Below are 44,719 nucleotides of genomic sequence, written 5' to 3' on the forward strand. Positions count from 1 at the left end.
GTGCTCACCCGCATGGCCGACGAGACGCCGCTCGCGAAGATCAAGGCCAGCTGCGCCAAGAGCGGCGAGTTCCGCTACAGGATCACCTAGGCGCGGCGGCGGTTCGGGTCAAAGGGAGAGCAGAAAAATGACGACCTTCTCATCGGCTTCGCTCGGCGGGTTGCTGCGCGCGGGCACGACGCAGCGCGATCGCCTGCTGGTGCTGCACACGCCGTTGGGGGACAACAAGCTGCTGGCCGAACGGCTGGACGGTGTGGAGTCTCTTGACGAGGGCGGTTTCCGCTTCGAACTCACCGCGCTGAGCGACGACGCGCACATCGAACTCAAGACGCTGATGGGCCAGGGCGTGCGCCTGGACCTGCAGACCGCACAGAGCCGTACCGAACTGCGCCCCTTCCATGGCCATGTGACCGAGGCCGAGTGCGTCTCGAGCAATGGCGGCATGGCGCGCTACCGGCTCGTCATCGAACCCTGGCTCGCGTTCCTGCGCCACCGCCAGGACAGCTGTCTCTTCCAGCACCAGAACGTGTTCGACATCGTCGATGCCGTGTTCGCGCGTTATCAAAGCCAGGGCAAGCTCGCCGTGCAATGGCGCTGGGAGATCGCGCAGCGCGACATCTATCCCGTGCGCGGCATCACCACCCAGTATCACGAGAGCGATTTCGATTTTGTTTCGCGGCTGCTCGCCGAAGAAGGTCTGTGCTACTGGTTCGAGCATGCGACGGGCAAGGACGGGGCACTGGGCAGCCACACCCTCGTCATCGCCGACCACAACGGCGCTTTCCACGCCAACACCCAAGCCACCATCCGCTTCCACCGCGCCGACGCGAGCGAGAGCGAAGACACCATCCAGCAATGGCGAGGCAGCCGCCAGCTGCAGACCAACAGCCTTGCGCAGCAGAGCTGGGACTACAAGAGCGTGAGTGCCAGGCCGGTGCAGCAGCAAAGCCGTGGCGCAGGCCACCGCACCCTGCAATGGAGCGACGACCCCGGCGCCTATAGCTGGGAGACCTCGGCCCAGGGCGAACGGCTGTTGTCCAACGCGCTGCAAGCGCTGGAGCTGCGCAACAAGCGCTTCGAAGGGCAGAGTGCTGTGCGCACCCTGGCACCTGCCACCACCTTCACCCTGACCGGCCACGAGCAGCACGACAAGGACAGCGAAGAGGATCGCCGCTTCGCAGTGCTCGCCGTGCGCCACCTCGCGCGCAACAACTTCGACGAAGACCTCAAGGCCGGCGTCGGCGAACGCCTGGGTCTGCCGGACATCGCCACCGTGTTCGATGTGTCCGACGACAGTGGCAATGCCGATGGTCGGCCCGACACCGTCACCCATTACCGCAACGACTTCACCACCGTGCGCGCCGCCATCCCCTACCGCCCGCTGAGCATGGACGGCCACGGCCAGCGCATCCACCCCAAGCCCAGCGTGAACGGTAGCCAGAGCGCCATCGTCATCGGCGTGGGGGGAGACGCACCTGTGCACACCGACCGCGACCACCGCGTCAAGGTGCAGTTCCACTGGCAGCGCGGCAGCGGCTCGAGCGCGAGACAGCCCCGCTCCGACGGGCAGGACAACGCCCCTGCCTCTGACCGCCTGGGTGCCTGGGTGCGCGTGGCCGCCGGCGCAGCGGGCGACAACTGGGGTCAGGTCACCCTGCCGCGCGTGGGGCAGGAAGTGCTGGTCGAATTCCATCATGGCGACATCGACCGCCCGGTCGTCGTTGCAGCGCTCTACAACGGCGCGGGCCAGACCGACGCCCAGCACAACGAGAAGTCTGCAGGTGCGGCGCAATCCACCGGCAATGCCCCCGCCTGGTTCGCCGGCGAAGGCAAGGGCGCCAAGGAGCACGCGCACAACGCTGTCTTCTCCGGCATCAAGACCCAGGAGTTGAGCGCGAGCCAGAGCGGCGATGGCGGCTACAACCAGCTCGTCTTCGACGACACCCCGGGGCAGGGCAGCACAGGCCTGGAGACCACGCAGGCACAGAGCCGGCTGCACCTGGGACACCACAAGCAGCAGGACGACAACGCGCGCGGCAAGGCGCGCGGGCATGGGGCTGAATTGGCGACCACCGCACAGGGCGCCATCCGGGCTGGCTCGGGGCTGCTCGTCAGCGCGCATGCGCAGCAGAACGCCAAGGGAGCGTTCATGGCGAGCCGCGAGGCACAGCAGCAGACCAAGCAGGCCGAGGAGCTGGCCACTTCACTCGCGAAGAGCGCGCAGACGCAGAAGGCGCAGATCAAGGGTGAAGAGGCGCCAGACAAGCTGCCGGCCATCGAGGCGCTGAAGCACGTGGCCGAAGTGCTGGGGGCGACGCAGGAAGGCAGCCCGGCACAATCAGGCAGTGCAAACGGCGCCGGTGAAATCAAGGCCACCGAAGGCGGGCAGGGCAGCGTCACCGCGTACAGCGAGCCGCACCTGCAGTTCAGCGCGCCCATGGGCATTGGCTTCGTCACGCCGAAGGAGGCGATTGCCGTCAGTGGCAAGAACACGGCCATCGTCGCCAATCAGGACATCGACCTGCCCGCGCAGGGGCAGATCGCGGTGAGCGTGGCCAAGGGGGTGAGCCTTTACACGCTGGGCGCCAAGGCGGGTGAGGGCGGCGAGCCCAACCAGGAGCGCGGCATCGCGCTGCATGCGGCCAGCGGCAAGGTGAGCGTGCAGAGCCAGAAGGGCGCCACGAAGATCGCGGCGGACAAGAAGGTGACGATTGCCAGCACCGCGAAGGACGTGACCGTGGAAGCCCCCAAGCACGTGCTGCTGACCAGCGCCGGGGCGTACATCAAGCTGGAAGGCTCGAGCATCAAGATCCATGCGCCGGGGAAGGTGACGTTCAGAGGCATGCACAACTTCGTTGGGCCGCAAGGCGATAGGGCGAGCAACAGCTTGCCGACCGACAAACTGGCGGAGTGCGAATGGAAGAAGTGATGACCTCCGACCAACCAATCGGGCGCGGCATCGACGAATTACGCGCGCGGCTTCGAGCGCAGTTTTTTCAGTGGCGCGAGGTGCACCCCAAGGCCCACATCTATGCGTTGCTTGACCTCAACTGCCCTGTCGCTTCATACGATGAGTTGCATCCATCGAATCTGAGCCAGCGGCCGATCGAGCGGTACATCGAAGCCGTGAACCGGCCTGATCTGGCCCATGAACCCGAACTTCTGCCGCAGCTTCTGCAGTTGTATGTCGCTGGCGAACACGGTTATGCAGATGAAGCGTTGATCGACCTCACGCTGGAGCGCGCCGTCGCGCGGTGCCGCAGCGTGAACGGTGCTTATGTGGCTGGTTGGTTGTGCAGCGAGGTATTGCCGACCGCAGCGGCTCGCCATCTGGCCAAGTCGGGTGTGGTGCTCGACAAGAGCCAGGCCCGGCAGCGCTACCTGCCCTTTTTCGAGCCCTATCGTCTGGCCTTGTTGGCGGACGATCCGGCTGCAGTGGGATTCTTGCGGCGTTGGCTGGGGCCCATCAGGCATTGGGCGCTGATCGACACGGCCGGCGAACTCAAGGTGATATCGGCGCCGCAGCAAGATGATTCCGAACACACCGCGCCACTCGGCAGCGAGCAGTTCGCATCGCAGGCGCGCATCGCCACGGCGCGCTTTGTCGTGATGGCGATGACACGCGCGGACATCGCCATGCCTTCCCAGCCCGAACTGCGCATCGATGCCGCGATGCGTCAGGCATCGGGCAGCGGCCTGCATCGCACCGAAGACATCGTCTTCTACGCGCTCAACGTTTTCACGCTCGGTCCCCGATGGGCCGAGCACCCGCAAGCCGCGGATTTGATCCGTCAAGTTGCCACTGCGCCCGATGACCAGCCGGGGCTCGCGCAGCTCTTTGCAGCGTTGCCGGACGCCGTGCTCGACGAGATGGCTGCAAGCGCGCACGAATAGCCATCACATCAGATACAACGAACGGGAGTGCAAGCTCATGGGAACCGAAACCACCAAGACGAGAGCGGCAACAACAGGCGCGGCGACGATTCGTGCCAACGGCCAGGCCGCCCAGGCATGTGCGCTTGGCGCCGATGGAAAGTGCGCCTTTTGCGGTCGAGTTGGCTTGTCGGTCTTGCCGCTGCGCTATGCAGTCACACCGTCTTTCCTGCCCGGCAGAGTGACCGATCCGACAACGTGGTCCAAGCTCGGAGTGGGCTTGAAGGGCAAGCCGCCCGAGGGGCTCAAAGGCCATCACTATGTCTTACGCACGCTGCGCAAGGGCTTCGTCATGGTCTATTTCGGGTCCGGTCTTTGGCATACATATGCCGTGACCGCGAGCGGGATGCTTCGCAAGATGGCGGACCCCGACGATCCTGACTTCAAGACCGATCGCGAACTGACGCCCGCCTGCCGCCGCGAAGGCCACAACGTCCCGGCGAGCTTCATTACGATTCCGCTGGTTCCGCTCGGTGCAACACGGGCATTGCCCACCAAGTTCTGGATCGCCTTCAGCGAGGTGCCGTGGACGCGCCGTGTGCGCCAGAAGTACGAAGGTGCTGGTGCGGCAGGCACGCGGACCCAGCGCATGCAGGAGTTCAGTACGGACCCGCTTGGCAAACAAGCCGATACCCTGGCCGATGCGTTCCAATTCCATCCCGACGAGGTCAGCACGACGCAGCGTCTGAACAGGCTCGTCCTGGAGTACGCAGAAGACGATGCCGAGGCACGTTCACGCACCCAGTACGACGCCAGCGACCCCTTCAACCCAAAGAAGCCCAACCATCTGGATTGGGTAAGCGCGCACGGCGTGAGCATGCGCACCGGCGGAGCTCCGGCAGTGGCTAAATTCACCGTCAAGCCGAGCGACTTCAATGGCCAGAAATTCATGGCCAGCGCGATTGTGCTCAACGATCCCCTGGGCATGGTGCAAGAACTGAACGCGACGCGACTGCAGGCCATGGACTCTCGTCAGCGCTACCTGAGCGACGTTCGTGTTGTCAGGCCGATGTTGATTTCTCAATCGATTCTGGGTCTGAAACAAGTGATCGGCGACCAAGTCGCCGCGAGCGTGCAGCAGGAGGAAACCAGCAAAGGCCTGCCCGATGTGCAGACCGAGACGCACACCTACTCGGACGGTCTGGCGTATTCCGAAACGACCAGCGTGACCACCACGCGCAAGGAGCGTGTCAACGACAAGGTGACGAGCCTGTGGTCTTCGTTGCAAGAGCACTATCGCGAAACCGAGCGCGCCGCTTTCGATACCAGGCTGAACGCCACGCTCAAGCTCTTTCAGGACTGGATCGTGCGCGGCGATGCAGACTATGCATACTGGCTCGCGCAGTCCGAATGGGTGCGGCGTCGCCACGACTTCGACAATGAATCGCCTGCGCAGCAAGATGTGCTGATCGAGGCTTTCGCCGCCGCGCTCAGCGGCGGTCCCAGCGCCAGTCCGTCCCAGGTCCAGGGCCAGCCGTCACCGCAGGACACCCGTGTCTACGAAGTCTGGAAAGACTTCATCGCGAAGAAGCCCACCGACGAGACCAACCCGATCTACGTTGCGATCTTTGGCGACCAGGAAGAACTGCTCGAGTACCTTCTGCCCGAAGGGCCGAACCCGATGGAGGACAGTCTGCACAAGGGCAGCAAGCTGTTCAAGGCGGTGAAGAACATCATCGGCACCAAGGAGTTGACCAGCAATACGCTGCAGAACTTCCGCAACGAACCCTTCAGCCTCACGCGCGAAGCGGCAGACAAAGTCCCCAATCCCGTTCGCGCCGCCGGCGCTGCTGCGATGGACAGAATTCGCGGCGGCTGGATTCCCAAGGCCACCGGCGCCGTGGCGAACAGTCTGTATACCGTTGGCAGCGTGCTCTCGCGCTTGGCGGCCAATGGCGCCTCCGAAATCGCGAAGGCAACTGTGCTGCGCGCGATCCAGGGGGCGGTGCTTCTATACGAGCGGCGCGAAATCTTCATCATCACCACGCGTATCAAGATGCGTGAGTACCTCGCGTACCTTAACGACCTGGCCTTTCGCAGTTCCGATGCGGCCATCGACGCTGCGGCCAAGGGCATGCGCCGTATGGCCCAAGCCGGCAAGAACACCGTGCGCTCGATGGCCATTGCCGGCGTGCTGCACATCAGCGACAAGAAGGTGGGCGACGCCTTCGTCGATGTCGTGACCTGGGCCTACGACAAACTGGAGGACGTCACGAAAGAAATCGACGCGTTACCCTCCGCGCAAGACGCGGCCCGCTCGGCACACCAGACTGCTCAAGCTGCCACCGCGGCCGAAAGCGCCGCCATGGCAACGGCCATGCGAGTACACCCGTTGACCATCAGTCCCGGCGCTCAGAAGTTTGTGGATGCAGTATTGCAGCGCGCGGGCGCCGCGAACGCCCGCACGGCCAGTCTGCTGAAGATCCTGACGCGCGGCAGCCTGAGAACGGCCGGCACCGGTTCGGGCATCCTGGCCGCGGCCTCGGCGGTGATCCAGGGGTGGTCGTTCTGGGACAACCTCAAGAAGGCGGATAAGAAATTCCTGGGCAACAACGAGGCACGCATTCTGGTGGTGGCGGCCGGAACCGCCGCCATCGGGGCGGTGATGGAACTCGTTGGCGTGGGCGTAAAGCTGATGAGCGAAAAAACGTGGGGAACGGCGATTGGGCGCATTGGAGGGGCACTCGGCGCTGCGGCTTCGATCGTGGAAGGGGTGCAAGCCGGGATGGCCTCCATCAGGACGGCTCGCCGCGGCGACAGGGACGCCAGCGTGCTCTACGCGCTTTCAGGTGTCGCGATGGTCGCCGGCGGTGCCGTCGGGATCTATGGTGCGCTCACCGGTGCGGCCCTTCTCGGTCCGATCGGATGGGCGCTGATCTTGATCGCGGCCGGTGTGCTTCTGTTGTACTTTGCGATGAAAGCCGAGGACAGCCAGGCCGCCATCTGGCTCGACCGTTGCTACTGGGGCAAGGGGGCGCGCTATGCGAACGCGAAGAACTCGGCTGACCGCCCCTGGACGGACGCGGAAATCGACGACGAACTGAGCCAGCTCAACGCCATCATCCTTGGTCTTGCTGGCGAAACGGGCTTCAACGACGACGGCTGGGGCTTTACCGATTTTGTATGGGACACGGTCAAGGCCAAGATCACGTTTCCAAACTATGACGCAGCAGACTCCGCCTTCGAGTGGCGCCTGTGCGCGGTCAAGGGTAGCAAGGCCAAGAGCGTGACGCTCGCAAGCGGCAAGCACAATACGTTGCCGGTCGAACCGAACGCAGGCATCCTTGCCGGTCGTGCCACGCCCGTCCAGAGCGACGGTACAAAGTATTTTCGCAACCTCGTAGGGCCGACCTACAAGCTCGAGGGCAAGAACAAGGACGTTCTGGTCGCCGAGGTCAGCGTAGAGGTGGCGGTGAAGTACTTTGGGGACGTCGAATTGACAGCGGACTACGTGCCGGACTTGTCCGATCCGCATGGCCGGGCGAGCCTGGAACTCAACAAGAGTGACTGGTAATGACTACCGAGACAGGGGTGTCTCACGCGCCCCGCATCACACCCGCCCATCCTCAATGGGCGCAGGATCTGGCATTGCGGGATGCGCCGCCCTCGGGCAAGGCGGATGGCTGGGATGAGCTGAATCATCTGGACGAGGTATATCTGGAGTTCTCGATGGCCTCGAATATTCCCAGGGGGCTCATCCTTTGGGGCGGCCTTGCCTGCGTGGCTGCAGGACTGGGCCTCAGCTACCTCATGCTCAGCATGGCGATATGGGATGGCATGGAGCCCTGGATCGTGGGTGTGGCGATCGTGATGTGGCTTGTCGCCTTCAGCCACGGCATCTTTTTCCTGCGCCTCGACTTGCGCCTGCCCAAGGACCGGCCTGTTCGCTTCAATCGCCGCCAAGGCAAGGTCTACGCCAACAGCTACACCTGGAACCACAACCCTTTTGGCCGGTGGGGCGGCGGCGTGAAAGTCTTCGACTGGTCCACGCTCCAGGCCGAGATCACCAAGCAGATCGGCGCCAGCGGCGAAGTGGTGACGCAACGCTACGCGCTCGAGCTTGTGGCTTGCAAGCCGGGTTCGTTCGAAGAAGTGGACCGGTTCCGGCTGCAGCATGGCGCCCAGACGACCCGGCAGTACGAAGAGCAGTGGGAATTGCTGCGCCGGTACATGAACGACGGGCCTGAGGGGCTGCCCCCACAGAACCTGCGCAATCAGACGCCGGGCTTCATCGATTGCCTGCTGTTCGCCATGCCCTGGTTCGCCCCCACGGAGATGGGACGGCGCGCACGTGAGCGGATGAGCGGCTTTTTCGGCACCTTGATGATGGTGCTGATGTCGCTGGTGTTCCCGCTGTGGCTGCTGTTCGGCTTGGGAAACTTCGTTGTGATGCGCCTCGCCCCGGAAGCGAGATGGCCTGCCGGTGTGGACGAAGAGTCGAAGCTGCGAAGCGGCAGATCTGCTTCTTGAAATCGATCTTTGAAGCGACAGACAGAAAGATCATGTACGGCAAGAAATCGAACGAAGACCGGACGTGCCGGCAGTGACACCACGAGAGAGCCCATCCATGCCAGACACTTCAAATATCTCCATGCCGACCTATGGCGCCACGCCATGGACGTCCGAAGGCCTCAACGTCGCGCGCCTCTCCGAGCAAGCGCGCCTCATCAAGCTGCAGTTGCCTGAAGCGGCGCCGCAGAACGCCGTCGTCGTCGAGCGCTTCACCGCCACCGAAGGCATCAACGAACTCTTTGCCTTCACCATCGACACCCTCGCCACGTCGAGCGAGTTCGATCCCTTCGCGCTGATCGGCGAGGAGCTGAGCCTGCGCCTCCTGCTCGCCAACGGCAACTTCCGCACCTGGCACGGCTACCTCACGGCCGTCGACGCGCTGGGCGGCGACGGCGGCCTCGCGCGCTATCGGCTGCACCTGCAGCCTTGGCTTGCCGCACTCGGCCTTCGCCGCGACAGCTTCGTGTACGCCGCCAAGAGCGTGCAGGACATCGTGAGCGAAGTGTTCGCCGACCACACCACCGCCAGCTTCACCTTCGAAGTCACGCAAGAGCTGCCCGTGCGGCCGACCTGCGTGCAGTACCGCGAATCGGACCTCGCCTTCGTGATGCGCCTGCTCACGGAGGAAGGCTTGAGCTTTCGCTTCGAGCACGAGCAGACGAAAGATGGCGAGAGCGGCGGTGCCAACAACAGCAACAACACGACGCCCTCGCACCACCGCCTGGTGATCTTCGATCGCGAGGCAAAAACGCCCGATTGCGCGCTGCCAGAGATCCGCTTCCACCGCGTCGACGCCACCGAGCAGCAGGACGCCATCACCGCATGGAGCAGCAAGCGCCAGCTCGTCAGCAACGCCGTCACGGTGAACGCGTGGGATGCCAGCGTGCTGCAGGCGCCCACCGGCTCGACGCAGAGCGCGCTGGCGATGGGCGAGGTGCCCGTGCTGGAGCACTACGACGGCGCGGGCTCGCAGCGCTACGCCAACAACGCCGCCGCCGCGCGGCGTGCCGAGAACCAGCTGGTGGCGTTCGAGTCGCGCATCAAGCGCTACAACGCCGGCGGCAGCGTGCGGCAGCTGGGCGCCGGCGAGCGCTTCACGCTCACGCAGCACGACCGCTACGAAGGCCAGAAATTCGTCACGCTGCGCGTGCGCCACGAAGCCGCCAACAACCTCGGCGCGCAGGCTGCGCAGGTGCTCGAAGCCGGCGAGTTCGAGAAGGGCAGCTACCGCAACAGCTTCGAGGCGCAACCGGCCGAAGCGCAGATCGCACCGATCTGGCGACCCAAGCCCACGGCGCCCGAGGCGATGGTCGCGCTCGTGGTCGGTGCCGATGACGACGAGGCGCCGACGGCCGTTCACACGCAACGCGATCACCGTGTGCAGGTGCGTTTTCACTGGCAGGCGCAGCGCGCGACACAACAGCAGTCGGGGCAGAGCGGGCAGGGCAGCCTGGTTGCTGCCGGGCGGCATGCGAGCAACCGCCAGTCGGTGTGGCTGCGCGTGGCCGCGCCGGTGGCCGGGCCGAACTGGGGCGCGCACCATCTGCCGCGCGTGGGCTCGGAGGTGCTGGTGTCGTTCATCGAAGGCGACATCGACCGGCCGGTGGTGAGCCAGCAGCTCTACAACGGGCAGGATCTGCCGCCGTGGTCGGCGGGCACCGATTCGTCGGCCAATCACGCGGGTGTGCTCTCGGGCTGGCACAGCCGTGCGCTCGACGGCAGCGGCTACAACCAATGGATCGCGGACGACGCGCCTGGCCAGGTGCGCACGCGGCTCGCCAGTTCGCACGCGGCGAGCCAGCTGAACCTTGGGCATCTCAATGCGCAGTCGCCCGACGAGAGCAATCGCGGTGCGTGGCGCGGCAGCGGTGCCGAGCTGCGCTCCGACGCGTGGGTCGTCACGCGTGCGGGCGAGGGGCTGTTGATCTCGACGCTGGCACAGGAGCGGGCCGCAGGCAGCGTGCAGGACACCGCGAGCGTGCGCGGCCAGCTCGCCGGCGCGCTGCGTGAGGCGCAGAAGCTGTCGGACGCGGCCGGTGGTGCGAAGGCGCTGGCACTGAATGCGACGGCGCTGCTGCAGCCGCTCATCGACGACATCGATCCGCAGAAGAACGGGCACTACCCCGGCAGCGTCAACGGTCAGGACGCGAAGGAGCCCAAGGGCGGCGAGGGCGCGGACTCACGTCAAGGCCAGGACCCGGTGCCGGCCTTCGCTCGGCCGCTCATGGTGCTGGACGCGAACATGAGTCTGAACATGGCCACGCCTGCGAGCGCGACGGTGTTCGCGGGCGAGGCGATCCATTGGACTGCGCAGGAGCAGGCGCACATGGCTGCGGGCAAGACGGTGAGTTTTGCGGCGGGCAAGTCGGTGGGGCTCTACAGCCACGAAGGCGGCATCCAGGTCATCGCGCAGGAGGGGCCGGTGAGCGTGCAGGCGCATACCGACGAACTCGAATGGCTGGCGAAGGAAGGCTTCACGGTCACCAGCAGCAACGACGAGATTCACGTGCTGGCCAAGCAGAAGATCACGCTCAAGGGTGGGCAGACGAGCATCGAGCTGGATGGGGCGAACATCACGTTGAAGATGCCGGGGTTGCTGGACGTGAAGGGCGCGACGAAGAGTTTTGTCGGACCTCGCGGCGTGCCCACGGAACTCGATGCATTGCCCAGGGGCACCATCACGTTGCCTCCAGCCGAGCAGTCGCTGGGCGTCAAGTACGACGAGCAGGTGGTCTTCAAGGACTCGCTGCAATCGGCCATCGAAGGGCGCCTGCGGTTCAAGGTAACGAACAAGGCCGAAGAAGACCAGGTGCTCAAGGGCAACTCGCCCGAGAAAGGGGAAACCTCGAGGCTCGATACGCCCGAGGCCCAGCCGCTGGAGCAAGCGCTGCGGTATGCGCGTTTCAAATTCGACATCTGAGAACCATGGCAAACAAAGAAATCGACGCGCAAGGCTACGAGCTCGAAGTCCTGGGGCAGTGCAAGACCAACACGCGCCCGAGCTCCCAGTTCACGCAGCAGGTGGAGGCCAGACACCTGTGGTCGTATGCGCAGGAGGAGGCGCTCGTCGCGGTCAGTGAGCAGGGCAATGGCAAGTGCTGGCACCTGATCACCGATCCGGAGCGCAGGGCCAAGCGGATTGCGGCGCGGTATGCGGATCTTTACTTTGCGAGTGGTGAGAAATCGCAAGGCAAACTGCAGCTGTACTGGCCTGCATTGGCTGCCTTCGTGGTGAAAGATATCGTCGAGGCTTATCGCTACGCGCGCGAAGATGTACTCAATGGCGGTTGGGGCAATCTCGCGCGGACATCACAAGCATCCCAACTGGGTTCCGAGCTTGTCACGAGTGGGTCGCCCTATGAATATTCGTTGCGCGTCTATGCGGCATTGGCCAAGGGCAATCTGTGGCTCTTCATGGACATCTATCCATGGCTTTGGTACGTGCTCGAATACGGACTCAACAAAGACGGTAGCCTGAACGCGGATCGGCTCACCAGTCACGTGTCGCAACGCAACGCAGACGATTTTCAGGATCAATCAAAAAATGCGGTGAAAGAGCTGCCATTCGGCGCCAACTGGCTCGGCCGAGTGAAGGGGTGGATGGCTGGTGACCCGGTGTATGCCAAAGCCAAAAGCTATTTCGATGCAACGCCGGTGGTACTGGGAGGCGGCACGGACTATGGCTATGGCCAGCATGTGGCCAACGCCTACCAAGCGAATAACTATGTGAGGCGGCAAGTGAAAACGTACGACGGTGGCTATCGCATGCCACCGTCGCAGTACTGGCCGAAGTTCGATGAGGCGTTCTATGTCATGGACGAAGAGCGCAGGGAACTCAAGCGCATCGCCGACGATGGTGCAGCTACAGCGCGGCTGCAAAAGGTGGCGCAGTTCAAGGTAACAGAAGAGATGCAGACCACGTATCGGACCTTGATCGCAGAGTACCGAGCCAAGCCCGAGGGAAGGTTCACGTTCAAGAAGGCTGAACTGAACACCATCGCAACGCAGGAGCAGATCAATATTCTGCAACCCCTGATTTACGACGACCCCATGCTGATCAAGACCATGAATCTCAATCAATCCATCAGTCGACTATTTTTTGGATGGCTTTCTCCAACCTATACGCTGTACTTCAGCGCTGCACCGAAGAACAGAGACTCCAACTTGCAGATTACCTTCGATGCGCCAGCGACACCGTGGGACTATGTGACCGGACGCAAGGGTAGCTTGCCCAACCCGAAGGATCGGATGGACTACGTGGCGAAGATCGCAAAGAAATTTAATGAACTGATGGCAAATCGGAAAAATTACATGGAAGGCGAGTTGCAGAAGATCAGGAGTTGGATCGATGCTTGATCGACGGACTCTATTGGCGGCGACGGCCGCCGGTTTGATAGGCGGGCTCGCGGGCTGTAGCAAGGAACGAGAACAAAAGATGGCAGAAATCAAATTCGACCTGGGCAAGAACATCCTGGAGACCGGTCGCGCTTCAGGTGTGCCGCAATTCGAGACGGACAACATCAATGGTTACATCAGCTATAGCGTCGCGCCTGTTCCGGAAACTGTTCCCGCGCGCTACACCCGGCCCGGATACGAGGTCGCATGGCAGCCGATTTTTGCCTTCACCATGTACGCGGATGAAGGCCGTTTCCCGGATCGACGTGTTCAGTCGGTCGACCTCCAACTCAGCAGCAAAGTCAACCAGACTCACGAGGAAGCCCAAGCCTTCGTGGAGCAGACCATCGCGCAATTTCAGCGCGGCAAATGGCAGCGGTACTACAACCCGATGTGGGACACGTTGTTGACGGGGCGCTCCAGCTTGTTGAATGAGAAAGGAGAGATCGAGAGTGCACCGATGACCATCGATCCCGCGTACAAGATTCCCGCGGCGGATTGGCCCGCGTTGGTCAAAAATGTTCCTACGTGGCGCTGGGTGGGTGATGGTGTCTTGGCGAGTTTGGAGATAAGTGAACTCGGCAACGCTACGCGGGGACTTGACTATCGAATGAGCCTGGAATTCGTTCTGCTGGACGTCAAACTCAAGCGCGATGCAGAGAACGAAGCACGCGATCTCAAGGAGGGCGATGCCAAGGGATGGAACAGCACCGCCAAGCTGGAAGAAGCCAAGAAAGCCAGTGCCGAGTTGAACAAGCGGTTGGAAGCTAATGCCATCAAGCGAGGCGATTCAGTGATCAGGAAACCCTGAAATTTCAGCGAATGATTCGCGAGTACTGTGCGCCGGCGCCGTAAATTTCTGCTGAGCCTTGTGGGCGTGTCGATCGCCGCATTGGCGCTGGGCATGTGGGCGTGCAGTGAGGCGGGTACCGCATGAGCCTTGAGTTCGACCTACTGGACATCAAACTCAAAGTCGATGCAGAGAATGAAGCGCGTGAACTCAAGCAGGGCGATGCCAAGGGCTGGAACAGCACTGCGAAGCTCGAGGCGAGTAAGAAAGAGCGCGCTGCACTGAACAAACTCCTCGAGGCCAACGCCGTCAAGCGGGGTGATTCAGTGGTCAAGAAGCCTTGAAAACCCGAGCGAAAGATTGAAGCGGCGCATGCCTGGGCGTCGCAAGTTCCTGTTGAGTCTCGTTGAGGGTGCGGCCGGCAGACTGCTACTGAGTGGACTGACGGCGTGCGACCAGGCGGGAGCCCAGAAGGCGCGAGAAATCAAATTCGACTTGGGCAAGAACATCCTGGAGACCGGCCGCGCTTCAGGCGTTCCGCAATTCGAGACGGACAACATCAACGGCTACATCAGCTATAGCGTCGCGCCCGTTCCGGAAACGGTTCCCGCACGTTACACGCGCCCGGGTTACGAGGTCGTTTGGCAGCCCATCTTTGCTTTCACCATGAACGCGGACGAAGGCCGGTTTCCGGATCGACGTGTTCAGTCTGTCGATCTCCAGCTCAGCAGCAAGATCAACCGAACGCATGAAGAGGCCCAAGCCTTCGTCGAGCAGACCATCGTGCAATTTCAGAAGGGCAGGTGGCAGCGGTATTTCAATCCGGTGTGGGACACGCTGTTGACGGGGCGCTCCAGCCTGCTGAACGAGAAGGGCGAAATCGCATCGGACCAATACAACATCGATCCCGCGTACAAGATCCCTCCGGAAGACTGGCCCATCGTGGTCAGCAAAGGTCCCTTGTGGCGCTGGGTCGGCGATGGCGTGTTGGCCAGCTTGAAGGTCAACGACTACGGAAATTCCGATCGCGGGGTCGACTACCGAATGAATCTCGAATTCCATCTGCTGGACGTCAAGCTCAAGCGTGATGCGGAGAACGAGGCGCGTGACCTCAGGCAAGGTGATGCCAAGGGCTGGAACATCACCGCCAGGCCCGAACGGGAAAAGAAAGAGCGCGCCGAATTGAACAAGCGCCTCGAGTTCAACGCCATCCAGCGAGGCGATTCGGTAGCTACGCGGCCGTGAGCGACCGCGCGCCTGCGGCTTCGATCACGACGCGTCAAGGTGCCGTGCTTGCCTCACACCCCAGCCGCGTGCGCCTGCTGATCCGCGTGATAACTCGACCGCACCATCGCCCCCACAGCCGCATGGCTGAAGCCCATCTTGTAGGCCTCCTCCTCGAACATCTTGAACGTGTCCGGGTGCACATAGCGCCGCACCGGCAGGTGCGAGCCCGACGGTGACAGGTACTGGCCGATGGTCAGCATGTCGATGTCGTGGGCGCGCATGTCGCGCATCACCTGCAGGATCTCTTCGTCGGTTTCGCCGAGGCCGACCATGATGCCGCTCTTGGTCGGCACCTTCGGGTGCAGCGCCTTGAACTTCTTCAACAGGTTCAGGCTGAACTGGTAGTCGCTGCCGGGGCGCGCTTCCTTGTAGAGGCGCGGCGCGGTCTCCAGGTTGTGGTTCATCACATCCGGCGGCGCGGCCTTCAGGATCTCCAGGGCGCGGTCGTCGCGGCCGCGGAAGTCGGGCACGAGGATCTCGATCTGCGTCATCGGCGAGAGCTCGCGGATGTTCTGGATGCAATCGACGAAATGCTGGCTGCCGCCGTCGCGCAGGTCGTCGCGGTCGACGCTGGTGATCACCACGTACTTCAGGCGCAGCTTGGCGATGGTCTTGGCGAGGTTGAGGGGCTCGTCCTTGTCCAGCGGGTCGGGGCGGCCGTGGCCCACGTCGCAGAACGGACAGCGGCGGGTGCACTTGTCGCCCATGATCATGAAGGTCGCCGTGCCGTTGCCGAAGCACTCGCCGATGTTCGGGCACGAGGCTTCTTCGCAGACGGTGTGCAGGTTGCTCTCACGCAGGATCTGCTTGATTTCGTAGAAGCGCGTGGTGGGGCTGCCGGCCTTCACGCGGATCCATTCGGGCTTCTTGAGCACTTCGCCGGTCTGCACCACCTTGACGGGGATACGAGAGAGCTTGGCCGCGGCCTTCTGCTTGGCCAGGGGGTTGTAGGTTTCGGCGCTCTGGGCGTCGCGGACGACTTCGGTGGTGCTCATTGGATTGCTAAGGTGCCAGGAAGGTGGTGAGCTTCTGGCCCAGCACGCCGGCAGCTTCTTCCCATGTGGTTTGGATGCCGATTGTAGAAAGGTCGACCGTTTGCAGCCCCGCGTAGCCGCAAGGGTTGATGCGCGAGAAGGGTTCGAGGTCCATGTCGACGTTGAGCGCAACGCCGTGATAGGTGGCGTGGCGGCTCACCTTGATGCCGAGCGCGGCGATCTTGCCGAGGCCGCGGAACGGGTCGCTGGCGGGCAGCGGGCCGGTCAAGGCCGCGTGGGAAAACGGGTCGTCGAGCCGTACGTAGATGCCTGGCGCGCCCGGCACGCGGTGGCCGGTCACGCCGAAATGCGCGAGCGTGCGCAGCACCGATTCCTCGATGCGGTAGACGTATTCCTTGACGAAGTAGCCGGCGCGGCGCAGGTCGATCAGCGGATACGCCACCACCTGGCCGGGGCCGTGGAAGGTGACCTGACCGCCGCGGTCGGTCTGCACCACGGGGATGTCGCCGGGGTTCAGGATGTGGTCCTGCTTGCCGGCGATGCCTTGCGTGAACACGGGGGCGTGCTCGCAGATCCACAGCGTGTCTGTCGTCTCGGCCGAGCGCTCCAGCGTGAACTGCTTCATCGCCGCGAAGGTGCCGGCGTAGTCGACGCGGCCCAGCCATTGCGGGGCGATGGCGGTGTTCACCGGGAGGTCTGCGACCGTCGTCATCCAGCGCTCAGTTCAAAGAACGACCTTGACCGACGGATGCCCCGAGAGCGCGCGATAGAGATCGTCGAGCTGCTCGCGGCTGGTGGCGGTGACGGTGATCGTCACGCCCAGGTAGTTGCCCGCCTTGCTGTCGCGCAGTTCGACCGTGGTGGCGTCGAAGGTCGGATCGAACTGTTCGGCGATCTGCGTGATCGCGTGCACCAGGCCATCGGTCTTGGCGCCCATGACCTTGATCGGGAACTGCGAGGGGTACTCGATCAGCGACTCCTTGCGCGGATCGGGAATGGGTGCGGTGACTGCGTCGTCGGTGGTGTTCTCGGTCATGCAGTGGCTCCTTGCTTCTCAGCGTTGCGTTGCTTGGCCTGTTGGTAGGCGGCATACAAGCTCTTGTAGATGGGGCCGGGATGGCCGTTGCCAATGGTCTTGCCATCGAGGGTGACGACGGGCAGCACTTCCTTGCTGGCCGAGGACAGGATCAGTTCGTCGGCGCCGAACACTTCATCGCGCGACACGCGGCGCAGCGTAAAGGGAATGCCGCCTTCCTGGCACAGGCGCTCGAGGAGGCCATAGCGGATGCCGGTGAGCACGAGGTTGTCCTTGGGCGGGCCGATGAGCACACCGTCCTTCACGATCCACACGTTGCTCGACGAAGCCTCGCTGAGCCAGTCGCCGCGGAACATGACGGTCTCGGCCGCGCCGGCCTCGACGCTGATCTGTCGGGAGAGCACGGCGCCCAGGAGGCTGGTGCTCTTGATGTGGGCTTTCTGCCAGCGGAAGTCGTCTGCGGTGACGCAGGCCACACCCTTGGCGCGCACCGCGTCGGAGACGGGCGGCAGCGGGTTCACCATCACGAAGACGGTGGGCGTGAGGCCCTTGACCATCGCGTGGTCGCGCGGCGCAACGCCGCGGGTGACCTGGAAGTAGACGGCTTGCGGTGCGTTGCCGCCCGGGGCGATCAGCCGCATCAGGATTTCGCGCCATTGCGCGAGTGAGAGCGGGTTGACAATCTGCAGCTCGGCAAGCGATCGATCGAGCCGTGCCATGTGCTCCTCGAAGCAGAAGGGCTGGCCGTGGTACGCGGGAACGAATTCGTAGATGCCGTCGCCGAAAATGAAGCCGCGATCCAGAACGCTGACCTTCGCGTCGCGAAGGGCGGTGTACTCGCCGTCGAGGTAGCAGAGCGTGGTGGGCAGAGCGTCGGTGATAGGGTGCATGAAGGAATTATGGTTGTGCGCGCCGAGTCGGGTTCACGTCAGGTCTTGTGGCCATCGATTCGCAATCGTGACGCGGATGTGGCGGGAGTGGCTGGGTTTTTACTTATAATCAATGGCTTTGTAGAAATTCTGGGTCGTCATCCGGGCTTCATTCGAAATGAAAACAATCGCCCGACAGGACTCGGAGGTCGCTGAAGACCTCGATGCAGAATTCAAGCCGTTGACCGCCGATGAGGCGCGTGAACTGCGAGCAAAGAACCCTTCGGTCTCCCCTTGGCGGGTGGTCGCGGGTCAGTTGGTTGTCGGTCTGGTGGTGGCTTTGGCCATCTGGGGACTGACGGGGAGGCAAAATCTGGGTTGGTCCGCCGCTTACGGCGCGATCGCGGTGGTCATTCCAGCGGCGGTGTTCGCACGTGGATTGACCGGCAGGTTCTCTTCCCTGAATCCGGGCACTGCGGTGTTTGGGTTCTTCCTCTGGGAAATGGTCAAGATGGCCTTGTCCGTGGCGATGCTGATCGCCGCGCCAAGGCTGATAACGGCGCTGAGCTGGCCCGCAATGCTGGTCGGCTTGGTGGTGACAATGAAGGCGGCCTGGTTGGCGGTGATGTTCTCGCCCCGGCGCCGGCAACAACGAGACGAGTAACGGAATGGCTGCTGAAAACGCTGCGGAACATGGTCAGACCGCTGGTGAATACATCGTTCACCACTTGACGCATCTGCAAAGCTCCAAGCCTGCAGGTGTGGCCGATCTTTCGGTCTTCAACTTCGATTCGCTGTTTTTCTCCATCGCTCTGGGCATCCTGGGTTGCTGGTTGCTCTGGCTGGCTGCACGCAAGGCCACTTCGGGTGTTCCGGGTCGCTTCCAGGCTGCCGTCGAGCTGCTGGTTGAAATGGTCGACCAGCAAGCCAAGGGCATCGTTCACAACGCCACGAGCCGCAAGTTCGTCGCTCCGTTGGCTTTGACCATCTTCGTCTGGATCTTTCTGCTGAACGCAATGGACCTGTTCCCGGTCGATTTGTTTCCGGCGATCTGGGCCCAGATCTTCCACATCGCCGGCGAAGACCCGCACCATGCCTACCTGCGTGTCGTGCCCACGGCCGACCTCTCGGTGACGATGGGCATGTCGGTGGCGGTGCTGCTGATCTGCATCTACTACAACATCAAGATCAAGGGCGCCGGCGGCTGGATCCACGAGCTGTTCACTGCACCCTTCGGCAACCACTGGGCGCTATACCCGTTCAATTTCGCGATGCAGATGATCGAGTTCGTCGCCAAGACGGTCTCGCACGGTATGCGGCTGTTCGGCAACATGTATGCCGGCGAACTGATCTTCCTGCTGATCGCCCTGATGGGTGGTGCCTTCACGCTGTCGGCCACCGGCATCTTCCTGGCCCTGGGCCATGTCATCGCGGGCACCGCCTGGGCCATCTTCCACATCCTGATCATCACGCTGCAGGCCTTCGTGTTCATGATGCTGACGCTGGTCTACATCGGCCAGGCCCACGAGCACCACTGATCGCACTGATCATCCCGTTTCGTTTTTGTTTTTCGTTTTCTCTTCAACCAAAGTCCTCTAGGAGTCATCATGGAAGTTATTAGCTTTGTTGCACTGGCCGCCGGCCTGATCATCGGTCTGGGCGCTGTGGGCGCATGTATCGGCATCGGCATCATGGGCAGCAAGTACCTCGAGTCGGCCGCACGTCAGCCCGAGCTCATGGGTGAACTTCAAACCAAGATGTTCCTGCTGGCCGGCCTGATCGACGCTGCTTTCATTATCGGCACCGGTATCGCCCTGTGGTTCGCAACGGCCAACCCGTTCCTGGCCCAGATCGCTCTGCTGCCGAAGTAAGTCTTTCTCCTCGGACCCGTGTCGTCGTTCCCCACTGCGGAATGGCTTCGCATTCAATCCCAAAGAGAGGGTAAAAAGTGAGCATTACCGGTACCCTGATCGTTCAGATGATCGTGTTCCTGATCCTGGTCGGGTTCACGATGAAGTTCGTGTGGCCGCCGATCGCGAAGGCGCTGGACGACCGCGCTGCGAAGATCGCCGAAGGCCTCGCTGCCGCCGACAAGGCCAAGTCCGAGCTGTCCGCCGCCAACAAGCGCGTGGAAGCCGAGCTGGGTCAGGCACGCAACGAGTCCGCACAACGTCTTGCCGACGCCGAACGTCGCGCCCAGGCCATCGTTGAAGAGGCCAAGGCCCGTGCGACCGAAGAAGGCAACAAGATCGTTGCAGCTGCCCGCGTCGAAGCCGACCAGCAGGCACTGAAGGCCCGTGAAGCCCTGCGCGAGCAGGTTGCCGCACTGGCCGTCAAGGGCGCAGAGCAGATTCTGCGCAAGGAAGTGAATGCGGGCGTTCACGCCGATTTGCTCGCCCGTCTGCAGACCGAACTCTGATAGAAGCCATGGCAGAACTCGCCACCATTGCACGTCCCTACGCGGAGGCGCTTTTCAAGGCCTCGTCGTCCGACGTCGCCGCAACCAGCGCCTGGCTCGAAAAGGTTGCCGCCATCGCGGCCAACCCCGAGCTCCAGCAATTCGCCGACAACCCCAAGGCCACGGCCGAGCAGGTTCTCGGTGTGGTCGCCGGCGCCTTCGGTGCGCCGTTGGCCGTCCACGCCCAGAACTTCCTGGGTGCGCTCCTGGAGAACGGGCGTTTTTCGGTGCTGCCGGAAATTGCGAAGCAGTTCCGGGCACTGGCCAACGTGAAGAGCGGTTCGTCCGACGCCGTGGTCTACAGCGCCTTCCCGATCGATGCCGCGGCTCTGGCCAACGTGTCGGCTGCGCTCGAAAAGCGTTTCGGCCGCAAGCTCCAGGTCACGGTCCGGCAGGAGCCGGAGCTGATCGGCGGCATTCGTGTGGTGGTCGGCGACGAGGTGCTCGACACCTCCGTCAAAGCGCGCCTTGAACAAATGAAAGTTGCGCTGGCGGCCTGACGGTCTTCAGCCCTCTACTTGTAGCCTCAAAGAAAGAAGGAAAGAGTCATGCAACTCAATCCCGCAGAAATTTCCGAACTGATCAAGAGCCGCATCGAGGGCCTTGGGGTCAGCGCCAACATCCGCAACGAGGGCACCGTGGTTTCGGTGACCGACGGCATCGTGCGCGTGCACGGCCTGTCCGACGCGATGCAGGGCGAAATGCTCGAGTTCCCGCCGAGCGCGGACGGCACCCCGTCCTTCGGCCTCGCGCTGAACCTCGAGCGCGACTCGGTCGGCGCCGTGATTCTGGGCGAGTACGAGCACATCTCCGAAGGCGACACGGTCAAGTGCACCGGCCGCATTCTGGAAGTGCCGGTCGGCCCCGAACTCATCGGCCGCGTGGTGAATGCACTGGGCCAGCCGATCGACGGCAAGGGTCCGATCAACGCCAAGATGACCGACGTGATCGAAAAGGTCGCTCCGGGCGTGATCGCACGGAAGTCCGTCGACCAGCCGATGCAGACCGGCCTCAAGTCGATCGACTCGATGGTGCCGATCGGCCGTGGCCAGCGCGAGCTGATCATCGGCGACCGCCAGACCGGCAAGACGGCCGTGGCGATCGACGCGATCATCAACCAGAAGGGTCAGAACATGACCTGCGTCTACGTTGCGATCGGCCAGAAGGCTTCGTCGATCAAGAACGTGGTGCGCTCGCTGGAACAAGCCGGCGCGATGGACTACACCATCGTGGTGGCCGCATCGGCCTCCGAATCGGCGGCCATGCAGTACGTGTCGGCCTACTCGGGCTGCACGATGGGCGAATACTTCCGCGACCGCGGCCAGGACGCCCTGATCGTCTATGACGACCTGTCCAAGCAAGCCGTGGCTTACCGTCAGGTGTCGCTGCTGCTGCGCCGCCCGCCAGGCCGCGAAGCCTATCCCGGCGACGTGTTCTATCTCCACAGCCGCCTCCTCGAGCGCGCAGCCCGCGTGAATGCCGACTACGTCGAAGCCTTCACCAAGGGTGAAGTCAAGGGCAAGACTGGTTCGCTGACGGCCCTGCCGATCATCGAAACGCAAGCCGGCGACGTGTCTGCCTTCGTTCCGACCAACGTGATCTCGATCACCGACGGCCAGATCTTCCTGGAAACCAGCCTGTTCAACGCCGGCATCCGCCCCGCCATCAACGCCGGTATCTCGGTGTCGCGCGTGGGTTCGTCGGCACAGACCAACCTGATCAAGAACCAGTCGGGCGGTATCCGTACCGACCTGGCCCAGTACCGTGAACTGGCTGCGTTCGCGCAGTTCGCTTCCGACCTGGACGAAGCGACCAGGAAGCAACTCGACCGCGGTGCGCGCGTGACGGAACTGCTCAAGCAGACCCAGTACAGCCCGCTGCCGATCTCGCTGATGAACGCCACGCTGTTCGCTGTGAACAAGGGCTTCATGGACGACATCGACGTCAAGAAGGTGCTCTCGTTCGAACACGGCTTCCACCAGCTGCTGAAGTCGAGCCACGCCGTCCTGCTCGAGACCATGGAAAAGAATGGCGCCAAGTGGGATGTGAAGCCCGCCAAGCCGGATGACAGCGCCGAGAAGCAAGCCTTCAAGAAGGTTTGCCAGGACGCCGAAGCCGAACTGCTGGCAGCCGCCACCTCGTTCAAGAAGTCGTTCGCCTGATCGACCCCTTGACCGACGCAAGAAGGAGTTCATATGGCAGCTGGTAAGGAAATCCGCGGCAAGATCAAATCGGTGGAAAACACCAAGAAGATCACCAAGGCCATGGAAATGGTCTCGGTTTCCAAGATGCGCAAGGCGCAAGAGCGCATGCGTGCCGCCCGCCCCTACAGCGAGAAGATCCGCAACATTGCGGCCAACCTCGGCAAGGCGAACCCCGAGTACACGCACGCATTCATGAAGAAGAGCGACGCCAAGGCGATCGGCTTCATCATCGTGACGAGCGACAAGGGGCTGTGCGGTGGTTTGAACACCAACCTGCTGCGCGCCGTGACGACCAAGCTGCGCGAAGCGCAGGCCGCTGGCGTGGCCATCGAGTCGGTCGCCATCGGCAGCAAGGGCCTCGGCTTCCTGAACCGCATCGGCGCCCGCGTGGTCGCGCATGTCACCCACCTGGGTGACACGCCCCACCTGGACAAGCTCATCGGACCGGTCAAGACCCTGCTCGACGCTTATGCGGAAGGCAAGCTCTCGGCCGTGTACCTGTGCTACACGAAGTTCATCAACACGATCAAGCAGGAGCCGCTCGTCGAGCAGTTGCTGCCGCTGGCCGCCGACTCGCTGAAAGTCGAGGAAGGCCAGCATTCGTGGGATTACATCTACGAGCCCGATGCGCAGAGCGTGATCGACGAGCTGCTGGTTCGCTATGTGGAGTCGCTGGTCTACCAGGCCGTGGCCGAGAACATGGCGTCCGAGCATTCGGCGCGGATGGTGGCCATGAAGGCTGCCACCGACAACGCAGGCAACGTGATCAGCGAGCTGAAGCTGGTCTACAACAAGACCCGCCAGGCCGGCATCACCAAAGAGCTGTCGGAAATCGTGTCGGGCGCGGCAGCGGCCGCCGGCGTTTGATCGAGGCAATGCAACGGGCCAAATTGCCGAACGGGCGCGCTCTGCGCGTCCGATAACACAGGCCTATTTTTAGGGATTCTGCGCACATGAAGAAACTTCTCGTTCTGGTGGCTGTTGCTGCCGCTCTGACTGCTTGCTCCAAGAAGGAAGAGGCGCCCGCTGCTGCTCCGGCGCCTGCCGCCGCACCTGCTGCGCCCGCTCCTGCCGCTCCGGCATCGGCACCGGCCGCAGCACCTGCTGCTGCAGCCCCGACCGCATCGGCTGCGGACCTGCCGCAAGAGTGCAACGACTACCTGACGAAGGTGCAGACCTGCGTGGGCGCACAAAGCGGTGCTGCCGCCGATGCGATGAAGTCCAGCCTCGACCAGACCAAGGCCACCTGGGCTTCGATGGGCGCCGACAAGGCTGCTCTGGGCCAGGCCTGCAAGGCTGCTTCGGACGCCTTCGCTGCACAAGCGACGGCCATGAAGTGCTGATCTGAAGAAGTAGTCATTCAAGGGTGCCGGCCCGTCCGGCATTCTTGCAAAAGCGGCCCGTTTTGGCACCAGGACGCTTCTGCAAGAACCTGTCGCAAATTTATTGAGATCCATCCAGAAGGAAACGCCATGGCTGAAGGAAAAATTGTCCAATGTATCGGCGCCGTGGTCGACGTGGAGTTCCCGCGTGACCAGATGCCCAAGGTGTATGACGCCTTGAAATTCGAAGGCGGCGGACTGACCCTCGAAGTTCAGCAGCAGCTGGGCGACGGCATCGTGCGCACCATTGCGCTGGGCTCGTCCGACGGCCTGCGTCGCGGTCTGATCGTGACCAACACCGGTGCATCGATCACCGTGCCGGTCGGCAAGGCCACGCTCGGCCGCATCATGGACGTGCTCGGCCGTCCGATCGACGAGCGCGGCGAAGTGAGCCAGGAGCTCACTGCCTCGATCCACCGCAAGGCTCCCGCGTACGACGAACTGTCGCCTTCGCAAGACCTGCTGGAAACCGGCATCAAGGTGATCGACTTGGTGTGCCCGTTCGCCAAGGGCGGCAAGGTGGGCCTGTTCGGCGGCGCCGGCGTGGGCAAGACCGTGAACATGATGGAACTCATCAACAACATCGCCAAGGCTCACTCGGGTCTGTCGGTGTTCGCCGGCGTGGGTGAACGTACCCGCGAAGGCAACGACTTCTATCACGAGATGGCCGACTCCGGCGTCGTGAACCTCGAGAAGCTCGAAGACTCGAAGGTGGCCATGGTCTACGGCCAGATGAACGAACCCCCGGGCAACCGTCTGCGCGTGGCGCTGACCGGCCTGACCATCGCCGAGTCGTTCCGCGACGAAGGCCGCGACGTTCTGTTCTTCGTCGACAACATCTACCGCTACACGCTGGCCGGTACCGAAGTGTCGGCACTGCTGGGCCGCATGCCTTCCGCCGTGGGCTACCAGCCGACGCTGGCCGAGGAAATGGGCCGCCTGCAAGAGCGGATCACCTCGACCAAGGTCGGCTCGATCACTTCCATCCAGGCCGTGTACGTGCCGGCGGATGACTTGACCGACCCGTCGCCCGCCACCACCTTCGCCCACTTGGACTCGACCGTTGTGCTGTCGCGCGACATCGCCTCGCTCGGTATCTACCCCGCCGTGGACCCGCTGGACTCGACCTCGCGTCAGCTCGACCCGAACGTGGTCGGCGAAGAGCACTACAACGTGGCCCGCTCCGTGCAGGGCATCCTGCAGCGCTACAAGGAACTGCGCGACATCATCGCGATTCTGGGCATGGACGAACTGGCGCCTGAAGACAAGCTGGCCGTGGCCCGCGCGCGCAAGATCCAGCGTTTCCTGTCCCAGCCGTTCTTCGTGGCGCAGGTGTTCACTGGCTCGCCCGGCAAGTACGTGCCGCTGGCCGAAACCATCCGCGGTTTCAAGATGATCGTGAACGGCGAAGCCGACCACCTGCCGGAACAAGCGTTCTACATGGTCGGCGGCATCGACGAAGCCTTCGAAAAAGCCAAGAAGATGGCCTGATCGCGGTTCTCACGCGGCAGCATCAAAGGAAACCAGATGGCAAACACCATTCACGTCGACGTGGTCAGCGCGGAAGAGTCGATCTTCTCGGGCGAGGCCAAGTTCGTCGCGCTGCCCGGTGAAGCCGGCGAGCTCGGCATCTATCCGCGTCACACACCGCTGATCACGCGCATCCGCCCCGGCGCCGTGCGCATCGAAACGGCCGACGGCGGCGAAGAGTTCGTCTTCGTGGCCGGCGGCATTCTCGAAGTGCAGCCGAACGCCGTCACCGTGCTGTCCGACACCGCGATCCGCGGCAAGGACCTCGACGACGAAAAGGCGAACGTGGCCAAGGCCGCGGCCGAGGAAGCGCTGAAAAACGCGAAGAGCGACATCGACATCGCGATGGCGCAGTCCGAACTGGCCGTGATGGCCGCGCAGATCGCTGCGCTGCGCAAGTACCGCCAGAAGAAGTAAGCGCGCGAGCGCTTCTTCCCAGGAAAAGCCGCCTTCGGGCGGCTTTTTTGCGTCTAAGCACTGCCATTCAACCATCTTCGATCTGAACTTGGTCGAAGTTCGACCTTGTCCGGCTGAAGCCCTGCCCCTAGTATTCGCGTTCGCCCGACGGCCCAAGGCTGCGGGATGGCAGAGCAAAAAGAACACGGAGACAAGCGCGTGGCACCCTGGAGTGGCATCACTGCTCATGAGATGCAGTTGCTGGAAACGACCTTCTGGTCGGCCGGCGGCTCGCGCCACGCCATGGCCGAGCAACTCGGTTTCTCCAAGAGCAAGGCCAATGCGCTGATCGCCGGCCTCGTCGACCAGGGGCTCCTCGCCGAAGCGGGCCTGCAGCGCTCCTCGGGCGGACGCCGCGCCGAAAACCTCCAGCTGCATGCCGGCCTCGGCGTGCTCATCGGCATCGACATCGGTGCCACCAGCCTCGACGTCGCGGTGCTGCGCCCCGACCTCACCGTGCTCGCGCAGCACGACGAACCCGCCGATGTGCGCGACGGCCCCGCCGTTGTGCTCGCCCGCGTGCGCACGCTGATGCGCGAACTGCTCGCCCGTTGCGGCCACGGCGCGAAGGACGTACTGGGCATCGGCATCGGCGTGCCCGGCCCCGTCAATTTCGAGATCGGCCAGCTCGTGAACCCGCCGCTGATGCCGGCCTGGGACAGCTTCTCGATCCGCGACTACCTGCGCGAGGATTACGCCGCACCGGTCTTCGTCGACAACGACGTGAACCTCATGGCGCTGGGCGAGCTGTGGCGCCTCAAGCGCTCGCTCACCAACTTCCTCGTCATCAAGATCGGCACCGGCATCGGCTGCGGCATCGTCTGCCACGGCGAGGTGTACCGCGGCGCCGCAGGCTCGGCCGGCGACGTGGGCCACATCTGCGTCGACCAGGAAGGCCCGCGCTGCCACTGCGGCAACCTCGGCTGCGTCGAGGCGATGGCAGCCGGCCCCGCGATCACGCGCATGGCGATGCAGGCGGCCGAGGCGGGCGAGAGCGAGGTGCTGGCCGAGTGCCTGCGCGTGCACGGCCGCATCGACGCCATCGATGTGGGCCAGGCCAGCCGCGGCGGGGACACCGCGGCCAACGGCATCATCCAGCGCGCGGGCAGCCTGATCGGGCAGATGCTCGCGTCGGTGGTCAATTTCTTCAATCCGTCGCATGTGTTCATCGGCGGCGGCATCACGCGCATCGGGCCGCTGTTTCTCGCGGCGGTGCGGCAGAGCGTGTATCAGCGATCGCTCGCGCTCTCCACGCGGCACCTGGAGATCCAGTACACGCCGCTCGGCACGCAGGGCGGCCTTGTCGGTGCCGGCGTGCTGGCGATGCACGAGACCCTGAAAGTTCGCGGAGTGGCGCCATGAACAGCGAAACCAAAGGCAGCGTTGCGGTCGAGTTCGACGGCGTGGTGAAGGCCTTCGGCCCCGTGCAGGTGCTGCATGGCGTGAGCTTCGCGCTCGCGCCCGGCCACGTGTATGGCCTCCTGGGCGAGAACGGCGCGGGCAAGTCCACACTGATGAAGATCCTCGCGGGCTACGAACAGCTCACCGGCGGCACGTTGCGCATCAATGGCCAGCCGCAGCAGTTCGCGAGCTCGCGCGATGCCGAGGCGCTGGGCATCGTGCTGATCCACCAGGAGTTCAACCTCGCCGAGGACCTGAGCGTTGCGCAGAACATCTTCCTCGGCCACGAAAAGAAAAAAGGCTGGCTGCTCGACGACGCCGCTATGGAGCGCGATGCCGCTGCAGCGCTCGCCGCCGTCGGCCTGCAGGTCGATCCGCGCACCAAGGTGCGCAAGCTCATCGTCGCGGAGAAGCAGCTCGTCGAGATCGCCAAGGCCATCGCCCGCCGCGCGCGCCTGCTCATCATGGACGAGCCCACCGCCACGCTCACGCCCGGCGAGACCGAGCGCCTGTTCAAGCTCATCGCGCAACTGCGTGCCGATGGCGTGACCATCGTCTACATCTCGCACAAGCTCGACGAGGTGGAGCAGGTGACCGACGAGGTGATCGTCATGCGCGACGGCCGCTTCGTCGCCCGCGCGCTCACGCCCGATGTCACGCGCCACCAGATGGCCAACCTGATGGTGGGCCGCGAACTGGCCGACCTTTATCCGCCGCGCGACCTCGTCGTTGCGGCCGATGCGCCGGCCATGCGCGTGCGCAACTTCACCGTGCCTGGCTGGGCGCAGGACGCGAGCTTCGAGGTGCGCCCCGGCGAGATCCTCGGCTTCGCGGGCCTCGTCGGCGCGGGCCGCACCGAACTCTTCGAAGGCCTGCTCGGCCTGCGCCCCGCGAGCGGCAGCGTCGAGATGCTCGGCAAGCCCGTGCCCCACAACAAGGGCTGGCGCAACCCGCGCGATGCCGCGAAGCACGGCCTCACGTACCTGAGCGAAGACCGCAAGGGCAAGGGCCTGCACGTCAACTTTGGCCTGCGCCAGAACCTCACGCTGATGGCGCTCGAGCGCTATGCCAAGCCGTGGCTGCAGCCCGAAGGCGAGCGCGGCGCGCTGGCCGAGGCGGTGAAGGACTACGGCATCCGCACCGGTTCGCTCGACGTCAAGGCCTCGTCGCTCTCGGGCGGCAACCAGCAGAAGCTCGCGCTCGCCAAGGTGCTGCAGCCGCAGCCCAAGGTGGTGGTGCTCGACGAGCCCACGCGCGGCGTCGATGTGGGCGCCAAGCGCGACATCTATTTCCTGATCCAGCGACTCGCCCGCGAAGGGCTCGCGGTGATCGTCGTCTCGTCGGAGCTGATGGAACTGATCGGCCTGTGCCACCGCGTCGCGGTGATGCGCGCGGGCAAGCTCGTCGCCACGCTCGACGCGGACCATTTGACTGAAGAGGAGCTCATCGCTCATGCCACCGGAACCGCAAACTCCCCCGTCGCCGCCTGAAGCGACGGCCGAGCACCGCAGCGAAGCCAAGCCGCGCTGGACCGAGCGCCTGCTCGGCCTCGGCCCGGTCATCGGCCTCGTGCTGCTGTGCATCGCGGGCACGCTGCTGAACGGCGACTTCGCCACCGTCGACAACGCGATGAACGTGCTCACCCGCACGGCCTTCATCGGCATCATCGCGGTGGGCATGTGCTTCGTGATCATCTCGGGCGGCATCGACCTGTCGGTGGGCTCGATGGCCGCGCTCATCGCGGGCAGCGTGATCATGTTCATCAACTGGGCCGGCCCCGCCTCGGGCTCGCCGCTGCTGGCGGTGGTGATGGGTGCGGTGCTGGCCATCGTGCTGGGCGCCGTGTTCGGCCTCGCGCATGGCCTTCTGATCACCAAAGGCCGCATCGAGCCCTTCATCGTGACGCTGGGCACGCTGGGCATCTTTCGCGCGTACCTCACGTACTTCGCCGACGGCGGCGCGCTCACGCTCGACAACGAGCTGTCGGACCTTTACGCGCCGGTGTACTACGCGAGCCTCGCGGGCATCCCGGTGCCGGTGTGGGTGTTCGTGATCGTCGCGATCATCGGCGGCGTGATCCTCAATCGCACGGCCTACGGGCGCTACGTGCAGGCCATCGGCTCGAACGAGCAAGTGGCGCGCTACGCGGCGGTGGACGTCGACCGCGTGAAGATCATGACCTACGTGCTGCTCGGCGTGTGCGTGGGCATCGCGACGCTGCTGTACGTGCCGCGCCTGGGCTCGGCCTCGCCGACCACGGGCCTCCTTTGGGAGCTCGAAGCGATCGCTGCAGTGATCGTCGGCGGCACGGCGCTCAAGGGCGGCGCGGGCAGCATCACCGGCACGGTGGTGGGCGCGATCCTGCTCTCGGTCATCAGCAACATCCTGAACCTCACCAGCATCATCAGCGTGTACCTCAATGCGGCGGTGCAGGGCTTCGTGATCATCATCGTCGCGTTCCTTCAACGCGGTCGGCGCTAGTTCTTTCTCGTTTCATTCCACCCACCAAGAGGAGACATCCAGCATGACAACTTTCACCCGTCGCATCGCACTCACGGCCGTGGCCGCCGCAGCGTTCGCGAGCCTGCCTGCGCTTGCCGCCGAAAAGGTCAACCTCGGCGTTTCGATTCCCGCGGCCACGCACAGCTTCATGGGCGGCATCAACTACTGGGCCAACCAGGCGAAGAAGGACCTGGAGAAAGAACACAAGGACCTGAAGATCACGATCAAGACGGCCGCCAACGCGCCCGAGCAGGCGAACCAGCTGCAGGACTTGTCGACGGTCACCAAGATCAATGCGCTCGTCGTGTTTCCGTTCGAATCGGCCGCGCTCACCAAGCCGGTCGCGCAGGTCAAGGCCAAGGGCGCGTACGTCACCGTGGTCGACCGGGGCCTCACCGACACCAGCGCACAGGATGCGTACGTGGCCGGCGACAACACCGCCTTCGGCAAGATCCCCGCCGAGTACATCGTGAAGACGCTGGGCGGCAAGGGCAACGTGGTGGCGCTGCGCGGCATTGCCACCACGCTGGACAACGAACGCATGGACGCCTTCAACGCGGTGCTCAAGGGCAGCCCCGACATCAAGCTGCTCGATGCCAAGTACGCCAACTGGAACCGCGACGATGCCTTCAAGGTCACGCAGGACTACCTCACGCGCTTCAAGCAGATCGATGCGATCTGGGCCGCCGACGACGACATGGCCGTGGGCGTGCTCAAGGCGATCTCGCAGGCCAAGCGCGATGACATCAAGATCGTGTTCGGCGGCGCGGGCGCCAAGGACATGGTCAAGACCATCATGGACGGCAAGGACAAGCGCATTGGCGCCGACGTGAGCTACTCGCCCAAGTTCATCTACGACGCGATCAAGCTGACGGCCGAAGCGCGCCTGAAGGGCGAGAAGCTGCCGGCGACGACCATCATTCCTTCGGTGCTGATCACCAAGGAAAACGCAAAAGACTTCTACCACCCGAACTCACCTTTCTGAACGGGGCTGCCTCGCTCCCTCTCCCCTCGGGGAGAGGGAACAGTTTCCAGGAACGCTTCGACATGACCGACACACCTCTTCGCAAGCTCCGCTACGCCATGGTCGGCGGCGGTCGCGACGCCTTCATCGGCGCCGTGCACCGCAAGGCCATGGCGCTGGACGGCCAGATCGAATTCGTCGCAGGCGCGCTTTCATCGAGCCCCGACAAGGCGCGTGCCTCGGGCCGCGATCTGGGCCTGGCCGACGACCGCAACCATGGCGACTGGCAGACGCTGCTGGCCGACGAGCTCAAACGCCTGGCGGACCAACGCATCGACTTCGTCTCGATCGTCACGCCGAACCACGTGCACTTTCCCGTGGCGCAGGCCTTCGCCGATGCAGGCTTCCACGTCGTGTGCGACAAGCCGCTCGTTCACACGCGCGACCAGGCCGATGCGCTGGTCGCCACCGTCACCAAGCAGGGCACGGTGTTCGGCGTCACCTACAACTACACCGGCTACCCGATGGTGCGGCAGGCGCGCGAGATGGTGCGCTCGGGCCAGCTCGGCGACATCCGCAAGATCGTCGTTGAATACAACCAGGGCTGGCTCGCGAGCCACGTCGAGGGCAGCGGCAGCAACAAGCAGGCCGACTGGCGCACCGACCCCGCGCGCAGCGGCGCGGCCGGCGCCATCGGCGACATCGGCTCGCATGCCGAGAACCTTGTATCGAGCATCACGGGCCTCGAGATCGAAAGCCTCTGCGCCGACCTCACCGCGCACGTGCCGGGCCGCATGCTCGACGACGACGGCAGCCTGCTGCTGCGCTTCAAGGGCGGCGCGCGCGGCGTGCTGATCGCCTCGCAGATCAGCACCGGCCTGGAGAACGACCTGCGCCTGCGCATCTCGGGCGCGCTCGGCACGCTCGAATGGCACCAGGAGCAGCCGAGCCAGCTGGTGCACCTGCCGCACGACGGGCCCAAGCGCACCTTCACGCGCGGCGGGCCGTGGCTGTGCGAAGCGGCGCGGCGGGCAAGCCGGCTGCCGACAGGGCACCCCGAAGGTTTCATCGAGGCCTTCGCCAACATCTATGCGGGCGTGGCAGCGGACATCCGCGCGCGGCTCGCAGGCCAGCCGGCCGATCCGCTCGCTGCTGATTACCCGCGCGTGGAAGACGGCGCGCGCGGCGTGCGCTTCATCGAGCGCACGGTGGCATCGGCCCAAAGCCAATTAAAGTGGACGCCCTGGTGATGCGCCGGCCTCGCACCCGCGAGGCCATGCCGCGTTGCCATCGGCATCCATGACGCATTCCTCTTTCGACGATTCCCCTTCACCTTCCTCGACACGATGGCTGCGCGCCCTGTGGCTGCGCTGCAAGACGCTGTGGCCGTTGAAGCTGGTCGGCAACACCGTCGCCACCATCGGGTTCTTTCCGCTGTACTTCTGGATCATGAAGAACGCGGGCGAGGCCTGGGTGCTGCCGCTCACCGCCTTCGACCGGCTGATCGCGTTCTGGCCGGCCGTCCTCCCCATCTATCTTTCGCTGTGGGGCTACATCGCGCTGCCGGTGCTGCTGGCGAAGGACAAGCGCGAGCTCTGGAGCTTCTCGTTCGGCTGCGCGGCGATGACAGCGCTCGCGCTGATCGTCTTCTGGTTCATGCCCACGGCGATACCGAACTTCTCCATCGATGCCACACCGGGCACCTCGCTGCATTTCCTGAAGACCGTCGACTCCGCTGGCAATGCATTCCCATCGCTGCACGTGTCGTTCTCGGTGTTCGCCTGCATCGTGCTCGCGCGGCAGCTGCGCGACGCTGGCGCGCCGGCATGGCTGCGCCTCTTCAACGTCGCATGGGCCGTGGCTATCGTGTATTCGACGATGGCGGTGCGCCAGCATGTGCTGATCGACGTGCTCGGCGGGCTGGCGCTGGGCCTCGCGCTCGGCTTCGTCTCTCGCGAGCGCAGCACTGTGGCGCAACCGCCGCAAGCCCGCACGGCGTAGACCGATTGCGGTATTCCGCCGCGGCGGCGCGGGCGGTACAAAGCGCAATCGTCGTCTACCCGTTGCGGAGCCCGCCATGAAGATCCGTTCGTCCGTCGCCGTGGCCTGCATGGTCGCCGGCACCATCGCTGCCAGTTCCGCCTTCGCCATCGACTACCCCGCGCGCAAGCCTGGCCTCTGGGAAATCCAGTCCGGCGATGGCACCACCGGCAAGGCGGCCAATCAGACCATCCAGCAATGCATCGACGCGGCCAGCGACAAGGCGCTGCGCGACATGGGGCAGGGCATGGGCAAGGACATGTGCGCCAAGCAGGACCTGCGCATCGAGGGCGGCAAGCTGGTCATGGACTCGGTCTGCAAGATCGGCACCACCACCGCCACCTCGCACGCCGTGATGACGGGTGACTTCAGCTCCAGCTACCGCATGGAGAGCAAGTCGACCTACAGTCCGCCGCTGATGGGCCGCACCGAGGGCACCAGCGTCATGGAGGCCAAGTGGGTCGGCCCCTGCAAGCCCGGCCAGAAGCCGGGTGACATGGTGATGTCCAACGGCATGAAGATGAACGTGCTCGACATGATGGGCGCTCGCGGCAAGAAGTAGGCGCCGGCCCACATCGCTTCGCGGTTGCCGTTCGGCGGCGCGAACGGCTGGCCGGGCCTACGATGGCGGCCATGCCCGACAAGGTGGATCTCGTCGTCGCCCGGCCCGAGGGCCTGTACTGCCCGCCCGGCGATTTCTACATCGACCCGTGGCGTCCGGTGGCGCGCGCGGTCATCACGCACGCGCATTCCGACCACGCCCGCATCGGGCACGCGCATTACCTGGCACACACCGACAGCGCCGGCACGCTGCGCACCCGGCTCGGCGCCGACATCAACCTGCAGACGCTCGCGTACGGCGAAGCCATCGAGCACCACGGCGTGCGCCTCTCGCTGCACCCGGCCGGCCATGTGCTGGGCTCGGCGCAGGTACGGCTCGAACACGGCGGGCGCGTGTGGGTCGCCTCGGGTGACTACAAGACCGAGCCCGACGGCACCTGCACACCCTTCGAGCCCGTGCCTTGCGACACCTTCATCACCGAATCGACCTTCGGCCTGCCGATCTACCGCTGGCCCACGCAGGCCGTGCTGTTCGCGGAGATCGATGCGTGGTGGCGCGCCAATGCCGAAGCCGGTCGCGCCTCGGTGCTGTTCTGCTATGCCTTCGGCAAGGCGCAGCGCATCCTGCACGGGGTCGATGCGTCGATCGGGCCCATCGTCGTGCACGGTGCGGTCGAGCCGCTCAATGCCGTGTACCGCGCGGCGGGCGTGGCGCTGCCGGAGACGGTGCGCGTCACCGATCCCGGTGTCGATGCGGCATTGCTGAAGCGCGCGCTGGTGCTCGCGCCGCCGTCCGCGCAGGGCACGCCGTGGATGAAGCGTTTCGGCAACTATGCCGATGCCTTCGCGAGCGGCTGGATGCAACTGCGCGGCACGCGCCGCCGGCGGGGCGTGGACCGGGGCTTCGTCATGTCCGACCACGCCGACTGGCCCGGCCTGCAGCAGGCGATTGCGGGAACGGGCGCCGAGCGCGTGTTTGTCACCCACGGCAGCGTGCAGGTGATGGTGCGGTGGCTGACGGAGAACGGGCTCGACGCGCAGGGCTTCAAGACCGAGTACGGCGATGAGGACGACCAGGACGCGCCGGCCGCAGCACCCACCGCCGAGGAAGCGAAGTGAAGGACTTCGCCGCGCTCTACCGCGAACTGGACGCGAGCACGTCGAGCATCGCGAAGCAGGTCGCATTGCAGCGCTACCTGCGCGACGCCGACGCGGCCGATGCCGCATGGGCCGTCTACTTTCTCGCCGGCGGCAAGCCGCGCCAGCTCGTGCCCACCAAGCTGCTTCGCCTGCTCGCGCAGGAAGCCGCGGGCCTGCCCGAGTGGCTGTTCGACGAGAGCTACGACGCCGTCGGCGATCTCGCCGAGACCATCGCGCTCCTGCTGCCGCCCCCGAGCGAAGTGCATGACCTCGGGCTCGCGGCCTGGGTCGAGCAGCATCTGTTGCCGCTGCGCGAGGCCGCGAAGACCGCGCCCGAAGAACTGTCGGACCGCCTGCGCGCCCAGTGGCGGCAGCTCGCGGCCGAGGAGCGTCTCGTGTACTTCAAGCTCATCACGGGCGCGTTCCGCGTCGGCGTGTCGAAGCTGCAGGTCACGCAGGCGCTCGCGGCCGTGGGCGGCATCGATGCCAAGCGCGTGGCGCAGCGGCTCATGGGCTACACGCACATCGGCGCGCGGCCGCGGGCGGGCGACTACGCGATGCTGATCGCGCCGGAATCCGATTCGGAACAGGTGCAGAAGACCAGCGGACAGCCGTACCCTTTCTTCCTCGCGCACCCGTTCAACATTCCGCTCGAACAATTCGATGCGGTGCTGGGGCCGCCCGCTGACTGGATCGTGGAATGGAAGTGGGACGGCATCCGCGCGCAGCTCGTCAAGCGTGCGGGCGTCGTGTGGCTGTGGTCGCGCGGCGAAGAGCTGGTGACCGAGCGCTTTCCCGAACTCGCGGCGCTCGGCGAGGCGCTGCCGGACGGCACGGTGCTCGACGGCGAGATCGCCGTGTGGCGCAAGGCAGAGACTTCACCCGAGGGTGAAGGCAAGGTACAGCCCTTCGCCGAACTGCAGAAACGCATCGGCCGCAAGACGCTCGGCGCCAAGCTGCTGCGCGACATTCCCGTGGTGCTGCTCGCCTACGACCTGCTCGAATGGGAAGGGCGCGATTTGCGCGTAGAGCCGCAGTCGACGCGCCGCGTGCTGCTCGACGACCTCATTACACGCATGCAGCATCCGTCTCTGCTGCCGAGCCCGATGCTGACAGGCCTCGATTGGCGCGACCTCGCACGTCAACGCGAAGCCGCACGCACCATGGGCGTCGAAGGGATGATGCTCAAGCGCCGCGACGCGCAATACGGCGTGGGCCGCACGAAAGATGTGGGCGTGTGGTGGAAGTGGAAGATCGAGCCGCTCAGCATCGATGCGGTGCTCATCTACGCGCAGCGCGGGCACGGCCGCCGCGCAAGCCTCTTCAGCGACTACACCTTCGCGGTGTGGGACGGCCCGCCCGAACAGGAGGACCGCAAGCTCGTGCCGTTCGCCAAGGCCTATTCCGGGCTCACCGACGCGGAGATGGCGCGCGTGGACGCGATCATCCGCAAGACCACGGTCGAGAGCTTCGGGCCGGTGAAGAGCGTCAAGCCGACGCTGGTGTTCGAGCTGGGCTTCGAGGGCATTGCGCGCAGCACGCGGCACAAGAGCGGCATCGCGGTGCGCTTTCCGCGGATGCTGCGCTGCTGCCGACATGACCGACCCGACGGACCCCGCATTTCTCCCTCCCCTTCCGGGGGAGGGCCGGGGTGGGGGCACGCGGCGCATCAAGGATCGGCAGGTTGTCGAAGGCCGCGTGCCCCCATCCCAACCTTCCCCCGGGAGGGGAAGGAGCAAGACCGTCAAGGCTGCGCTCGATGCGTGGTTCGTCTCGCGAGCGTGGAAGCCGTTCAAGTTTCAACGCGACGTGTGGAAGGCCGTTGCCGATGGCAAGTCCGGCATGCTGCATGCGACCACCGGCGCGGGCAAGACCTATGCGGTGTGGCTCGGCGCGTTGCAGGTCTTCTCGCAGGCGCGCAAGGAAACCGCACGGCCCGCCGCACCGCCGCTCACCGTGCTCTGGCTCACGCCCATGCGCGCACTCGCGGCCGACACGCTGCGCGCGCTGAAGCAGCCGCTCGAAGCCCTCGGCGCCGAGGTGCATCCGTGGAGCGCGGGCGCGCGCAGCGGCGACACCTCGTCGGCCGAGCGCAGCGCACAGAACGAGCGGCTGCCGACCGTGCTCGTCACCACGCCCGAAAGCCTGTCGCTGCTGCTCGCACGCGCCGATGCCAGCGTTGTGCTGGGTCGCGTGAAGATGGTCGTGGTCGACGAATGGCATGAGCTGCTCGGCAACAAGCGCGGCGTGCAGGTGCAGCTGGCGCTCGCGCGGCTCAAGCGGTGGAACCCGGGCCTGGCGGTCTGGGGCATGTCGGCCACGCTCGGCAATCTGCAGGAGGCCATGCATTCGCTGCTCGGCCACGACGAGGGCGTGCTCGTGCAGGGCCAGGTGCCGAAGAAACTCGTCATCGATTCGCTCTTGCCAGGCCGCGCCGAGCGCTTCCCGTGGGGCGGGCACCTCGGCCTCACGATGCTGCCGCAGGTGATCGAGGAGATCGCCGCGAGCAGCACCACGCTGGTCTTCACCAACACGCGCTCGCAGGCCGAGATCTGGTACCAGGCGATGCTCGAGGCCAAGCCCGAGTGGGCGGGCACCATCGCGCTGCATCATGGTTCGCTCGACCGCGCGGTGCGCGAATGGGTCGAGCTGGGCTTGAAGAGCGGCGAGCTCAAGGCGGTGGTCTGCACGTCGAGCCTGGACCTGGGCGTCGATTTTTTACCGGTCGAGCGCGTGCTGCAGATCGGTTCGCCCAAGGGCGTCGCGCGGCTGCTGCAGCGTGCGGGCCGCTCGGGCCATGCGCCGGGGCGGCCGTCGCGCATCACGCTCGTGCCCACGCACAGCATCGAGATGGTGGAGGGCGCGGCGGCGCGCACGGCGATCGCGGCGGGCCACATCGAGGCGCGCCATTCGCCCGACCAGCCGCTCGACGTGCTGGTGCAGCACCTGGTGACGGTGGCGCTTGGCGGCGGCTTCGTGCCCGACGATCTCTACGACGAGGTCCGCGGCACCGCGGCGTATGAAACGCTCTCGCGCGAGAGCTGGCAGTGGTGCCTCGACTTCGTCTCGCAGGGCGGCCCGTCGCTTGCCGTGTACCCGGACTACAAGCGCGCCGTGCCCGATGCACGGCTCGCGCGGCGCCATCGCATGAACATCGGCACCATCGTGAGCGATGCGAGCATGGCGGTGCAGTACCTCGGCGGCGCCAAGATCGGCAGCGTCGAAGAAGGATTCGTCGCGCGCATGAAGCCGGGCGATTGCTTCCTCTTCGGCGGCCGCTTGCTCGAACTCGTGCGCATCCACGACATGACGGCGTGGGTGCGGCGTGCCACTGGCAAGCGCGCCGCGGTGCCGCGCTGGAACGGCGGGCGCATGCCGCTGTCGAACACGCTGGCCGATGCCGTGGTGCAGCAGCTCGCGCTGGCGGGCGAGGCGCACTACGACTCGCCCGAGCTGCAGTGCGTGCGGCCGCTGCTCGAAATCCAACAGCAGTGGTCGGCGCTGCCGACGCCGCAGACGCTGCTCGCCGAGACGCTCAAGACGCGCGAGGGCTCGCATCTCTTCCTCTATCCGTTCGCGGGCCGGCATGTGCACTTGGGGCTTGCGAGCCTGCTGGCCTGGCGCGTCGCGCAGCACGAGGCGCGCACCTTCTCCATCGCGGTCAACGACTACGGCTTCGAGCTGCTGAGCGCGACCGAGGTCGACTGGCCCACGCTGCTGCCGCAGGTGTTGCGCCTGCCGGAAGGCGAGGGCGACATGGATGCACGCACGGCGCTGCTGCACGAGGTGCTGGCCTCGCTCAACGCGGGTGAATTGGCGCAGCGGCGCTTTCGCGAGATTGCGCGCGTCTCGGGGCTGATCTTCCAGGGCTATCCGGGCGAGAAGCGCAGCAGCCGGCAACTGCAGGCATCGTCGTCGCTGTTCTGGGAGGTGTTCCGCAAGTACGACCCTGAGAACAAGCTGCTGCAGCAGGCCGAGCAGGAACTGCTCTCGCAGGAGCTGGAGATCGGGCGCCTGCGTGCCAGCTTGGAGCGCATGGCCACGCAACAGCTCGTGCTGAAACCGCTCGAACGGCCGACGCCGTTCTCGTTCCCGCTGATGGTCGAGCTGTTTCGCGAGAAGCTGTCGAACGAGAACGTGGCCGACCGCATCGCGCGCATGGTCGAGCAGCTGGAAAAAGCCGCGGGCGGCGTGGTCACGGCCGGCGGTGTGGAGCGCGTGAAGAACACGTTGGCGTTCGGGCAGGAGGGGCCAAGCAAGTCGCCGCCCAGGCCACGGCGCGAGCGCAGGCGGCCGTCACGGCCTCTGCCGCCGTTGTGAGCCGATCGATCAGCCGCCGTGCGCCTTCACCCACCGCACGATGTCCGCCGCGCCCATCGCGCCGGCCTGCCGTGCCACTTCTCGGCCACCGCGGAAGAGGGCTAGCGTCGGGATGCTGCGGATGTTGAAGCGTGCGCCGAGCGCGGGCACGGCCTCGGTATCGACCTTGGCCAGGCGCACATGAGGTTCGAGCTGGGCTGCGGCCTGCTCGTAGCCCGGCGCCATCTGGCGGCAGGGGCCGCACCACGGCGCCCAGAAGTCGACCAGCACCGGGATCTCGTTGCGCGCGATGTGGCGGTCGAAGGTCTTTTCGTCGGGCAGCGCGGTCGAATGGCCGGCGAACAGCGCCTTGTGGCAACTGCCGCAATCGGGCGCGCTGCCCAGCTGCTCCGCGCGCACGCGGTTGGTCGTGTGGCAGTGCGGGCAGACGATGAGCTTCGGGGGCGATTCGGTCATACGGAAGAACTGGGGATCGCGCGGTTGAATTGCAAGGTGGCCGCCGGTCCGCGCGTCTTTTGCGACACTCGTCGGCCGTGACCTCCTCGCACCTTACCGCGTCGCCGCTCGCTGTCCAATGGGCCGGCGAGCTGCTGCACCTGCTGCCCGGGCGTGCGCTCTGGTGGCCCGGCGAGCGCGTGCTGTTCATCGCCGACCTGCACATCGGCAAGGCCGCGACCTACCGCGCGCTGGGGCAGCCGGTGCCGGGCGGCACCACGCAGGAGAACCTGGCGCGGCTCGATGACTTGATTGCTGTGCAGGTGCCTCGGCACATCGTTTTTCTCGGCGACTTCCTGCATGCGGCCCAGGCCCGCACGCCGCAGGTGCTGGCTGCGCTCGAAGCCTGGCGCGCCACGAATGCGGGCCTGGCGATGACGCTGGTGCGTGGCAACCACGACAGCCGCGCGGGCGATCCGCCGGCGGCGCTGGGCATCGAGGTGGTCGACGAGCCCTTCCTGCTCGGTCCGTTCGCCTGCTGCCACCATCCGCAATCGCATGCCACGCACTTCGTGCTTGCGGGACACCTGCATCCGGTGTGCAGGCTTTACGGACCGGGGCGCGACAGCGTGCGGCTGCCCTGTTTCGTGAGCGATGCGCGGCAGGCCGTGCTGCCGGCCTTCGGCGAGTTCACGGGTGGCTTGTTGATGGAGACGGCGCCGGAGCGGCGCTTCTACGCGGTGGGTGGCGAGACGGTGTGGGCGCTGCCGCCATCGGATTGATGTTTTGCTCCTTCCCCCTCTGGGGGAAGGTTGGGATGGGGGCAGGCAGAGCGCCCGATGGATACGCCGCGTGCCCCCACCCCGGCCCTCCCCCGGAAGGGGAGGGAGAAAGACACTCAGAGCACCACGGGCTCGTCAGGCAGCTCGTTGGTATCGGCCTCGTCCTCGGCCAGCGGAAAGTGCGCCACCAGCAAGGCCGACATTTCTTCCAGCGCCTGCGTGAGCCCGTCCTCGAAGCGGCCGTCGCGGAACGCCGCGCCCATGCGTTGCGCCATCGCGGCCCATTCGGCGTCGTCCACGCGCGAATCGATGCCGCGGTCGGCCACGATCTCGATCGCATGCTCGGCCAGCAGCAGGTAGACCAGCACGCCGTTGTTGTGCTCGGTGTCCCACACGCGCAGCTTGCCGAACAGCGTGACGGCACGCTCCCTGGGCGGTGCATGGCGCCAGAGGTACGACATCGGCAGGCCCGCTTCGACGCAGATGCGGATCTCGCCACTGTGGCGCCGTTCGCTCGCGGCCACGCGGCTGGCCAGGCGCTGCATCGCGTCGGCCGGCAGCACGCGGCGTACCGCGGCTTCGTCGGCCCACCGATGGCGCCAGATGCGGCCGAGCTTCGAGAAGAGCGTGGGTTCTGCAGTTGCCATGTTCACCAGTCTCCCGAAGCGCCGCCGCCGCCGAAATTGCCACCGCCGCCGGAGCTGAAACCGCCGCCCCCGCCTCCGCCACCACCACCCCATCCGCCGCCCCCGCCGCTGCTCCAGCCACCACCGCCGCCGCCACCGCGACCACCACCGAACCCGGCGAGGCCCGCGAACAGCGAGACCATGAGCGCGATCAGCCCGGCAATCACCGCGATCACGGTGCTGGTCGTGAGGAAGAACGCGACCGCGCCGATGCCGCCGCCCATGACGACCGAGCCCAGCGTCTTGCCCAGGATGGCGCGCACGATCGGCGCGCCGACGAAGACGCCGACGAACAGGAAGATCGCGAGGTTCTCCCAGTCGAAGTCCCCGCCTGAACCGCTACCGCTGCTGTTGCGCGAAGGCTCAGGCAGCGGCTCGCCGTCGACCAGGCCGATGAGGCGGTCCACCGCCGCGTTGAGGCCGCCCGCGAAGTCGTTGTTGCGAAAGCGCGGCTTCATCTCCTCGTCGATGATGCGCACGGCCGCGAGGTCGGGCACCGCGCCTTCGAGCGCCTTGGCCGTGGCGATGCGCATCTTGCGATCGTCCTTGGCGACGATCACGAGGAGGCCGTCGCCCACATCCTTGCGGCCGATCTTCCAGGCGTCGCCGACACGCTGCGCATAGCTGGCGATGTCTTCGGGCTGGGTGGTCGGCACCATCAGCACCACGATCTGCGAGCCCTTGCGCTGCTCGAAGGCCGCGAGCTTGGTGTCGAGGCCCGAGCGCTGCGCGGCGTCGAGCGTGCCGGTCTGGTCGATGACGCGCGCGGTGAGCGCGGGCACGGGCAGCAGGCCCTGCGCCAGCGCGGGCAAGCCGGCCCACGCCAGGGCTGCGACGAAGACTGCAGCCAGCGCGCGGCGGATCAGGGCTGCAACCATCGGCGCTTCTGGCTTACTTCTTCGGTGCGCTGAAGTCGACCGTGGGCGGCGTCGAGATTTGCGCTTCGTTCTGCACCGAGAAATTGGGCTTCGGCGCGTAGCTGAAGATCTTGGCCGTGATGTTGGTGGGGAAGCTGCGCGCGAGCACGTTGTACTCCTGCACGCTCTCGATGTAGCGGTTGCGCGCCACGGTGATGCGGTTCTCGGTGCCTTCGAGCGTCACGCGCAGGTCGCGGAAGGCCTGGTTGGCCTTGAGCTCAGGGTAGCGCTCCGACACCACCATCAGCCGCGACAGGGCCGAGGAGAGTTCGCCCTGCGCCTGCTGGAACTTGTTGAAGGCCTCGGGGTTGTTGAGCGTCTCGGGCGTCACCTGGATCGAGGTGGCCTTGGCGCGCGCCTCGATCACCTTGGTGAGCGTGTCCTGCTCGAAGCTGGCCTCGCCCTTGACGGTGGCCACGATGTTGGGCACGAGGTCGGCGCGCCGCTGGTACTGGTTGAGCACCTCGCTCCAGGCCGATTTGCTGGCCTCGTCGAGGGACTGGAACTGGTTGTAGCCGCATCCACTTAGGGACAGGACCGCCGCGAAAATCAAGAGCCAGCGCTTCATCATCATTTGCATTACCTCCGCAGAAGAAGCGGAAGGTAGCATAGGTGCCACTATGCCCCGCGATTCCATAGACCCTCTCCACGCGCTGCAGGCCGCGAACCGTCCCGCAGTGCCCGCGGCGGCGGCCACCGGCACGCTGCTGATTGCCGGTGCGACGGGCGCGCTGGGGCAGGAGTTGCTGCGGCGGCTGGCGGGCAGCCATCGGTACGCCCATGCCCGCGTGCTGGCGCGCGAGCCGATTCGCGACGGCCTGCGTGGCGTCGAAACCTACCTGAGCCCTGACCTCCCGATTTCGCAATGGCCGCTGACTTCGGCCGACACCGCGGTCATCGCCTTCGACCCGCCGCGGCTGTACCACGACCGCGAGCGCGCGCTCTGGGTGCCGCAGCCCGCCGACCTGCCCGAACTCGCGCGCTGGCTGCGCACCTGCGGCGTGCGGACCCTGGCCATCGTGCAGCCGCACGACCAGGGCAAGCTGCCCGAGGCGCTCAAGCGCGGCCTCGCGAGCCTGGACGAGCAGGCGGTGGTTGCCAACGGCTTCGACCGCGTGATCCTCGTGCGTTCGGCGCGCAAGCCCCTGAACGCGAAGTTCGCCAATCCCGCCGAGAGGCTCGCCGCCTGGATGCTGTCGGTCGTGCGCTTCATGGTGCCGAGCAGCGAGCAGCCGGTGCGCGCCTCCAAGGTGGCCGAACTGGTCGATGTTTCATTGCGCATCGCGCCGCCGGGCGTGCACGTGGCCGCGCCGGAAATGGTGTGGGAGGCCTCGCAGGGCCAGCAGATGCAGGCGGTGGCGCAGCGCTGGTTGAGCTGACGCGTCAGCCGCGCCACTGGTGCAGCAGCTCGGACGAATCGACCACCAGCCCCAGGTGCAGCGACACCATGCTGAGCGCAGCGCTCTCCAGATGCGGGTCGGTCCCGCGCACCAGGTCGCGCAGCACGATCACGCGGTAGTTGTGGTTGTTGGCATCGAAGGCGGTGTTGAGCACGCAGCAGTCGGTGAAGCCGCCGTCGAGCACCACCGTCTGGATGCGCTGGTTGCGCAGCAGAAAGTCGAGGTCCGTCGGGTAGAAGGCCGACAGCCGGCGCTTGTTTTCCACGCGCATATCGCCGGGCTCGACGCGCGTGACCCACTCGGTCCAGCGCGAGCCTTCGAGGGCATGCGCATCGGCATTGGGAATCGCGCCCACATGCAGCGGAAAGGTGCGGCGCCAGGCGGCCGGAATGCCGTGGATGTCGTCCACGCCATCGGGTCGCAGCACCGACTTGATGTGCACGATGCGCACGCCCAGCGCGCGTGCCTCGTCATGGAAGCCGTCGATGGGCGCCACCACGTCCCGCGCACGCGGCGCGGGGCAGGGGCAATCGGGGCTGTCGTCCAGGTGGCCGCGGTGCATGTCGATCGAGAGCACCGCGGTGGTGGCCGGGTCGAGGTAGTCGGCAAACTGTGCGTTGTCGAGCGAACGCTCCTCGCCGTAGACCCAGGCCTTCATCGCCGCTCCTCGCGCACGTAGGGCTGCCCCAGCGCACCGGGCTCATCGTCGCTGCTGCGCTTTCCGAGCGCGACCCAGACCATCACGCCCAGCGTCACGACATACGGCGTCATCATCACGAAGTACTGCGGCAACTGCACCCCGGCCGCGGCCAGCTGCGGAATCAGCGCCTCGATGCAGCCGAACAGCAGCGCACCAATGAGCGCCTTCCACGGCGACCAGCGCGCAAAGATCACCAGCCCCACCGCAATCCAGCCGCGCCCGCCGGTCATGCCCGCGATCCACAGCTTGGTGCTGACCACCGAGATGTAGGCGCCCGCCAGACCTACCAGCGCAGAGCCCGCGAGCACGGCGGCGAAGCGCCATGCCGTGACGCGGATGCCGGCCGCGTCGGCCGCCTGCGGGTTCTCGCCCACGGCGCGCAGCCGCAGGCCGGTGGAGGTGCGTGCGAAGAACCAGGCGACGGCACCGAAGATCGGCAGCGTGAGCCACACCATCGCGTTCTGCTCGAACAACCTGCCCACACCCGGCAGCAGCGACAGCGGCCACAGCGCCATCGCGCCGATACCTTCGGTCGCATGGTTGGTCCACTCGGCCAGGCTGCCCACGAGCGCCGTGAGCCCCTGGCAGAAGAACACCAGCGCCAGGCCTGCGATCACCTGGTTCACCCGCAGCCAGATCACCATCACCGCGAACAGCACCGAAACGACGCTGGCCGCCAGCATCGCCAGCGCCAGCGACACGACCGGCTGGCCCAGCGCGATCTGCGCGCCGATGCCCACCAACGCGCCCACCAGCATCAGCCCTTCGGCCCCGAGCGAGAGCACGCCAGCGCGCTCGCAGATGATGAGTCCGAGTGCCGCCAATGCGTAGGGCACAGCAAAGTCGGGCGTGTTCGCGAGCCAGTTGAGGATGACGCTGCCGCTCATGCCGTCTCCCCACCCACGCGACGCAGCCGATGACGAATGAAGAAGTCGCTCGATGCCACGCACACCACGACGATGGCCTGGATCAGCTGCACCATCGAGAACGGCACCTGGTAGAACACCTGCAGGCTGCGGCCGGT

At 65.3% G+C, this 44,719-nt stretch carries 41 protein-coding genes and 2 pseudogenes (1 of these 43 only partly in view); 32 read left to right on the top strand and 11 right to left on the bottom strand.

Annotated features, from left to right (window positions below; translation table 11 throughout):
• The 10 genes from tssH to NU688_RS28715 all read left to right on the top strand — a co-directional run.
• Positions 1-90, top strand: partial view of a type VI secretion system ATPase TssH gene (gene tssH, locus NU688_RS28670; RefSeq protein WP_257864224.1) — the end only. 2,646 nt of this gene lie to the left of the window's left edge; the window shows 90 of its 2,736 coding nt (coding positions 2,647-2,736); its start codon lies off the left edge, out of view; its stop codon occupies positions 88-90.
• Between the two features lie 37 nt (positions 91-127).
• Positions 128-2,929, top strand: coding sequence for a type VI secretion system Vgr family protein (locus NU688_RS28675; protein WP_257864225.1), 2,802 nt, complete (start codon positions 128-130; stop codon positions 2,927-2,929).
• Positions 2,917-3,894, top strand: a complete 978-nt coding sequence (locus NU688_RS28680) for a hypothetical protein (protein WP_257864226.1) — start codon at positions 2,917-2,919, stop codon at positions 3,892-3,894. Before NU688_RS28675 ends, NU688_RS28680 begins: the two co-directional genes overlap by 13 nt.
• Positions 3,895-3,931: 37 nt before the next feature.
• Positions 3,932-7,447 carry a T6SS effector BTH_I2691 family protein gene (locus NU688_RS28685; protein WP_257864227.1) on the top strand — a complete coding sequence of 1,172 codons (3,516 nt, stop codon included), beginning with the start codon at positions 3,932-3,934 and terminating at the stop codon, positions 7,445-7,447.
• A complete protein-coding gene (locus tag NU688_RS28690) occupies positions 7,447-8,403 on the top strand; it encodes a DUF6708 domain-containing protein (RefSeq protein ID WP_257864228.1) in 957 nt (318 codons plus the stop codon). The genes NU688_RS28685 and NU688_RS28690 overlap by 1 nt, the downstream gene beginning before the upstream one ends.
• A 97-nt stretch (positions 8,404-8,500) precedes the next feature.
• Positions 8,501-11,365: a type VI secretion system Vgr family protein gene (locus NU688_RS28695; protein ID WP_257864229.1), complete on the top strand. Its 2,865-nt coding sequence runs from the start codon at positions 8,501-8,503 to the stop codon at positions 11,363-11,365.
• A gap of 5 nt (positions 11,366-11,370) precedes the next feature.
• The gene (locus tag NU688_RS28700) at positions 11,371-12,801 is read left to right on the top strand and encodes a DUF2515 family protein (RefSeq protein WP_257864230.1); all 1,431 of its coding nucleotides are present in this window, start codon (positions 11,371-11,373) and stop codon (positions 12,799-12,801) included.
• 79 nt (positions 12,802-12,880) lie between these two features.
• Positions 12,881-13,651, top strand: a complete 771-nt coding sequence (locus NU688_RS28705) for a hypothetical protein (RefSeq protein WP_257864231.1) — start codon at positions 12,881-12,883, stop codon at positions 13,649-13,651.
• Between the two features lie 122 nt (positions 13,652-13,773).
• Positions 13,774-13,974: a hypothetical protein gene (locus tag NU688_RS28710; protein ID WP_257864232.1), complete on the top strand. Its 201-nt coding sequence runs from the start codon at positions 13,774-13,776 to the stop codon at positions 13,972-13,974.
• A 151-nt stretch (positions 13,975-14,125) separates the two neighbouring features.
• The gene (locus NU688_RS28715) at positions 14,126-14,875 is read left to right on the top strand and encodes a hypothetical protein (RefSeq protein ID WP_257864233.1); all 750 of its coding nucleotides are present in this window, start codon (positions 14,126-14,128) and stop codon (positions 14,873-14,875) included.
• A gap of 53 nt (positions 14,876-14,928) precedes the next feature.
• On the opposite strand, the gene lipA is transcribed toward NU688_RS28715, so the two are convergent.
• From lipA to NU688_RS28735, 4 genes are read right to left on the bottom strand one after another with little or no spacing between them, the layout of a single operon-like run.
• Positions 14,929-15,912, bottom strand: coding sequence for a lipoyl synthase (lipA, locus tag NU688_RS28720; protein WP_257864234.1), 984 nt, complete (start codon positions 15,910-15,912; stop codon positions 14,929-14,931).
• Between the two features lie 7 nt (positions 15,913-15,919).
• Complete coding sequence (lipB, locus tag NU688_RS28725; RefSeq protein ID WP_257864235.1) at positions 15,920-16,624, bottom strand: lipoyl(octanoyl) transferase LipB; 705 nt, start codon at positions 16,622-16,624, stop codon at positions 15,920-15,922.
• 12 nt (positions 16,625-16,636) lie between these two features.
• Positions 16,637-16,948 carry a YbeD family protein gene (locus tag NU688_RS28730; RefSeq protein ID WP_093443436.1) on the bottom strand — a complete coding sequence of 104 codons (312 nt, stop codon included), beginning with the start codon at positions 16,946-16,948 and terminating at the stop codon, positions 16,637-16,639.
• The gene (locus tag NU688_RS28735; protein ID WP_257864236.1) at positions 16,945-17,838 is read right to left on the bottom strand and encodes a D-amino acid aminotransferase; all 894 of its coding nucleotides are present in this window, start codon (positions 17,836-17,838) and stop codon (positions 16,945-16,947) included. Before NU688_RS28735 ends, NU688_RS28730 begins: the two co-directional genes overlap by 4 nt.
• Positions 17,839-17,995: 157 nt before the next feature.
• On the opposite strand from NU688_RS28735, the gene NU688_RS28740 reads away from it, so the two are divergent.
• From NU688_RS28740 to NU688_RS28835, 20 genes and pseudogenes are all read left to right on the top strand, one after another.
• Positions 17,996-18,481, top strand: a complete 486-nt coding sequence (locus NU688_RS28740) for an ATP synthase subunit I (protein ID WP_198788343.1) — start codon at positions 17,996-17,998, stop codon at positions 18,479-18,481.
• Between the two features lie 4 nt (positions 18,482-18,485).
• The gene (gene atpB, locus NU688_RS28745) at positions 18,486-19,355 is read left to right on the top strand and encodes a F0F1 ATP synthase subunit A (RefSeq protein ID WP_257864237.1); all 870 of its coding nucleotides are present in this window, start codon (positions 18,486-18,488) and stop codon (positions 19,353-19,355) included.
• A gap of 69 nt (positions 19,356-19,424) precedes the next feature.
• Complete coding sequence (gene atpE / locus NU688_RS28750) at positions 19,425-19,688, top strand: F0F1 ATP synthase subunit C (RefSeq protein ID WP_093443444.1); 264 nt, start codon at positions 19,425-19,427, stop codon at positions 19,686-19,688.
• 77 nt (positions 19,689-19,765) lie between these two features.
• A complete protein-coding gene (locus NU688_RS28755; RefSeq protein ID WP_007830193.1) occupies positions 19,766-20,236 on the top strand; it encodes a F0F1 ATP synthase subunit B in 471 nt (156 codons plus the stop codon).
• An 8-nt stretch (positions 20,237-20,244) separates the two neighbouring features.
• Positions 20,245-20,775: a F0F1 ATP synthase subunit delta gene (locus NU688_RS28760; RefSeq protein ID WP_257864238.1), complete on the top strand. Its 531-nt coding sequence runs from the start codon at positions 20,245-20,247 to the stop codon at positions 20,773-20,775.
• Between the two features lie 48 nt (positions 20,776-20,823).
• Positions 20,824-22,437 (top strand): F0F1 ATP synthase subunit alpha, encoded by a 1,614-nt coding sequence (gene atpA / locus NU688_RS28765; protein ID WP_257864239.1) that lies wholly within the window; start codon positions 20,824-20,826, stop codon positions 22,435-22,437.
• A gap of 33 nt (positions 22,438-22,470) precedes the next feature.
• On the top strand, positions 22,471-23,346 hold the full coding sequence (gene atpG, locus NU688_RS28770) for a F0F1 ATP synthase subunit gamma (protein WP_198788346.1): 876 nt from the start codon (positions 22,471-22,473) through the stop codon (positions 23,344-23,346).
• A gap of 86 nt (positions 23,347-23,432) precedes the next feature.
• Positions 23,433-23,822, top strand: a complete 390-nt coding sequence (locus NU688_RS28775) for a hypothetical protein (RefSeq protein WP_257864240.1) — start codon at positions 23,433-23,435, stop codon at positions 23,820-23,822.
• A 129-nt stretch (positions 23,823-23,951) separates the two neighbouring features.
• The gene (gene atpD / locus NU688_RS28780) at positions 23,952-25,352 is read left to right on the top strand and encodes a F0F1 ATP synthase subunit beta (protein WP_257864241.1); all 1,401 of its coding nucleotides are present in this window, start codon (positions 23,952-23,954) and stop codon (positions 25,350-25,352) included.
• 36 nt (positions 25,353-25,388) lie between these two features.
• Complete coding sequence (locus NU688_RS28785) at positions 25,389-25,808, top strand: F0F1 ATP synthase subunit epsilon (protein ID WP_013543863.1); 420 nt, start codon at positions 25,389-25,391, stop codon at positions 25,806-25,808.
• Positions 25,809-26,039: 231 nt separating this feature from the next.
• Positions 26,040-27,209 carry an ROK family protein gene (locus tag NU688_RS28790; RefSeq protein WP_257864266.1) on the top strand — a complete coding sequence of 390 codons (1,170 nt, stop codon included), beginning with the start codon at positions 26,040-26,042 and terminating at the stop codon, positions 27,207-27,209.
• Positions 27,206-28,738 (top strand): sugar ABC transporter ATP-binding protein, encoded by a 1,533-nt coding sequence (locus NU688_RS28795; protein WP_257864242.1) that lies wholly within the window; start codon positions 27,206-27,208, stop codon positions 28,736-28,738. Before NU688_RS28790 ends, NU688_RS28795 begins: the two co-directional genes overlap by 4 nt.
• Positions 28,701-29,729 carry an ABC transporter permease gene (locus NU688_RS28800; protein WP_257864243.1) on the top strand — a complete coding sequence of 343 codons (1,029 nt, stop codon included), beginning with the start codon at positions 28,701-28,703 and terminating at the stop codon, positions 29,727-29,729. The genes NU688_RS28795 and NU688_RS28800 overlap by 38 nt, the downstream gene beginning before the upstream one ends.
• A gap of 43 nt (positions 29,730-29,772) precedes the next feature.
• Positions 29,773-30,735 carry a substrate-binding domain-containing protein gene (locus NU688_RS28805; protein WP_042577553.1) on the top strand — a complete coding sequence of 321 codons (963 nt, stop codon included), beginning with the start codon at positions 29,773-29,775 and terminating at the stop codon, positions 30,733-30,735.
• A gap of 62 nt (positions 30,736-30,797) precedes the next feature.
• Complete coding sequence (locus tag NU688_RS28810; RefSeq protein WP_257864244.1) at positions 30,798-31,964, top strand: Gfo/Idh/MocA family protein; 1,167 nt, start codon at positions 30,798-30,800, stop codon at positions 31,962-31,964.
• A 49-nt stretch (positions 31,965-32,013) separates the two neighbouring features.
• A complete protein-coding gene (locus NU688_RS28815) occupies positions 32,014-32,715 on the top strand; it encodes a phosphatase PAP2 family protein (protein ID WP_257864245.1) in 702 nt (233 codons plus the stop codon).
• Positions 32,716-32,791: 76 nt separating this feature from the next.
• Positions 32,792-33,316, top strand: a complete 525-nt coding sequence (locus NU688_RS28820; RefSeq protein WP_257864246.1) for a DUF3617 domain-containing protein — start codon at positions 32,792-32,794, stop codon at positions 33,314-33,316.
• A 62-nt stretch (positions 33,317-33,378) separates the two neighbouring features.
• Positions 33,379-34,434: a ligase-associated DNA damage response exonuclease gene (locus tag NU688_RS28825; protein ID WP_374684703.1), complete on the top strand. Its 1,056-nt coding sequence runs from the start codon at positions 33,379-33,381 to the stop codon at positions 34,432-34,434.
• Positions 34,431-36,062, top strand: a pseudogene (locus tag NU688_RS28830) (ATP-dependent DNA ligase); the annotation flags it as partial. The gene NU688_RS28825 and the pseudogene NU688_RS28830, both read left to right, overlap by 4 nt.
• Positions 36,052-38,775, top strand: coding sequence for a ligase-associated DNA damage response DEXH box helicase (locus NU688_RS28835; RefSeq protein ID WP_257864249.1), 2,724 nt, complete (start codon positions 36,052-36,054; stop codon positions 38,773-38,775). The pseudogene NU688_RS28830 and the gene NU688_RS28835, both read left to right, overlap by 11 nt.
• Positions 38,776-38,784: 9 nt before the next feature.
• On the opposite strand, the gene trxC is transcribed toward NU688_RS28835, so the two are convergent.
• On the bottom strand, positions 38,785-39,231 hold the full coding sequence (gene trxC, locus NU688_RS28840) for a thioredoxin TrxC (protein WP_198788358.1): 447 nt from the start codon (positions 39,229-39,231) through the stop codon (positions 38,785-38,787).
• A gap of 77 nt (positions 39,232-39,308) precedes the next feature.
• Here trxC and pdeM point away from each other — a divergent pair, with 77 nt between their 5' ends.
• Positions 39,309-39,992, top strand: a complete 684-nt coding sequence (gene pdeM, locus NU688_RS28845; RefSeq protein WP_257864250.1) for a ligase-associated DNA damage response endonuclease PdeM — start codon at positions 39,309-39,311, stop codon at positions 39,990-39,992.
• Between the two features lie 116 nt (positions 39,993-40,108).
• Here the strand turns inward: pdeM and NU688_RS28850 are convergent, their stop codons facing one another.
• From NU688_RS28850 to NU688_RS28860, 3 genes are read right to left on the bottom strand one after another with little or no spacing between them, the layout of a single operon-like run.
• Positions 40,109-40,639, bottom strand: coding sequence for a TPM domain-containing protein (locus tag NU688_RS28850; RefSeq protein ID WP_257864251.1), 531 nt, complete (start codon positions 40,637-40,639; stop codon positions 40,109-40,111).
• 2 nt (positions 40,640-40,641) lie between these two features.
• Positions 40,642-41,556 (bottom strand): YgcG family protein, encoded by a 915-nt coding sequence (locus NU688_RS28855; RefSeq protein ID WP_257864252.1) that lies wholly within the window; start codon positions 41,554-41,556, stop codon positions 40,642-40,644.
• A gap of 13 nt (positions 41,557-41,569) precedes the next feature.
• Positions 41,570-42,169 carry a LemA family protein gene (locus NU688_RS28860; protein ID WP_374684704.1) on the bottom strand — a complete coding sequence of 200 codons (600 nt, stop codon included), beginning with the start codon at positions 42,167-42,169 and terminating at the stop codon, positions 41,570-41,572.
• 46 nt (positions 42,170-42,215) lie between these two features.
• Here NU688_RS28860 and NU688_RS28865 point away from each other — a divergent pair, with 46 nt between their 5' ends.
• Positions 42,216-42,974, top strand: coding sequence for a hypothetical protein (locus NU688_RS28865; protein WP_257864253.1), 759 nt, complete (start codon positions 42,216-42,218; stop codon positions 42,972-42,974).
• 4 nt (positions 42,975-42,978) lie between these two features.
• Here NU688_RS28865 and NU688_RS28870 read toward each other — a convergent pair whose 3' ends face one another.
• From NU688_RS28870 to NU688_RS34015, 3 genes and pseudogenes are all read right to left on the bottom strand, one after another.
• Positions 42,979-43,653 (bottom strand): cysteine hydrolase family protein, encoded by a 675-nt coding sequence (locus NU688_RS28870; protein ID WP_257864254.1) that lies wholly within the window; start codon positions 43,651-43,653, stop codon positions 42,979-42,981.
• Positions 43,650-44,582 carry an ABC transporter permease gene (locus tag NU688_RS28875; protein ID WP_257864256.1) on the bottom strand — a complete coding sequence of 311 codons (933 nt, stop codon included), beginning with the start codon at positions 44,580-44,582 and terminating at the stop codon, positions 43,650-43,652. Before NU688_RS28875 ends, NU688_RS28870 begins: the two co-directional genes overlap by 4 nt.
• Positions 44,579-44,719 (bottom strand): annotated as a pseudogene (locus NU688_RS34015) (ABC transporter permease); the annotation flags it as partial. The pseudogene NU688_RS34015 and the gene NU688_RS28875, both read right to left, overlap by 4 nt.

The sequence above is a fragment of the Variovorax sp. ZS18.2.2 genome, assembly GCF_024701975.1.
Lineage (GTDB): Bacteria > Pseudomonadota > Gammaproteobacteria > Burkholderiales > Burkholderiaceae_C > Variovorax.

Coding starts and splice junctions, on each gene's coding strand:
- NU688_RS28675 (WP_257864225.1), top strand. CDS start 128: ATGACGACCTTCTCATCGGCTTCGCTCGGCGGGTTGCTGCGCGCGGGC.
- NU688_RS28680 (WP_257864226.1), top strand. CDS start 2,917: ATGGAAGAAGTGATGACCTCCGACCAACCAATCGGGCGCGGCATCGAC.
- NU688_RS28685 (WP_257864227.1), top strand. CDS start 3,932: ATGGGAACCGAAACCACCAAGACGAGAGCGGCAACAACAGGCGCGGCG.
- NU688_RS28690 (WP_257864228.1), top strand. CDS start 7,447: ATGACTACCGAGACAGGGGTGTCTCACGCGCCCCGCATCACACCCGCC.
- NU688_RS28695 (WP_257864229.1), top strand. CDS start 8,501: ATGCCAGACACTTCAAATATCTCCATGCCGACCTATGGCGCCACGCCA.
- NU688_RS28700 (WP_257864230.1), top strand. CDS start 11,371: ATGGCAAACAAAGAAATCGACGCGCAAGGCTACGAGCTCGAAGTCCTG.
- NU688_RS28705 (WP_257864231.1), top strand. CDS start 12,881: ATGGCAGAAATCAAATTCGACCTGGGCAAGAACATCCTGGAGACCGGT.
- NU688_RS28710 (WP_257864232.1), top strand. CDS start 13,774: ATGAGCCTTGAGTTCGACCTACTGGACATCAAACTCAAAGTCGATGCA.
- lipA (WP_257864234.1), bottom strand. CDS start 15,912: ATGAGCACCACCGAAGTCGTCCGCGACGCCCAGAGCGCCGAAACCTAC.
- lipB (WP_257864235.1), bottom strand. CDS start 16,624: ATGACGACGGTCGCAGACCTCCCGGTGAACACCGCCATCGCCCCGCAA.
- NU688_RS28730 (WP_093443436.1), bottom strand. CDS start 16,948: ATGACCGAGAACACCACCGACGACGCAGTCACCGCACCCATTCCCGAT.
- NU688_RS28735 (WP_257864236.1), bottom strand. CDS start 17,838: ATGCACCCTATCACCGACGCTCTGCCCACCACGCTCTGCTACCTCGAC.
- NU688_RS28740 (WP_198788343.1), top strand. CDS start 17,996: ATGAAAACAATCGCCCGACAGGACTCGGAGGTCGCTGAAGACCTCGAT.
- atpB (WP_257864237.1), top strand. CDS start 18,486: ATGGCTGCTGAAAACGCTGCGGAACATGGTCAGACCGCTGGTGAATAC.
- atpE (WP_093443444.1), top strand. CDS start 19,425: ATGGAAGTTATTAGCTTTGTTGCACTGGCCGCCGGCCTGATCATCGGT.
- NU688_RS28760 (WP_257864238.1), top strand. CDS start 20,245: ATGGCAGAACTCGCCACCATTGCACGTCCCTACGCGGAGGCGCTTTTC.
- atpA (WP_257864239.1), top strand. CDS start 20,824: ATGCAACTCAATCCCGCAGAAATTTCCGAACTGATCAAGAGCCGCATC.
- atpG (WP_198788346.1), top strand. CDS start 22,471: ATGGCAGCTGGTAAGGAAATCCGCGGCAAGATCAAATCGGTGGAAAAC.
- NU688_RS28775 (WP_257864240.1), top strand. CDS start 23,433: ATGAAGAAACTTCTCGTTCTGGTGGCTGTTGCTGCCGCTCTGACTGCT.
- atpD (WP_257864241.1), top strand. CDS start 23,952: ATGGCTGAAGGAAAAATTGTCCAATGTATCGGCGCCGTGGTCGACGTG.
- NU688_RS28785 (WP_013543863.1), top strand. CDS start 25,389: ATGGCAAACACCATTCACGTCGACGTGGTCAGCGCGGAAGAGTCGATC.
- NU688_RS28790 (WP_257864266.1), top strand. CDS start 26,040: ATGCAGTTGCTGGAAACGACCTTCTGGTCGGCCGGCGGCTCGCGCCAC.
- NU688_RS28795 (WP_257864242.1), top strand. CDS start 27,206: ATGAACAGCGAAACCAAAGGCAGCGTTGCGGTCGAGTTCGACGGCGTG.
- NU688_RS28800 (WP_257864243.1), top strand. CDS start 28,701: ATGCCACCGGAACCGCAAACTCCCCCGTCGCCGCCTGAAGCGACGGCC.
- NU688_RS28805 (WP_042577553.1), top strand. CDS start 29,773: ATGACAACTTTCACCCGTCGCATCGCACTCACGGCCGTGGCCGCCGCA.
- NU688_RS28810 (WP_257864244.1), top strand. CDS start 30,798: ATGACCGACACACCTCTTCGCAAGCTCCGCTACGCCATGGTCGGCGGC.
- NU688_RS28815 (WP_257864245.1), top strand. CDS start 32,014: ATGACGCATTCCTCTTTCGACGATTCCCCTTCACCTTCCTCGACACGA.
- NU688_RS28820 (WP_257864246.1), top strand. CDS start 32,792: ATGAAGATCCGTTCGTCCGTCGCCGTGGCCTGCATGGTCGCCGGCACC.
- NU688_RS28825 (WP_374684703.1), top strand. CDS start 33,379: ATGGCGGCCATGCCCGACAAGGTGGATCTCGTCGTCGCCCGGCCCGAG.
- NU688_RS28835 (WP_257864249.1), top strand. CDS start 36,052: ATGACCGACCCGACGGACCCCGCATTTCTCCCTCCCCTTCCGGGGGAG.
- trxC (WP_198788358.1), bottom strand. CDS start 39,231: ATGACCGAATCGCCCCCGAAGCTCATCGTCTGCCCGCACTGCCACACG.
- NU688_RS28850 (WP_257864251.1), bottom strand. CDS start 40,639: ATGGCAACTGCAGAACCCACGCTCTTCTCGAAGCTCGGCCGCATCTGG.
- NU688_RS28855 (WP_257864252.1), bottom strand. CDS start 41,556: ATGGTTGCAGCCCTGATCCGCCGCGCGCTGGCTGCAGTCTTCGTCGCA.
- NU688_RS28860 (WP_374684704.1), bottom strand. CDS start 42,169: ATGATGATGAAGCGCTGGCTCTTGATTTTCGCGGCGGTCCTGTCCCTA.
- NU688_RS28865 (WP_257864253.1), top strand. CDS start 42,216: ATGCCCCGCGATTCCATAGACCCTCTCCACGCGCTGCAGGCCGCGAAC.
- NU688_RS28870 (WP_257864254.1), bottom strand. CDS start 43,653: ATGAAGGCCTGGGTCTACGGCGAGGAGCGTTCGCTCGACAACGCACAG.
- NU688_RS28875 (WP_257864256.1), bottom strand. CDS start 44,582: ATGAGCGGCAGCGTCATCCTCAACTGGCTCGCGAACACGCCCGACTTT.